We start from the raw sequence: 41,016 nt of genomic DNA, 5'->3' as shown, positions 1-41,016 counted from the left end.
TTATTTGCATCATTCGAACTTTCTAACAGCTTCTTCATATGCAGAATTTATTTGCTTTGTCATTTTCTCAGCAATCAACGTAAACTCTGGTCCTAAAGAAGAGACTTTGTCTGGGTGATATTGAGATACTTTTCGTTTGTAGGCAGCTTTTATTTCATCGAATGAGGCGCCTGGATTGACATCAAGAGTTTTGTACCAAGCCTCGTTATTACCCTCTTTCGGAAGGTCATACGGGTGCTTACCGTTAAACTCAGAGGTCTCGGCCTCCTCTTTGCTGGTCAGCAACAGACGAACCAGACCATACCCAAAAAAAAGAGCACATACGACAATGAAGATTTCCTGATTACTTAGACCCTCAAACATTTCGCAAATCCTTGTAGCAAAGCAATCTTTGATGGATCAGACTCTTCGTCAAGTGCTGCATTTGTTTGGTTAATTAACTCATACCGAATCAATTCGGCATCCTCTACCGCTGCCCGCTTTAGAGCTCTGATGTGCAGTCGTATCGCACAGATTCTCGACTCTTTAAGTTGTAATATTTTTTTATTAAGGTTAACCAAATAAGCAGGGACAAAAAGCGCCTCCACAAGAAGGGAGATTACCTTCCCCTTTGGTAACTCTTGCGCTTTAAGGAGCAACAAAACAAAAGAAACTGCAAGCATCCAGATGAGTGCGTGTCCAACCAACAAGATAACAACTACCGACTCGAAGCCAAATAAAAATGAGAGGTAACAGTTGGCCATCAAAAACAGCAGATATAAATATCCCAAGTAAGCAAATGAGTTCAAGCCTCTAGTCAAAGACTCAATTGAACGCAACTCTCGCTTGTATCGATGCGTTTCCTCGTGTAACGTAACTCTTTCTGTAGATATGACACGATCAAACAAATTGATGGGATTCAGAAATACAACATCTCTTCCTGCAAATGAATTTCGTTGACGATACTTGTAATACGGTCGTCCATGTCGACTTATACTGAGAAAGTCTTTTCCTTTCGCTACAACAACTAGGTTGTCGAATACGAGAAATCCTAAAAGAATTAACCAAAAAAGTAACGTCTCATTCATTAGTTTTTATTTCTGGCGAACCACTTTTTTATACCCGCCCAAACAGCAGCAGCAGCTCCAACTACTGCCAATAAGATAAGTTTTAAGCCCCCCTTTTTTGTTGCAACTGCTGCAGCTCCACCGAGAACCAATGCACCTAGCCCATAAGCTGCAACACGGTCACCATCTTTCCATTCGCTGTATTTTTCACCACTTACATAATCAAAATTCTTGAGCGCACTCTTGAAATCTACCAAATCTTTCTCGAGATTCTGAGGATCAGAAACTAAAATTGCAGAAATGTATCCACTACGACCCAAAATTTTTGTTGTGACGTTGACCGTGGTGCTCTGGTCGTTTTCGGATCTTAGTTTCGTACCCCATTCAAGTCGTTTTGTTTCGTTGTCGTAGCGTGGTGGAAAATACCACCCTTCCAAAACCATCGTTGGGAGTCCTTGCTTCTTCCTCTCTTCGTTCCCTCGTTGATTACTCTCTTTGAGGCTTGCCAACAGAGCATCGGCATCAATCTTTTCATCGTCCTTTATATATCCTTCATCGTTAAAGCGCAAGACGCCAAACCAAGAGCTATTTTTAGTAGCAATTGTGTATGAACTTGTTTGTGGAAGGTTCCCATTGAGCTGAAGAAACCTGTCTGTATCTGCCGCATCCAAGAACAACAAAAGTTCAGTAATCTTGAACTCACCTTTGTCTCCGATTTTTCCTACTGCTGGTGCCATCTGCCAGTTAAGATTTTTAAATTCGGGGATTTTATGCAGTTGTGCTTGAGCTAGTGTAAAAGCAACTCCTAACGCAACAGCAATCAATGTCTTTTTCATTATTTATTTCCTATCAATCAGTGTTGTTATTTTGAATGAAAAACTTATAGATCGAGAAACCAAACAAGAGTTCGCCCAAAGTAATAAGTCCCCAAAATGGACCGCTACCCAACGTCCACACAAATGCAATTCCGAGTAAAATCAGTACACCTTTTTTAGGTGGATTCACGTACTTGCCAACAAAAAACCCTATTCCTGAAAACAACAAAAAATAGATAAACATCAAAATAATCCAATTTTTGTCGATAACTTACAACTTTGACCGTTCTAGATCTTCAAAAGCTGATCTCATTTAGATAACTCAATTAGTTTTGGATAGTCATCAAATATTTTATTCGCTTGTTCAATAAGTCGAATTAGTATGGTTAATGTCTTGGCGTCATATGGTCCAAATTTATATAAACAAACGATCATAGAGTCACCTTCTAATGAAACTTGATATGAAGACTGTACATTTATTTCATTTAATATTTCAAGAAATTCTAAGCGATTCTGTCCTGTTGGTTTTTTGTTAAGATTAAACATCCTAAATATAGATATTCTTTCATTATTTTTGTCAAATAGAACTTTCCCTTGTCCTAATGTTGCAATTGAAATTCTATTATTTTCTGTGGGCTTAACCTCATAACCCATCGCTTCAAGTTGTTTTACAATCGGATCATCTTTCGCTAAAGATGCTGCGATTGCAATTGATGAATTCATAAGCAAAACGCTTGCCAATAAAATAAAATATTTCTTCATAAACTTCCGTTCAATTTCGGTTTGTGTTCGTCATTTTACACATCTCAAAAAAAGAATCAACAACGACGATCGTAAGTGGTTCAAATGGCTGGATAACTTTCGGCAAAAAATCGACTCATTCAAGGATTTCACGCCTGCCCAGCGCAAAGAGGTCTTGGCGGGGCTTTTGACCTCGGTGGATGTTTTAATGATCGACAGTCAGACACATTGGCTGGAACTTCAATTCAATGTGCCGCTGGTGGATGATGAGTTGGTATACCGAGATCCGTCCAACAAGAAGCTCGGCTATACCATCAAAAATGGCATGACGACCTGCATGGTTGAGCTATCCCAGAAGTCCCACAGCAAAAAAAAACCAATCGAGCCAACTACTTGAATGAAGGTCAAAAGGACTTTAGTCCGTCACCGTTGAGTGATTTCGAGGTCCTGTCTTCTCGCGTGCATGGCCAAGGTGTGTTCGCCACGCGCCACCTGGCCGCAGGCGAGCGGCTCATCGAGTACGTGGGCGAGATCATCAGCATGACCGAGGCCATTGCCCGCCACCCGCACGATGCGGGCAACCCCGACCACACCTTTTATTTCCACCTGGACGATGGGCGTGTGATCGATGCGCTGCATGGGGGCAACGCTTCCAAGTGGATCAACCATTCATGTCGCCCCAATTGCGTACCCGACGAAGTGCGGGGCCGCATCTTCATCATGACGCGCAGGCCCGTGTTCAAGGGGGAGGAGCTGACGTTAGATTACGAATTGGAGAGTGACGAGCCCATGAGCGAGGCCTTGAAGGCCCGCTATGCCTGCCGATGTGGTGCCAAAAAATGCCGCGGCACGATGTTGGCGACTTGAGGCCGGGTGAAGTCTGATTAAAAACCTTGGCGCTTTTGATCGCGCAGCATGAACAGGTACAAGCTCTCCACCTTCTCGCGCGCCCAGGGGGTTTTGCGCAAGAACTTCAGACTGGAGCCCACGCTGGGCTCATGCGTGAAGCAGCGAACAGGGATGCGCTGGCCCAGATCGTCCCAGCCATAAAAGTCGGCCAGTTGGGTGACGATGGTTTCGAGCGTGAGGCCGTGCAGCGGGTTGCGTGGCTGGGCTGCCCGCGCGCCAGGGGCGGGTTCGGGTGGCGTTGGCACGGGGATGCGGTCGTCTTGCATGGCCTGATTGTCAGTGCAAAACTGACGTGTGAAATCGGCGGGTTCAGTTGGGGGCCATCAGTGCCAGCGCCAAAGACTCGGCCACCTTGATGCCATCCACCCCCGCCGACAAAATGCCACCCGCATAACTGGCCCCTTCACCCGCCGGGTACAGACCCCGGGTGTTGGTACTTTGGTGGTCTTCGCCACGCGGGATGCGCAGGGGCGAAGAAGTGCGCGTTTCCACCCCCGTCATCACTGCATCGTGCATGTCGTAGCCTTTGATCTTGCGGCCGAAAACGGGCAAGGCTTCGCGCATGGCGGCCACTGCGTAATCCGGCAACACATCGGCCAAATCGACCAACTTGACCCCCGGTTTGTAAGACGGCTGCACGCTGCCCCAAGTTTGGGACGGGCGCTGTGCTAAAAAGTCACCCACCAGTTGGCCAGGGGCCTCGTAGTTGCGGCCGCCTACTTCAAACGCACGCGTTTCCAATTGGCGCTGCAGCACGATGCCTGACAGCGGGTGTGGTGCAGGGGGCTGTTGTTTGGCGAGTTGCTGGGCCTCTTGTGCCAGCTGTGCACCGTCTTCGTTGCCGAACGCGGCTTGCCAGGCGGTGGTGTCGAGTGGGTAGTCGGGTGGATCAATGGCCACCACCATGCCGGCATTGGCATTGCGCTCGTTGCGCGAGTATTGGCTCATGCCGTTGGTGACCACGCGGCCCGGCTCGCTGGTGGCGGCCACAACGGTGCCGCCGGGGCACATGCAAAAGCTGTAGACGGCTCGGCCGTTTTGCGCGTGGTGCACCAGCTTGTAATCGGCCGCGCCCAAAAGGGGGTGGCCTGCATGGCGGCCCCAACGGGCTTGGTCGATCACGCTTTGGGGGTGCTCGATGCGCACGCCAATCGAGAACGCTTTGGCCTGCATGGCCACGCCACGGCGGTGCAACATGACGAAGGTGTCGCGTGCGCTGTGGCCCAGGGCCAGCACGGCGTGGCGGGTGTGCAGGGTGTGGCTTTGACCTGTGCGCAGGTTGGTCACCTGCAGCCCTGTGAGTTGGAGGCCGTTTGCGCGAGGGGACACAAGCACATCGCTTACGCGTTGCTCAAAGCGGATGTCGCCGCCCAATGCGAGGATGGTCTCGCGGATCTGCTCAACCACCTTGACCAGTTTGAAGGTACCGATGTGCGGGTGGGCGGCATACAAAATGTCGGCTGGCGCTCCTGCTTTGACGAACTCGTCCATGACCTTGCGGCCCAAGTGGCGCGGATCCTTGATCTGGCTGTAGAGCTTGCCGTCGCTGAAGGTGCCTGCACCGCCTTCGCCAAACTGCACATTGCTTTCGGGGTTGAGCACTTGCTTGCGCCACAAGCCCCAGGTGTCTTTGGTGCGTTCACGCACCGGCTTGCCGCGCTCAAGCACGATGGGTTTGAAGCCCATTTGCGCCAGCGCCAGAGCGGCGAACATACCGCACGGGCCAAAGCCCACCACCACAGGGCGCAGGCCTTGTTGTTCGCCAAAATCGGCTGGCGCTTGGCAGGGCGCGTGCCAAGTCATGTCGGGCGTGGCTTGGATGTGCGGGTTTTTCTCGAACTTGTGCAGAAAGGCGGATTCGTTTTGCGAATCGGCCAGCGACAAATCCACGATGTAGACCGCCAGCAAGTCGGCCTTGCGGGCGTCAAAACTGCGTTTGAAGACCTGCAAAGTGGCGATGTCGGTGGCGTCGATGGCCAAGGCCTGTGCCGCCATTTGGCGCAGCGCATCGATGGGGTGCGGCGTGGGCAGGCGGTCTTCGTCGGTTTCGCAGGGCGCGTCGGCAGCGCGGCGCGATTCAACCGGCAGGGCCGACAAGGGGAGTTTGAGTTCGGAAATTCGGATCATGGGCACCTCTGTGGCTTGTGGTTATCAAGCAAGAAGCGCTGATTATCGCTGTGCGCAGCTCAAAGGGGCAGGAACCCTTCCACCGACAAATAACGCTCGCCCGTGTCGTAGTTGAAGCCCAGCACGGTGGCTCCGGCGGGCAAGTCGGGCAGTTTTTGGGCGATGGCCGCCAGCGTGGCCCCGGAGGAAAGACCGACCAACATGCCTTCTTCGCGGGCCGAGCGGCGGGCGAACTCGCGGGCCGCTTCGGCCTCGACCTGAATCACGCCGTCGAGCAGTCCCGTGTCCAGGTTTTTGGGAATGAAGCCCGCGCCAATGCCTTGAATGGGGTGGGGTGCGGGCGCACCCCCCGAAATCACAGGCGAAGCAGCAGGTTCGACCGCAAACACTTGCATCTGAGGAAATCGCGCCTTGAGCACGCGGGCCGTGCCGGTCAGGTGGCCGCCTGTACCCACGCCCGTGATCAGAGCGTCGATGCCGCCGGGAAAATCGGCCAGGATCTCTTGTGCGGTGGCGCGCACATGCACCTCGATGTTGGCCGGGTTTTCAAACTGCTGGGGCATCCACGCGCCAGGGGTGCTGGCCACCCAGGCCTGGGCCCGGGCAATGGCGCCTTTCATCCCATCAGCGCGTGGCGTCAGGTCAAAGCTCGCGCCATAGGCCAGCATCAGGCGGCGGCGCTCGATACTCATGCTGTCGGGCATGACCAGCACCAGTTTGTAGCCTTTGACAGCCGCCACCATGGCCAGGCCGATACCAGTGTTGCCCGAGGTGGGCTCGACGATGGTGCCACCTGCTTTCAGTGCGCCGGATTTCTCGGCGTCTTCGATCATGGCCAGCGCAATGCGGTCTTTGATCGAGCCGCCCGGGTTGCTGCGCTCGGACTTGATCCACACATGGGCATCTGCGCCAAACAGGCGTTGGATGCGCACATGCGGCGTGTTGCCGATGGTGTCGAGAATGGTGCGTGCTTTCATGCGGTTTCCAAGGGTTGGGGAGTGGCCGAATTATGCTGGGCGCACAAACTGTCAGTATGTCTTGAGTGGTACACAACGGTCACGCCGCACGGGTCGCCCCAGTGTCCTGCGCTCAGGTGATAATCAAACGGTGAAGCACGCCAGACCGTCGCTGGTGCAATTTCCGAAAGGAAGCACTGGAGGAACGTCCGGACTGCACAGGACAGCGTAGGAGGTAATACCTCTCCACCGTGAGGTGAGGATCAGAGCAACAGAGACGAGCCGATTGAGTTCGGGTGAAACGGGCAATCTCTACGCGCAGCAATACCAAGTAGGCCTTCCTGAAGGGGTGCGGTTCGCCGCATGCCTTCTCCCTGTGGTTCCGCAGGGTGAGTTGGCGGGTAGGTAGCACCGAGCCGGGTGGGAAACCCCTGGCCCAGAGTAATGGCGGTCACGCAGCGGGTAACCGCTGTGCACAGAATCCGGCTTATCGGCGGGCTTCACACTTTTTCAGACCACAAAAAAACCCGCCGTAGCGGGTTTTTTTGTGGGGGCTTCAAGCACTTCAGCCGCGAGAAGGCATCAGGCTGGCGCCAAGGGCAAACACCGAGTTGGGTGCAGTGATCTTCAACGCGCTTTTGGGCTTGGCAAACACGCCGCGCTTGACGGCTGGGGCGGGCGCAGGCTCAACGGTCACGCCCTTGGTGCGCTGCTCGGCCACCAATTGGCGCAGACTGATGGACTGCAGGTGGGTCAGCATTTTTTCGTTCAGGCTGGCCCACAGCTCGCTGTTCATCCAGCCACCTTCGGCTGCGGACTCTTCTTCGGTAGGCGCATCCACTGCACCCACGATGTCTGCCATGGTGATTTTTTCGGCATTGCGCGACAACGAATAACCGCCGCCTGGGCCACGGGTGCTCTCAACCAAGCCATGCAGGCGCAGTTTGCTGAACAGTTGCTCCAGGTAGGACAAAGAAATCTGGTGGCGCGTGCTGATGGCGGCCAGCGAAACGGGTCCACGGTCTTCGCGCAACGCCACATCGATCATGGCGGTCACTGCAAATCGGCTTTTCGTGCTCAAACGCATGGTGGGCTCCTTTCTGCGTGTTGGTGGCCTGCCAATGCGGGCCAACCTGTAGGGTCAAGACTGCATTGTGCGCAGCTTTGACTGGATTGTCATTTTCTCAGACTGAATTTCTAATTGGTGATAAACCGGAATTATTCAAGGGTAAATCAGGCTTTTTTTCGATTTTTTCAAATTAAAAACAGATTAAAAGCGCTCGTGGCTTTGCAGTTGCCGCCATTGCCCGAGCTCCAAGGGGGCCAAGCTCATGCTGCCCACGCGCTGGCGGCGCAGGTCTTGCAAGGGGCATTGTTCGTCCAGCCAGCGGCCCAGTTCCAGCCCGTCGATGTCCTTGCCAGCGATGCGCAGCACCGTCAGTGTGTCGGTTTGGCGGTTGATGCTGGTGCGGATGCCGGGGCCGTTCAAGGCCTTGATGGTGCCCTCTGGCACTTCGCCACCCACGGTGGCCATCCACTCTTGCTCCATCGGGCTGCGGCGGTCTTCCAGATGGCGAAGCACAGCGATGTCGTCTGAAAAAATACACAAACCGCTGGCGGGTTTGGCCAGCGGCAAGGGCATGTGCATTTTGGCCAAGCGCTCGGGTCCCCACAGGCCGGGCTGGGTGGCTTTGAGGCCCACGGTGTCTTGCAGCCAGGCCAAGTTGGCCACGCGGTGGGCGGGCTTGAACAGCGCCAAGGTCAAGGGGGCGAGGGCGGCCATGGAGACCAAACGGTTGACCTGAACGGCCTGCTCGGGCCGCACACGCCGGGCCGGGTCGGTCACCACTTTGCTGGCGATTTGTACGCCGCCGGCCACGATCAGGGCTTCGGCTTCACGGCGCGAGCAGTGTTGTTCGGCGGCCACGCGTTTGGCCAGGCGTATGCCTTCTTCAGAGGAAATCATCCATGCTTTCAAAATGCTCAAAGCGAATCAAGACAGGGTTTGCTCGCGGATATGGTCCACATGCGCTTGCAGCGAGCGTGCGGCCACGGGCCACAGGCGGGATGGCACATCGTCGTAGGCTTTTTCTACCCATTCTTGCAGGCTGCCATGGGGCAGGGCCTGCATGGCGGCGGCGATTTTGGCTTCGCGCCGCAGGCGGTGAGCTTTCAGGTGGGTGATGGCTTGGTGGGCAAAGCCCAGCACATGGCCGTGCGCAGGCAGGATGAACGCAATGCCCCCGGCATCGCACGCCGCAGCCAACTTGTCCAGCGAGTCCAAATAGTCGCCCATGTGGCCGTCGGGCGGGTCGATCACGGTGGTGCTGCCGTTCAGAACATGGTCGCCCGAAAACAGCAGGCCGTCTTCTTCGAGCACCAGGCACAGGTGGTTGGCCGCATGGCCCGGGGTGTGCACCACACGCAGGGTGTGGGTGATCTCGCCATCCAAGCCCAGGCCTTGCAGCACCAGTTTCTCGCCATCGATCAGCTCGCGATCCGGCGTGAAGCGGCTGTTGGCGCGGGAGGTGGGGCGTGACGACAGGCCCAGGATGGGGGGCTTGTTCGTGCACAGGGCCTGCAGCGGCGCAGCACCTGGCGAATGGTCAGGGTGAGAGTGGGTGCAAACAATGGCCTTGATTTGTCCACCTGCCGCACGCCACATCCGCTGCAGATGGTCGATGTCCGCCGGGCCGGGGTCGATGGCGATGTAGCCGGTGTTGGGGTCGCCCACCAAGTAGCTGTTGGTGCCGGGGCCGGTCATCACGCCGGGGTTGGGGGCGGTGAGGCGCTGCACGTTTTTGAGCAGGGGCACCGGCTGGTCGGTCTGCCAGTCCAGGTGGTGGTGGATTTGCCCGTCGGGCGTGACCAGGGCCAATTCACCAAACGGGGCTTCGTGCTCCATGTAGCGCGCTTCGTTGCCCGCCAGCCAGCCCGCGCGGGGGCAACTGGTCCACAGCGGTTCGTCGTTCACCTCGCAGGCTTGCAACACCGCGTCGACCGTGGAAAAGGCTTTGAGCCGCTCCAGTGTGCGGATGGTCGGGAAAATGATGAAGAATTGCCCAGCTGCATGGCGTTCCAGCGCGTCTTGTGGACGCACCCAGACAGGTTCAAACTGCTCGGATTCGTCGGCCACAGGGGTTTGGCCTTCGGGCATGCGGGCCACCAAAAAAGGCACATCAAAGCGGCGCGGCAGGTCACGGTCGGTGATCCAGTGGGCCAGCACGAACACCTGATCGGCGGCCAATGTCAGGCCTTTGGCCTGGCATTGGGTGGCAAAAGGGGCTTTTCGGTCGATCTGGGCAATGTCAGCGTTGTCAGCCCAGCGCCCTTGGGCATGGCGGGCGAACAAAATGCCCAGCTCTTCAAAGCTCTCGCGGATGGCGGCGATCGCTTGCGTCAGGTGCAAGTCGCTTTGTTTCGGGCGGCGCTGCGCCATGCCGTTGGCCTGGGCATCGGCGGCGTCAATGCCCCCGCCAGGGAACACGTAGGCGCCGGGTGCAAAGCTGGCCGTCATGGAGCGGCGGGTCATCAGGACTTCGGGCCCGCCAGGGCCGTCGCGCATGAGCAGCACGGTGGCTGCAGGGCGCAGGGGGGCGGGTTCGCGTTGGGGGTACAGGAGTTGGGATGTGCGTGCCATGCCCCATTATCAGACGGCTTGAGCTTCTTCCAAGGGCGATAATCCCGCTTATGCACATTCGCTTTACCAAGATGCAAGGCGCGGGCAACGATTTTGTCGTGCTCGACGAGACGCGTGGCCGCCTGGGCCTGAACGCGGCCCAGTACCGTTTTTTGGCCGATCGCCACTTTGGCGTGGGGGCTGATCAGATCCTCAGCGTGCGACCCTCGCCCGCACCCGGGCTGGACTTTGAATACGTGATCCACAACGCCGACGGCGGCGAGGTGGAGCATTGCGGCAACGGGGCGCGCTGCTTTGTGCGCTATGTGCGCGACAAGGGCCTGACCGACAAAAACACCGTTCGTGTGAAGGTGCAGCAAGGCGAGATTGAGCTCACCATGAACCCCGATGGTCGTGTGACGGTGAACATGGGCGCGCCCATCTTTGATTGGGAACGCGTGCCTTTCACTCCCGTGGGCCTCATCAGCGACCAGGTCAACGGTTGGCCGGTGTTCGATTTGGCGCTGGGTGATCTGGGCATTGCCCGCGTGGGGGTGGTCTCGATGGGCAACCCGCACGCGGTGCAACGTGTGGACGATGTGGACAATTTCCCGGTTCTGGCACAAGGCCCATGGATTGAAAACCACCCTGCTTTTCCCAAGCGGGTGAACGCGGGTTTCATGCAAATCGTCTCGCGCAGTCAAATCAAATTGCGTGTCTTCGAGCGGGGCACGGGCGAAACCTTGGCTTGCGGCACGGGCGCCTGTGCAGCCGTGGTGGCGGGCATCCGCCAAGGCTGGCTGGACCTTCGTGTGGATGTGCAAACCCACGGTGGCCCCTTGACAATTGAATGGGCTGGACAGCCCGACAGTCCGGTCCTGATGACCGGGCCCGCCACTTCTGTGTTTGAGGGCAGCATCCATGTGCCTGACTCACTTTGACCCTTTGAATTTCTGGAGCCTGCCATGACGACGCCTGAACCTATGAGTCCGATCACCGAAGACGACATCGCCGATTATTTGGTGAATACGCCGGATTTTTTTGAGCGCCACGCCTCGCTGTTGGCCACCGTACAACTGACCCACCCGCAAAGCCACCGCACTGTGGGCTTGCAGGAGCGCCAAGCCCAAATGCTGCGCGACAAAATCAAGGGCCTGGAGCACCGCATCATGGACATGATTCGGCACGGCAACGAAAACATGGTGTTGACCGACAAGCTGCACCGTTGGTCGTGCGAGTTACTCGTCACGCCCCACGACCAATTGGCCGATTCGGCGGTGGACAACATCCGTGATCTGTTCCAGGTGCCGCAGGTCGCTTTGCGTTTGTGGTCGCTCCAAGGCGCGCACGCCCAAGCGGCTTATGCGCAGGGTGTGAACGAAGCGGTGCAGGTGCTGGCCACGTCTCTGGACACGCCTTTCGTTGGGCCGAATTCGGGTTACGAAGCGGTGCAGTGGTTGGCCGAACCCACGCAGGCGGCTTCTTTGGCGCTGCTCGCTTTGCGTGCGGCACCGGGTCAACCCGCTTTTGGCTTGCTGGTGCTGGCCTCGCCGGACGCCCAGCGCTTTAACAGCCAGATGGGCACCGATTTGCTGGAGCGTCTGGCCGAGCTGGCGGGTGCAGCTTTGTCGGTGCTGCAAAAGCCGCAGGCTTGATCTGTGTCGGATGCGGCCATGTTGGACACAGCGGCCACCGACCCGCTGGTCACCCGGTATCTGGACCATGTGCGCTTTGAAAAGCGTTTGGCCGAGCGCACCTGCACCCTGTACCAACTGGACTTGGCCCGCCTGGCCGACATGTCAGCGGCCTCGAAAGTGCCTTTGCTGCAGGTGCAAAACGGCCACATCCGCCGTTGGGTGGCCCAGATGCACAGCGCCGGGCGCAGTGGGCGCGGCATCGCACTCATCTTGTCGGGCTGGCGCGGGTTTTACACCTGGCTGGGGCGCGAGGGCCTGATCCCGCACAACCCGGTGGCCGATGTGCGGGCCCCGCGTGTGGCCAAACCCTTGCCCAAAGCGCTGGGCGTCGACGAAGCGGTGCAGCTGGCGGAGCATGAAGAAGACAATGACGACCCTTGGCTGGAAGCCCGTGACGCGGCCATGGTCGAACTGCTGTACGGCTGCGGCCTGCGCATTGCCGAGCTGACCGGGCTGGATGTGGTGGCCAGCTCGGAAGCGGCGCAGGCCGGGCGCGGCTGGATCGACATTCCCAACGCCGAAGTTCAGGTGCAAGGCAAAGGCAACAAGCGCCGCACAGTGCCTTTGGGGCGTGTGGCCATCGAGGCGCTGACGCACTGGCTGGCCGTGCGCCCGCAATTGAAGGGCATGCTGACGCAGCCCGCCAAAGGGGCATCTCCTTTGGCGCTGGCGCTGTTTCCCGGACGCCACGGCACGCGCCTGACCCCCCGCGGCGTGGCCCAGCGCCTCAAGCGCCGAAGCTTGTTGGCGGGCCTGGCCACCCCGGTGCACCCGCACATGCTGCGCCACTCCTTTGCCAGCCATGTGTTGCAATCGAGTGGCGACTTGCGGGCCGTGCAAGAGCTGCTGGGCCACGCCAACATCAGCACCACCCAGGTCTACACGCGGCTGGATTTTCAGCACCTGGCCAAAACCTACGATGCGGCCCATCCCCGTGCCAAGCGCAAATGAACCCGCTGGCCCGCGCTGCACACGTGCCGTGAGGCCATGACCGCCGCGCACGCTTGGCGCTTGAATTCGTCGCTACACTCCCCAACTCTTGCTTTTTTGACCTGCAACGGAACCGCGCCATGTCCCTGATCCCCACCACCATCCTGACCGGCTTTTTGGGCTCGGGCAAAACCACACTGCTCAAACGCGTGCTGACCGAGGCCCACGGCCAAAAGATCGCTGTGATCGAGAACGAATTTGGTGAGGAAAACATCGACAGCGACATTCTGGTTTCAGACACCAACGAGCAGATCATCCAGATGAGCAACGGCTGCATTTGTTGCACCATCCGCGAAGACCTGCGCGTGACCTTGCAGCTGTTGGCCGCCAAACGCCGCAAGGGCTTGCTGGACTTTGACCGCATCGTGATCGAGACCACGGGCTTGGCCGACCCCGGCCCGGTAGCGCAGACTTTTTTCATGGACGACGAGATCGCCGAGACTTATTTGCTGGACTCTATCTTGACCCTTGTGGACGCCAAGCACGCGGCTCAGCAATTGAACGATCGCCAGGAAGCCCGTCGTCAGGTCGGCTTTGCCGACCAAATTTTCATCAGCAAGGCCGATTTGGTCGCGCCCGAAGAACTTGACGCCTTGCAGCACCGCCTGAAACACATGAACCCGCGGGCCCCACAAAAAGTGGTGCATTTCGGTGAAGTGGCGCTGTCTGAGGTGTTCGACCTCAAGGGCTTCAACCTGAACGCCAAGCTCGACATCGACCCGGATTTCCTCAAAGAGGATGACCACAACCACAACCACAACCACGACCATGAGCACGGTGAGCATTGCGACCACCCGTCCCACCAGCGTGAGCAAGCCCATGACCACGAACATGGCGAGCATTGCGACCACCCTTCGCACCAGCACGACGCGGCCCAGGGTCAGGGTCACCACCATCACCACGATGACGATGTGAAGAGCTTCGTTTTCCGTTCGGACAAAGCCTTCGATCCGGCCAAATTGGAGGATTTCCTGGGGGCCATCGTCAACATTTACGGCCCGCGCATGCTGCGCTACAAAGGCGTGTTGAACATGCGTGGCACCGAGCGCAAAGTGATTTTTCAGGGCGTGCACCAGCTCATGGGCAGCGATTTGGGACCGATGTGGGCCGACGGCGAAGCCAAAATGAGCAAAATGGTGTTCATTGGCATCGATTTGCCCAAGGACATCTTGTTGCAAGGACTGGAGCAATGTTTGGTCTGACGGTGCGCGCCATGGAAGGGGCGCTTGCCGTGCTTTTGTGGCGATCAGGTCTTTAATCCGCACCAGGACAAAATTTGACGCATCTAGTCGCTACAATCGCCCGCCGACGGCAACGCCTTTTGGCGAAGCTGGCGAACCCCAAAAGGTCCATAACAAGGGTTTGAAAAGCACATGAACAGGTTTCCGGTCGGCTGCGCAGGGACAGTCGGTCAGAACTCTGCCCTTTGACACGGCTAGGAGACAAGACGTGAAGACCTCGACAATAGCAAAGCCCCTTGGCAAAGCCGCCGTGGCCAAAAAAGCCACTGCCCCAGTGGCCAAGGCCAAAGCAGTGATGGCCAAAGCCGCAGTTAAAACAGCTGCAAAGGTCAAGACAACGCCTGCAAAGGCCAAGGCAGCGCTTCCAAAGGCAAAGGTCTTGGTTGCCAAAGCGGCAGGCAAGACAACTGCCAAGGCCAAGGCAACGCCAAAACCCGCCGTGCCTGTCAAGGCAGCGGTGGCCAAAACCGCAGCGGTCGCATCTGCTGCATCTAAGGCCACTGAAAAAGCCAGCCCCAACCGATCGTCTGTTGTAAGCAAGCCAGTTCCGACAGCCCAGACCCCAAAAGCGAAAAACATGAGCGTTACCAAAGTGGACACTGTCATACCCCCCGTCGAATCAAAACCTGTCAACACCCCAGCTGCACCTGAGCAATTTGTTCGTGCCGCTCGGCCATCTGCCCGTTTGGCCCAAATTACCGTGCCCTCTTTGCCGCCAGCGGTGGCCTCCACGGCGGCCAAGTCCAGTTTCTTGCCCAGTGCTGCCCCTGCGGTCGTCCCTGTTCCTTTTGCGCCCGTCAAGAAAGACCCCAAACTGGCCAACAACTGGAAGACCAAAAAAGTAGACGAACTGTCGGATGCCGAAATCCTCGCCATGTCTGACGATGAGTACATGAACGACAAGCAGTTGGCTTACTACCGACTGAAGCTGACCCGACTCAAGCAAGATATTTTGACCAGTGCAGGTCAAACCACTGAGCACCTGCGAGAAGACACGGTGGTGGTGCCCGACCCTGCTGACCGTGCCACCATCGAAGAAGAGCACGCTTTGGAGCTGCGAACACGCGACCGGGAGCGCAAGCTGCTCAAGAAAATTGAGCAATCTATTCAACGCATTGATGCGGGCGATTACGGTTTTTGCGATGAAACCGGTGAGGCCATCGGCGTCGGCCGCTTGTTGGCCCGCCCCACGGCCACTTTGTCGCTGGAAGCCCAACAAAGGCGCGAACTCAAGCAAAAAATGTTCGGCGATTGAGTGCGCCTTGGCCCATACCCAGACAGAAACCCCTCTCCAGGGGTTTTTTTATGGGTGTGCGTTCGAGGGTGGGCGAAGTTTTGAATTTACTGTTTTTAAATTTTTTAGCCGTATTGTGACTTGAGGTATCACTTGCACTGTGACTTGTAAGTGTTTAATTATTAAAGAAAATACGCCTTTCTGTAGATTCAGAATACATGCTAAGCCTTTGATTTCATTGAAAAAAATCGATCTAGACCCATGGTCAGCACGCTATTTCCTGATACAGTGCAAAAAAGTGCAATTAAGTGGGAAATGGTGCCACTGATGTGCTTTTTCCACACCAAAGGGTCTTCGCCGTGTTTCAAGGGGCTTCATCGCTGAGTCTGGATGCCAAGGGGCGGCTCTCTGTGCCGACCCGGCACCGTGACGTCTTAAGCGCCACGGCACAAGGCCAGCTCACCATCACCAAGCATCCTCATGGTTGTTTGATGGTGTTCCCTCGCCCCGAGTGGGAGAAATTCCGCGAACGCATTGCCCAGTTGCCCATGTCCGCCCAGTGGTGGAAGCGGATCTTTTTGGGCAATGCCATGGACGTCGAGATGGACGGCACCGGGCGCGTGCTGATCTCGCCCGAATTGCGCCAAGCAGCCGGCATCTCCAAAGACACCATGCTGCTGGGCATGGGCAACCATTTCGAGCTCTGGGACAAAACCACTTACGACGCGCAAGAAGCGCAGGCCATGCAAGGCGAAATGCCAGACGTGTTCAAAGACTTTTCTTTCTGAACGCCATGACCGACAACGTTTTGACCCACACCACTGTGCTCTTGAATGAAGCCGTGGACGAGTTGCTCCAGGCCTCTGCTGGGGCCGATGGCGCGTATGTGGATGCCACTTTTGGTCGGGGGGGGCATTCACGCCTGATTCTTTCCCGTCTGTCGGCGCGCGGTCGATTGCTGGCTTTTGACAAGGACCTCGAAGCCATTGAAGAAGCCGGTCGCATTGAGGATGCGCGCTTTTCGATCCGGCACGAGGGCTTTTCGCACCTCGGTGAACTGCCCGCAGGCAGTGTCGACGGTGTGCTAATGGACCTGGGCATCAGCTCTCCCCAGATCGACAGCCCCGAGAGGGGTTTTTCTTTTCGTTTTGAGGGCCCGCTCGACATGCGCATGGACACCACGCGCGGGCAGAGTGTGGCCGAATGGCTGGCCACCGCAGAGGTGGATCAAATCACGGAGGTGGTGCGTGACTATGGCGAAGAACGGTTTGCTATTCAGATTGCAAAGGCGCTTGTGGCTCGCCGACAGGAACGGGGCCCAATTACAAGCACCTCTGATCTGGCCCAACTCGTGGCTGGCACGGTCAAAACCCGCGAGCCGGGTCAGAACCCTGCAACGCGGACATTTCAGGCTTTTCGGATTTTCATCAATGCCGAACTTGAAGAGCTCGAACAGGCGCTAGAGGGCTGCTTGCGGGTGCTGGCGCCCGGTGGCCGTTTGGTGGTCATCAGTTTCCACTCGCTGGAGGACCGCATCGTCAAGCAGTTCATGGCCAGGCATTCCAAAGAGGTGGTGGACCGGCGAGTGCCCTTTGCCGAACCCGTCAAGATGCGACTGAAAACCCATGGCCGTGTGCGCCCCAGCGAGAGCGAGGTGCTTGGCAACCCGCGCTCGCGCAGCGCCATCATGCGCATGGCCGAGCGCACCGAGGTGCCTGCATGACCCGCGTGAGCTTTCTCTTGCTGGTGGCCACCGTGGTCAGCGCCCTGTGGTTGGTGCACAGCCACTACGAGTCTCGCCGCATTTTCATGGACATGGAGTCTGCACGCAAAGAGGCCAAGCGCATCGAAGTGGACCATGACCGGATGGAAGTCGAGCGCCGCGCCCAGGCCACGCCTTTGCGGGTGGAGCAAATTGCCCGCCAGCAATTGAACATGCGCACGGCTTCACCTGCCATCACCCAGTATGTCAATGCCCAGGGTGCTGCCATAGGTGCGTCTCTTCCAGCCGTGGGGGGTGGTCAGTGAACCACAGCCGCAGCGTTCAGTTGACTTCCAGCCCTTTGCTGGCCAGCAAGACGCCTGTCTGGCGCAGCAAGCTGATTGTGGCGGCCATGGCCTTGGGTTTTTTGGGCCTGGTGGGCCGAGCGGCCCATGTTCAGGTGATTGACAACGACTTTTTCCTGCGCCAAGGTGAGGTGCGTTTTGCCCGCACCCTGGAATTGCCCGCCAATCGCGGGCGCGTGCTCGACCGCAATGGTGTTTTGCTGGCTTCAAGCGTGCCTGCTCCCAGCATTTGGGCCAATCCGGAAGATCTGGAGCGTGATCCGGTCAAGCTGCGCCAATTGGCCCGCTTGCTGGAGATGACGCCTGGCGAGTTGGAGCACAAGCTCAAAGACGAAGAAAAAACTTTTGTTTGGCTGCGCCGCCAGATGGACGAACCCGTGGTCAAGGAAATTCGGGCTCTGGGCATCAAAGGTGTTTACGAAATCAAAGAGTACAAGCGCCTTTACCCGGAGGGTGAGGCGGCCGCGCACATCGTGGGATTCACCAATGTGGAAGACCAAGGCCAAGAGGGCGTGGAACTCATTTTCCAGAAGCAGCTGGCCGGTCAGCCCGGTTCGCGCCGTGTGATCAAGGACCGGCTGGGTCGCGTGGTCGAAGCCGTGGGTGAAACCGTGCACCCGGTCGACGGCAAGGACCTGCAGCTGAGCATTGACAGCAAAGTCCAGTTTTACGCTTACCAGACCCTGCGTGACGCGGTCAAGGAGCACAAGGCCAAAGCGGGCAGCGTGGTGGTGCTGGATGCGCAGACAGGCGAAATCCTGGCGCTGGCCAATTACCCCAGCTATTTGCCATCGCGGCGCGTCAACCTCAGCGGTGAGCAGTTGCGCAACCGTGCCTTGACCGACAGTTTCGAGCCGGGCTCGACCATGAAGCCCTTCACTGTGGCCTTGGCCCTGGAGCAAGGTCTGGTCAAGCCCGAGACGATGATCCAGACTGCCCCGGGACGCATCAACATCACCGGCTCGACCATCAGCGACGTGCACCCCTACGGCATGCTCAGCGTGAACGAGGTGATTCAAAAGTCGAGCAACGTGGGCACCGTGAAGATGGCCATGCAGCTGGAGCCCCGCGAGATGTGGGAGATGTTCACTGAGTTGGGTTTCGGGCAAAAACCCGCCGTGCCATTTCCTGGCGTGGTCAGCGGTCGTTTGCGGCCCTACAAATCCTGGCGTCCCATAGAGCAAGCGACCATGAGCTATGGCTATGGCGTGTCGGGGAGTTTGTTTCAGATGGCACGGGCCTACACCGTCTTTGCGCGTGACGGCGAGATCGTGCCGGCCACCCTGATGAAAGCCGAGCAACAGGTGCAAGGCACGCGTGTCATCAGCGTCGCCAACGCCAAAGCCATGCGCAAGATGCTGCAAATGGCAGCCGGGCCCGGCGGCACCGGACAAAAAGCCCAGACCATCGGTTACTCGGTGGGTGGCAAGTCGGGCACGGCCCGCAAGCAAGAAGGCAAGGGCTACGCCAGCAAGAAATACCGGGGCTTTTTCGTTGGCATCGCCCCGGTCGAGCAGCCCCGCATCGTGGTCGCTGTGATGATCGATGAACCCTCCAACGGGGTCTACTACGGCGGTGCCGTGGCTGCGCCCGTGTTCAGCCAGACGGTGCAGCAAACCTTGCGCCTGATGGGCGTTCAGCCCGACATGGCGGTCAAGCCTCAGATCGTGGCCAAAGCGGTCGAGGAGTCGTTCTGATGCACACCCTGCACAGCGCTCAGGAAGCGGCCCACTGGTTGCGCTCGCGCGTGACGGGCGAGCTGCGCACCGACAGCCGACTGGTGCAAGAGGGTGATGGTTTCATCGCCTGGCCGGGTGCCGCCACCGATGGGCGGCGTTACCTGGCACAAGCCTTGGCGCAAGGCGCCCGTGCTTGCCTGATGGAAGAGGCCGCGCTCGCCCCCTGGCTGGAGGCGCTTGAGGACCCCAACCAAGAGGGCCTGGCTTGCATGCCCGACCTGAAGGTGCAAACCGCCTGGGTGGCTGACGCCTACTATGAGCACCCCAGTCACGCCTTACAGGTGCTGGCGGTCACAGGTACCAATGGCAAAACATCGACGGCCTGGTGGCTGGCGCAGGCGCTGTCTTCACCCGTGCTGAAGCAATCCTGTGGCTTGGTGGGCACCTTGGGTGTGGGCCGCTTGCCTGATCTGATCACCACCGGCATGACCACGCCCGACCCGGTGCTGCTGCAGCGCCAGTTCCGGCAGTTCGCGGGAGACGGCGTGACGCACTGCGCCATCGAAGCCTCCTCCATCGGTCTGGCCGAGCACCGCTTGGATGGCACGCACATCCGCGTGGCCGTGTTCACCAATTTCACCCAGGACCACCTGGACTACCACGGGGACATGGCCCGCTACTGGTCAGCCAAAGCCGCCTTGTTTGCTTGGCCCGGTTTGCAAGTCGCCGTCATCAATATCGACGATGCCCAAGGTGCTTTGTTGTCCCAGCAATTGCAAGGCGGCCCGCTCGAAGTCTGGACCTGCTCGCGTCGGGGTCCGGCCCGTCTGCAGGCGCGGGCCTTGACCAGCGACCAGGGTTTGACCTTTGATGTCATCGAGGGCGGTTCCGTTCAGACCCTGCATACCGGCTTGATGGGCGAGTACAACATGGACAACCTGCTGGGCGTGATCGGCAGTTTGCGGGCCCTGGGTTTTGACTTGGTGCAAGCGGTGCAAGCCTGTGCCCAGTTGTCGGCTGTACCCGGGCGCATGGAGCGAGTGCCCCTTGACCTGCCGGACGCGCAGGCCCGCCCGCCTTGTCCCATGGTGATCGTGGACTACGCCCACACGCCCGACGCCATTGCCCAGGCCTTGGGTGCGCTGCGTTCGCAGGCGACGGTGCGTGGCGGTCGCCTGTGGTGTGTGCTGGGCTGTGGGGGTGACCGCGATGCCAGCAAGCGCCCCTTGATGGCTGCAGCCGCCGAAGCTGCGGCCGACCAGCTGGTGTTGACCAGCGATAACCCCCGCAGCGAATCGCCTGAGGCCATTGTGGCCGCGATGGTCCAAGGCCTGAGCCGCCCGCAGTCGGTCCACATTCAACTGGACCGTGCCTTGGCGATTGCCGATGCGGTAGCTCGGTCAGCGGCGCAAGACGTGGTGCTGGTGGCAGGCAAAGGCCACGAAAGCGAGCAGGACATCTTGGGCGTTCGTCACCCGTTCTCGGACGTGGCCCAAGCCCAAACGGCTTTGCAGCAACGCGCTTTGCAGCGGATGGGGGTTCAAGCATGAACGTTCCAGTGTCCATGCAACTGAATTTGAACCTCGCCCTGGGCTGGTTGAGCCAGGCCCGTGGCGTGCATGTCCAAGGCGTGGTAGCTGAACGGGTGCACACCGACAGCCGCAGCCTGCAAGCGGGCGACTTGTTTGTGGCCTTGCGCGGTGAGCGTTTCGATGGCAACGACTTCATCGCCCAGGCCAAGGCGCAGGGCGCCGTGGCCGTGGTGTGCGAGGCCTCTGGCGAAGCCCTGGCGCTGGCGCAAGGCTTACCAGCCCTGGTGGTGCCCGATGCGCGCATCGCTTTGGGTGAGCTGGCCGCAGGCTGGCGTGCCCAGTTCAGTTTGCCGATGATCGCCGTGACCGGCAGCAACGGCAAAACCACCGTGACGCAAATGATCGCGTCCATCTTGCGTGCCCATGCAGGGGATGGCGCCTTCTCCACCCAGGGCAATTTCAACAACGACATCGGCGTGCCTTTGACCTTGTTCAATTTGCGCGCCCACCATCGCATCGCCGTGGTCGAGTTGGGCATGAACCACCCCGGCGAGATCGCCTACTTGGCCAAAATGGCGCAGCCCACTGTGGCCTTGGTCAACAACGCGCAGCGCGAGCACCAGGAGTTCATGGGCACGGTCGAAGCCGTGGCGCACGAAAACGGTGCTGTGTTGCAGGCATTGCACTCTGAGGGCGTGGCGGTTTTTCCGTCCGATGAAGAATTTACGTCCGTGTGGCAAGGCCTGTCGGGCACGCGGGCGCAGCGCTGCTTTGCCATGGCGTCCGTCTCAGACGCCGAAGTGCGCGCTGCAGTGGTGGTCTGGCAGTCGTGTGCTTGGCAGTTCACCCTCAAAACCCCCGAGGGCACCGCACCCGTGCGCCTGCACATCGCCGGGCGCCACAACGTCAAAAACGCCTTGGCCGCTTCGGCCTGCGCCCTGGCCGCAGGCGTGCCCCTGGCCGCCGTGGCCCAAGGTCTGGTGGCGTTTGAGCCGGTCAAGGGCCGCTCGCGTGCACTGGTTCTGAACACAGCCACCAACGAAATCACCTTGGTCGACGACACCTACAACGCCAACCCCGACTCGGTCCGCGCCGCCATCGACGTGCTGGCCGAGCTGCCTGCGCCGCGTTTGTTGGTGCTGGGCGACATGGGTGAGGTGGGCAACCAAGGCCCCGAGTTCCATGCCGAGGTGGGGGCCTACGCTGCCGAGCGCAGCATCGAAGCGTTGTTCACCCTGGGTGACTTGTGCGTGCACAGCGCACAGGCCTTTGGTACAGCCCGGCACTTCAAGGACATGGACAGTTTGCTGGCGGTCGTCACGGCGCAAGTGGACGGTTTTCAGAGCGTGGTCGTGAAAGGCTCGCGTTTCATGAAGATGGAGCGCGTGGTGCAAGCCCTGCTGTCACGGGGCGAAGACAAGACCAGTCAAAACAATAAAAAAGGGGAGCCCCATGCTGCTTAGCCTGGCCCAATGGTTGCAAAGTTTGTCCCCCGAGTGGGGCTTTTTGCGTGTTTTCCAATACATCACCTTCCGTGCGGTGATGGCCGCGATGACGGCGCTATTGATCGGCTTGGCCGCAGGCCCCTGGGTTATCCGCCGCTTGACCTCGCTCAAGATTGGCCAACCCATCCGTGCCTACGGCATGGCGTCCCACCTGTCCAAAAGTGGCACGCCCACCATGGGCGGTGTGCTGATCTTGTTGTCGATTGCCATCTCCACTTTGCTGTGGTTTGACTTGTCTAACCGTTTTGTTTGGATCGTACTGATCGTGACTCTGGGCTTTGGCGCCGTAGGTTGGGTCGACGACTGGCGCAAGGTGGTCAACAAAGACCCCGAGGGCATGCGCTCACGAGAAAAGTACTTCTGGCAATCGGTCATCGGCTTGCTGGCCGCATTGTGTTTGGTGTTCAGCATTTCCGAAAACTCCAATGCGCGGGTGTTGGACTTGTTTGTTCAGTGGGTCAAGTCGGGCTTTGAAGTGAGCTTGCCCCTGAAGGCCGGATTGCAGGTGCCCTTCTTCAAAGAAATCACTTATCCACTGGGCGTGCTGGGTTTCGTGGTCCTGACCTATCTGGTTATTGTGGGTTCCAGCAACGCGGTCAACCTGACCGATGGTTTGGACGGACTGGCCATCATGCCGGTGGTCATGGTGGGCTCGGCGCTGGGTGTGTTTGCCTACGTCACCGGCAGCGCGGTGTATTCCAAGTACCTGTTCTTCCCGCACATTCCGGGTTCGGGCGAGTTGCTGATCTTTTGCGCCGCCATGGCGGGCGCGGGCCTGGCCTTTTTGTGGTTTAACACGCACCCGGCCCAAGTGTTCATGGGTGACGTGGGCGCGCTGGCGCTGGGCGCGGCGCTGGGCACCATCGCGGTCATTGTGCGAGCCGAAATCGTGCTCGCCATCATGGGCGGCATCTTCGTGGTGGAGGCCTTGTCGGTGATGGCGCAGGTGACCTACTTCAAGTACACCAAGAAAAAATACGGCGTGGGCCGACGCGTCCTGAAGATGGCGCCTTTGCACCACCATTTTGAGAAAAGCGGCTGGAAGGAAACGCAAGTGGTCGTGCGTTTCTGGATCATCACCATGTTGCTGTGCCTGGTCGGCTTGTCGACCCTGAAGCTGAGGTAAACCATGCAGCTGCAAGGTCAACACGTTCTGATTCTCGGTTTGGGTGCAACGGGCCTGGCCATGGCCCGTTGGTGCGCGCAGGCCGGTGCCGACGTGACCGTGGCCGACACCCGCGACACGCCGCCCCAGTTGGCCGCTTTGCAGGCCGAGTGGCCTGGTGTGCATTTTGTGGCGGGGCCTTTTGTGGCCAGTCTGGTGGAAGGCACTGCTGTGCGTGCCGTGTTCCGCAGCCCAGGCCTGGCCCCTGACGTGGTCGCCCCGGTGGTGGATGCGGCCCACGCCATGGGCTTGTGGCAAGGCGGTGAGTTGAGTCTTTTTGCAGCAGGTTTGCAGGATTTGAAGGCGCGCTTTGGCTACGCCCCGCAGGTGCTGGCGATCACCGGAACCAACGGCAAGACCACGGTGACATCGCTCACCGGGCAGTTGGTGGCGCGTGCGGGCAAAACCGTGAAAGTGGCGGGCAACATTGGCCCCACCTTGCTCGACACCTTGACCGAGGCCATGGCCCAAGCACAAGCACAAGTCGAACAAGAAGCAGCTGAACGTGTCGCCGCTGAACTTGAAAACCAAGAACGGCACAGTGAGCCGCCATCGGTGACTGCCACCCAAGAAACTGTCACCCCAGCGCAACCGCAGGATGAGCCTTCAAGAGCGGCATCCGAACCAGACGAAACGCTGGACAGCTTAGAGGGCGAGACCGAGGCAGTGCAGCCGCTGCCCGTTCCTCCTGCCGTGTTGGACCCCATGGCCCAGGCGTTGCCTCAGGTCTGGGTGCTGGAGCTGTCGAGCTTCCAACTTGACAGCAGCGAGGGTTTTGAGCCCACGGCTGCCACAGTGCTCAACCTCTCGCAGGACCACCTGGACTGGCACGGCAGCATGGCCGCCTACGCCGCTGCCAAAGCCCGTATTTTTGGTGCGCAGGCCTTGATGGTGCTCAACCGCGAAGACCCGAAGGTCATGGCCATGCGGCCCGAGCCTGTGCGCGTGAAGTTGCAAAAACCTGTTGAGCGTGTTTGCGTGCAATTTGGTGGTGACATGCCTCAACGCCCAGGGGACTTCGGCATTGAAGTGACGCACGGCATGACCTGGTTGGTGCGCGCCTTGGAGGCCGATGAAACCCGCCGCCGCCGCAAGGATGCTAAAGAAGAGCTGCACATCCAGCGCCTGATGCCCGCCGATGCTTTGCGCATCCGAGGGCGGCACAACGCGGTCAATGCGCTCTCGGCTCTTGCACTGGCCAGCAGCGCTGGTTGCGCCCTGGGGCCTATGCTTTACGGCCTGCGCGAATACCTGGGTGAGCCGCACCGTGTCGAGCCGGTGGCGATCATCCATGAAGTGGAATTTTTTGACGACAGCAAGGGCACCAACGTGGGCGCCACCGTGGCCGCCTTGCAAGGCTTGGGTGCAGATCGCCGTGTGGTGATCATTTTGGGTGGTGAAGGCAAGGGCCAGGACTTCACGCCCTTGGCCGAACCCGTCCAACGCTTTGCTCGGGGCGTGGTCTTGATCGGCCGCGATGCGCCTGTCATCCGCCAAGCGCTTCAAGGCACGGACGTGCCAATGCACGACGCCAGCGACATGCATGACGCGGTCGAGCAAGCTGCAGCCATGGCCCGCAGTGGCGATGCGGTCTTGATGTCGCCCGCTTGCGCCAGCTTTGACATGTTTGACAACTACGGCCACCGTGCAGAAGTGTTTTGCCAGGCCGTGGCCCGCGTGGCCGAAGCGGCAGGTGTGGCCATGGAGGGTGGGCGGTGAGACAAGCCATCACGTTCCCACAACGCCTGCAGCAGTCCGCAGCGGGCCTGCTCCACCGCATGACTGGCGGGCTCGTCGGTGGTCGATGGTCCGGTGCACAGGGCTTGCCGGTCAATTTGGGTGACTACGGCATGACTGGTCGGGTCCATGGTCGCCCGGCCCGCATACAAAGCGTGGACCAGGCCTTGGTCTGGGTGGCGGTGGCCTTGCTGCTGTGGGGCATGGTCATGGTGTACTCAGCCTCGATTGCGATGCCGGACAACCCGCGTTTTTCTCGCTATAGCCATACCCATTTCCTCTTTCGCCATGTGATTTCCATGGTGGTGGGCTGCATCATGGCCTTACTGGCCTTTCAGGTGCGAATGGAGACCTGGGAAAAAGCGGCTCGCCCTTTGTTCGTGTTTTCACTGGTGCTGCTGGCGGTGGTGCTGATTCCCTTCATCGGCAAGGGTGTGAATGGCGCACGACGGTGGATTTCACTGGGTGTGATCACATTCCAGCCCTCCGAGTTGGCCAAACTCGCCACCATCATCTATGCCGCCGATTACATGGTGCGCAAGATGGACGTGAAGGAGAAATTTTTCAAAGCCGTGCTCCCCATGGGCGCTGCCGTGGGTCTGGCGGGCGTGTTCTTGCTGGCCGAGCCGGACATGGGCGCGTTCATGGTGATCGCCACCATCGCCATGGGCATCTTGTTCCTGGGCGGTGTGAATGCCCGCATGTTCTTTCTGATCCTGGGGATTTTGATCCTGGCTTTCGTGGTCATGATCGCCGATTCCCCTTGGCGCAGGGAGCGGATTTTTGCCTACCTTGACCCCTTCAGCGCCGAGCATGCTCTGGGCAAGGGCTACCAGCTGACGCACTCGTTGATTGCCATTGGTCGGGGCGAGGTGTGGGGCGTGGGCCTGGGCGGCAGTGTGGAAAAACTGCATTGGTTGCCCGAGGCGCACACCGACTTTTTGTTGGCCGTGATCGGTGAAGAATTTGGCCTGGTGGGCGTGACGCTGGTGATTTGCCTGTTCCTGTGGCTCAGCCGCCGCATCATGGTGATTGGGCGGCAAGCCATTGCACTGGAAAAAGTTTTTTCTGGTCTGGTCGCGCAAGGCGTGGGCATTTGGATCGGCTTTCAGGCCTTCATCAACATCGGCGTGAACCTGGGGGCCTTGCCCACCAAGGGCCTGACCTTGCCGCTGATGAGTTACGGCGGCTCGGCCATCATGATGAACCTGATCGCGATCGCCATCGTCCTGCGCATCGACGCCGAGAACAAACAAATGATGCGGGGAGGGCGGCCATGACGGACACGCGCAAAACCGCCTTGGTGATGGCGGGCGGCACAGGCGGGCACATTTTTCCGGGCTTGGCTGTGGCAGAAGCCTTACGCGAAGCCGGTTGGCGCGTGCATTGGCTGGGTGCGCCAGACAGCATGGAAAGCCAGTTGGTGCCGCCGCGTGGTTTCGCATTCGAGCCCGTGGCTTTTGGTGGCGTGCGCGGCAAGGGCATTCAAACCCTGGCCTTGCTGCCGCTGCGTTTGCTGCGCGCTTTTTGGCAAAGTCTGCAGGTGGTGCGCCGCGTGCAGCCCGATGTGGTGCTGGGCCTGGGCGGCTACATCTCATTCCCGGGCGGCATGATGGCCAGCCTGTGGAGTAAGCCTTTGGTGCTGCACGAGCAAAACTCGGTGGCGGGCTTGGCCAACAAGGTGCTGGCGCAATTGGCCGACCGTGTGTTCACCGCTTTCCCCGGGGTCTTCAAGACCGGGCAGTGGGTGGGCAATCCCCTGCGCCGTGCCTTCACCGAACAGGCCACGCCCGCTGAGCGTTTTGCCGGACGCAGCGGCCCCTTGCGTGTGTTGGTGGTGGGCGGCAGCTTGGGTGCCAAGGCCTTGAACGACATCGTGCCGCAAGCTTTGGCTTTGATGCCAGAGGCCTCACGCCCGCTGGTGATCCACCAAAGTGGCGCCAAGCAAATTGAAGCGCTGCGGGCCAACTACGCAGCCGCGGGCGTGCAGGCCGAGTTGACACCGTTCATTGACGACACGGCCAGCGCTTTCGCACAGGCCGATCTGGTGATCTGCCGCGCAGGTGCCAGCACCGTGACCGAACTGGCGGCGGTGGGCGCAGCAGCCTTGTTCGTGCCGTTTCCGTTTGCGGTTGACGACCACCAAACCACCAATGCACAGTTTTTGTTGGCCCATGGCGCTGGCTGGCTGGTGCCCCAGGCTGAATTGACGGCGCAGAACCTGGCCGAACGGCTGACGGCCTTGAGCCGCGACACCTTGCAGGACGTGGCGCAAAAAGCCCATGCACAGAAAAAAACAAATGCGACCCGGGAGCTTGTGATGGCTTGTGAGGAGTTGGCGGCATGAAACACGCCATTCGAAAAATTCATTTCATCGGCGTGGGCGGCTCGGGCATGAGCGGCATTGCCGAAGTGTTGCTCAACCTGGGTTACCAGATTTCAGGTTCGGATTTGTCCGATAGCGCCACGTTGCAGCGACTGGCGGGATTGGGCATCCACACGCATGTGGGCCACAGCACTGAAAACGTCAAAGACGCCGATGCCGTGGTCACTTCGACCGCCGTGAAAGCCGACAACCCCGAGGTGCTGGCCGCTCGGGCGCGCCATATTCCCATCGTGCCGCGGGCGGTCATGTTGGCCGAACTCATGCGCATGAAGCAGGGCGTGGCCATTGCGGGCACGCACGGAAAAACCACCACCACCAGCTTGGTGGCCAGCGTGTTGGCCGAGGCCGGGCTGGACCCGACCTTCGTGATTGGCGGCCGCTTGAACAGCGCCGGCGCCAATGCCAAGTTGGGCACGGGCGACTACATCGTGGTGGAAGCCGATGAGTCGGATGCTTCTTTCTTGAATTTGTTGCCCGTGATGGCGGTGGTCACCAACATCGACGCCGACCACATGGAAACCTATGGCCACGACCTGGCCAAGCTCAAGTCGGCCTTTGTTGAGTTCCTGCACCGCATGCCTTTTTACGGCACGGCCATCGTGTGCTCGGACGACCCTGGCGTGCAGTCCATCGTGGACAACATCGCGCGCCCCGTCACCACTTATGGCCTGAACGAAGGGGCCCAAGTACGCGCGCTTGATGTGCAGGCACAAAACGGCCAGATGCTCTTCACGGTGCAAAGGCGCAACGGCGTGACCTTGCCCGACCTGCCCATCGTGCTGAATTTGCCCGGCGTGCACAACGTGCTCAATGCGTTGGCCGCCATTTCCGTGGCCGTCGAGTTAGGTGTCGACGATGGCGCGGTGCAACGCGCATTGGCCCAGTTCAAGGGCGTGGGCCGGCGCTTTCAGCACTATGGCGAAGTGGCCACAACCGACGGCCAAGGGCGCTTTACCGTGATTGACGATTACGGACACCATCCGGTCGAGGTGGCGGCCACGTTGGCAGCAGCCCGTGGCGCATTCCCGGGTCGCCGTTTGGTATTGGCTTTTCAGCCGCACCGTTACAGCCGCACGCGTGACTGTTTTGAAGATTTCGTCAAGGTCATTGGCCAAGGCTGTGACAGCGTCTTGTTGTCCGAGGTGTACGGCGCAGGCGAAGCACCCATCGTGGCAGCCGACGGCCGTTCGCTGGCCCGGGCGCTGCGCGTGGCGGGCAAGGTCGAACCCGTGTTTGTTGACCGGATTGCCGACATGCCCCAGGCCGTGATGAACAACGCCCGCGACGGCGATGTGCTCATTTGCATGGGGGCAGGCTCCATTGGCGCAACCCCTGCGCAGGTGGTGGCCTTGTCCGGGCCCGTCAAAGATGCGGCCATCGAGGTGATCGCATGACGAACAACGCCAAGCGGATGAACATGGGAAAAGTCGCTGTGCTGATGGGTGGGCGCTCGGCAGAGCGCGAAGTCTCCCTCATGTCGGGTCAGGGCGTGCTCCAAGCCTTGCTGGCTTCAGGGGTGGACGCCCACGCTTTTGATCCGGCTGAGCGCGCGCTGAGCGAGCTCCAGAAAGAGGGTTTTCAGCGCTGCTTCATCGCCTTGCACGGTCGCTTTGGCGAGGACGGCACGGTGCAAGGCGCATTGGAATTGATGAGCATTCCCTACACCGGCTCGGGTGTGATGGCGTCGAGCATCGCCATGGACAAGGTCATGACCAAACGGGTCTGGCAGGCCGAAGGTTTGCCAGTGCCACGCCATGTGCTGGTGCACCCCGCGCAAATCGACAGCTTGTCGGCCGACGAGCTCATCCAGACTTTGGGACTACCGCTGATCGTCAAGCCCGCGCGCGAAGGCTCTTCCATTGGCGTGAGCAAGGTGCAGCGGGCCGAAGACCTGCACCCGGCTTTGCGCGCAGCGGCCGCTTGCGACCATGACATCCTGTGCGAACAGTGCATCGTGGGTGATGAGGTCACCTGCCCCGTGCTGGGTGAAGGCGACGGGGCCCGCGCTTTGCCTGTGATTCTCATCGTGGCCCCCGAAGGCAATTACGACTATCAAAACAAGTACTTCACCGACGACACGCAATACCTGGTGCCCTGCGGTTTGCCTGCCCAAGAAGAAGCCGCCATCCAGGCTTTGGTGCGCCGGGCTTACCAAGCCCTGGGCTGCAGGGGTTGGGGCCGCATCGACGTGATGATCGATGGTGTCACGCGGCAGCCCTATTTGCTGGAGATCAACACCTCGCCCGGCATGACTGGGCATTCGTTGGTGCCCATGTCGGCAGCGGCCGATGGCATGCCCTACGAGGCGCTGTGCTGCCATTTGCTGGCCTCTGCTGCATTGGACTATGAGGGCGCTGCTGCATGAAAAAACCCATGCCTTTGCCAGCCGATGTCCGGCTCATGAACATCGCCACAGCTTTGCTGGTGGCGGTTTTTGTGCTGCTGACACTGGGTGGATGGGCATGGTGGTTGATACGCCACCCGGGCTTTGCCTTGCAGACCATCACTGTGCAAGGCGAGGTGAACCGCAACAACGCGTTTGCCTTCCGCACGCATGTTCTGCCCAAGCTGGAAGGCAATTTTTTCACCATCGATCTGGCCAAAGCGCGGCTGGCATTTGAGGCGGTGCCTTGGGTGCGGGTCGCGGTGGTGCACCGCGATTTCCCCAACCGTTTGCGGGCGGTCTTGTTGGAGCACCGACCCATGGGCCTGTGGGGCGATGAGGATGCAGGCACTTTGATCAACGAACAAGGTCAGGTGTTTGAAGCCACTCTGGACGATGCCGATGCCGAGCGCCTACCGCGCATGAAGGGGCCTGCGGCCGAGTCGCAGGCCGTCGCCGCTATGTACCTGGCTTTGAGCCCGCGCTTTCAGGCGCTGGACATGGCGATCGAGCTGCTGGAGCTGACCCCCCGTGGCAGCTGGCGGGTGCAAACCCAACAGGGTGCTCAGATCGAGCTGGGCCGTGGCAGCCGCACTGAAATATTGCAAAGGCTGGATATGTTTTTGACAACCTTGAAGCAGGTGACCGCTCGCTATGGGCGCGGTGCTTCAGCTGTGGCCAGTGCGGATCTGCGGCACAAGGATGCTTATGCCTTGCGCTTGCACGGCGTCAGCACGGTGGATGCGAACAACAAGCAAAAGCCTTGAGCGATCAAGGCGCAGGAATCAAACGGAAACGGTGGTAAACATGGCAAAAGAGTACAAAGATTTGGTGGTGGGCCTGGACATCGGAACGTCCAAGGTCATGGCCGTGGTGGCCGAGGTGATGGCCGACGGTCAGCTCAAGATTGCCGGGCTGGGCATTGCGCCTGGCAATGGGCTCAAGCGTGGCGTGGTGGTCAACATCGACGCCACGGTGCAAAGCATCCAGCAGGCGCTCAAAGAGGCTGAGCTGATGGCCGACTGCAAGATCACCCGAGTGAACGTGGGCATCACGGGCAGTCACATTCGGGGCATCAACTCCAGTGGCATGGTGGCCATCAAGGACAAAGAAGTCACCCAAGCCGATCTGGCCCGGGTGATGGAAACGGCGCGTGCCATCAACATCTCCAGCGACCAGCGGCTGCTGCTGGTGGCCCCGCAGGAATTCGTGATCGACAGCCAGGAAGTCAAGGAGCCCATCGGCATGAGCGGCATGCGCTTGGAGGCCAAGGTGCACATTGTCACGGGGGCTCAAAGCGCGGCAGAAAACATCATCAAGTGCGTGCGCCGCTGCGGGCTTGAAGTAGACCAGCTGCTGCTCAATCCCCAATCGTCGAGCCTGGCCGTGTTGTCTGAAGACGAACGTGAACTGGGTGTGGTGTGTGTGGACATCGGCGCAGGCACCACCGATGTAGCCATATTTGCCAACGGCTCGATTCGCCACACCGCCGTCATCCCGATTGCCGGTGACCTGATCACCAGCGACATTGCCATGGCCTTGCGCACGCCCACCAAAGATGCTGAAGACATCAAAGTCGAAAGTGGCAACGCCAAACAGCTGCTGGCCGATCCGGATGCGCAGGTGGAAGTGCCGGGTCTGGGTGACCGGGGGCCGCGCATGCTCAGTCGCCAGGCCCTGGCCGGCGTGATCGAGCCGCGCATCGAAGAAATTTTCTCTCTGGTGCACCAGGTCATCCGCGAGTCGGGTTATGAAGAGGTGCTGTCCTCGGGCATCGTGCTCACAGGCGGCAGCGCAGTAATGCCGGGCATGATCGAATTGGGCGAGGACATCTTCCTCAAACCGGTGCGCCGGGGCTTGCCCAAGTATTCAGGGGGGTTGGCCGACATGGTCAGCCAGCCGCGAGCAGCGACCGTGATGGGGCTGCTGGAAGAAGCCCGCTTGGCCCGCCTGCGCGGCTACAAAGTGACCCAAAAGAAGAGTTCGGTGAACAACGCTTTTGGCCGATTCAAAGACTTCATTGTGGGGAACTTCTGATGAACTGGAGCCAAATTTTTCAGGCCAGAAGCAGCCCGCCTTTGTCAAGGCCGCTGCGATGTTGACAGCACTTTGAAACGAAACAAGAAATTCAGAAAACTTTCAGGCAACTGCAAACCTTTTAGGAGAAGAAACATGACCATCGAAATGATCCAGACAGAAGAATTCAACCAAGGCACTCAGATCAAAGTGATCGGGGTGGGCGGCGGCGGCGGCAATGCCGTGGAGCACATGATCGAGCACCAAGTGCAAGGCGTGGAGTTCATCTGTGCCAACACCGACGCACAGGCCTTGGCCCGCAGCGCGGCGCACCGCTTTGTGCAACTGGGCCAAACAGGACTGGGCGCTGGCAGCAGGCCCGACAAAGGCCGTGAAGCCGCTGAAGTCGCCGAGGCCGACATCCGTGCGGCCATCGAAGGGGCGCACATGTTGTTCATCACCGCTGGCATGGGCGGCGGCACTGGCACAGGCGCAGCGCCTGTGATTGCCCGCATTGCCAAAGACATGGGCATCCTCACCGTGGGCGTGGTCACCAAGCCTTTCGACTTTGAAGGCAAGCGCCGCATGGACAATGCCGACGAAGGCATGAAGGAACTCGAAGCCAGCGTGGACTCGTTGATCGTGGTCCTCAACGAAAAGCTGCTGGAATTGCCTGGGGGTGAAGACATGACGCAAGACGAGGCGTTCGCGCACGCCAACGACGTGCTGAAAAACGCCGTAGGCGGCATTGCTGAAATCATCAACGTGCCTGGCCATGTGAACGTCGACTTTGAAGACGTGCGCACCGTGATGGGTGAGCCTGGCAAAGCCATGATGGGCACATCCGCTGCCAGCGGCCCGGACCGCGCGCGCATTGCGGCCGAACAAGCCGTGGCTTGCCCGCTACTCGAAGGCGTGGATCTCAAGGGCGCACGCGGCGTGCTGGTGCTGATCAGTGCCGCCAAGGGCTCCTTGAAATTGTCCGAGTCCAAGCAAGCCATGAACACCATCCGCGATTGCGCCTCGGAAGATGCGCACGTCATTTATGGCACTGCTTACGACGAGAGCCTGGGCGACCAGATCCGCGTGACTGTGGTGGCCACAGGCCTGACCAAGGCCGGTGTTCGCCGCACGTCGCCTCCTTTGCAAGTGCTGCGCACCGGCACCGACAACGCCCCCTTCATGATGGGCGGGAAAGAAGCGGTGGCCCCAACGCTCAAAACAGCATCGCCAGCGGCGACCAATGGTGTGAACATTCCAGCTTACTGGCGTAACAACCGCACCCATGCCGCGACGCGTGTGGACGGCATGTCGGCCGCAGGCATGGACGACATCGAGATCCCGGCCTTCTTGCGCAAGCAAGCAGACTGAGCCGTTCGCTTTGCGGACGATGTGAACAAAGGCCAGACCAGCACCCACTGGTCTGGTGCCCTTTAAAATGCTTGCATGCTCGCTCAACGCACCCTCAAAACCCTGACCCGTGCCGTTGGCGTGGGTTTGCACAGCGGCCAGCGGGTCGAATTGACGCTGCGCCCCGCAGCACCCGACACCGGTATCGTGTTTCGTCGGGTGGATTTGCCCGAGCCTGTAGACATTCCGGTGCGCGCCGAGTCGGTGACCGACACCCGACTGGCCTCGACCATTTCGGTCGGGCAGGCCAAGGTCTTCACCGTCGAGCACCTCATGTCGGCTTGCGCCGGTCTGGGCATCGACAACCTGTATGTGGACATTACCGCCGAAGAAGTGCCCATTCTGGATGGCTCAGCATCGTCGTTTGTGTTTTTGTTGCAAAGCGCGGGCATCGTCGAGCAAAACGCGCCCAAGCGGTTTTTGCGTGTGCTCAAAACCGTGCAAGTCAGTGAAGGCGTGGGCAACAACATCAAGTGGGCTAAATTGGAGCCCTACCACGGCTACAAACTCAGCTTTGAGATCGACTTTCGCCACCCCGCTGTCGATTCGACCGGTCAGCAGGTGGTGTTTGACATGTCCGAGGGCGTGTACTCGCGTGACATCGCCCGGGCCCGCACCTTTGGTTTCACCAAAGACGTGGAAATGATGCGCGCCAATGGCCTGGCCTTGGGCGGCGGTCTGGACAACGCCATCGTCATGGACGACTACAAGGTGCTCAACGCCGACGGCCTGCGCTACGACGACGAGTTCGTCAAGCACAAAATCCTGGACGCCATGGGCGACCTGTACATCGTGGGCAAACCCCTGTTGGCCGCCTACAGCGCCTTCCGCTCGGGTCACGCCATGAACAACCAGCTGTTGCGCGCCTTGCTGGCCCAGCCTGACGCCTACGAGATCGTGACATTTGACACAGCCAGCCAGGCCCCCAAAGGTTTTGCAGCCCTGCAACCGGCTTGGTGAGTGGCGGGTGGGGCTTGACCGCAGGCTTGGGCGATGAAACCCAGCGTTTGCCGGATTGGAATCAAGCCTGCACAGGCTTGGCGGGCCACAAGACAAATGCAATCGAGGTCATCATCAGCGCCACAGCCGCCCAGTCTTGCCAGTGCAAGATTTCATTGAGTCCAATGGCCCCACTGAACACCCCCAGCACCGGGATCAGCATCACGCTCAAGGTCGATGCCACGGGTGGCAAGCTGCGCGCAAGGTAAAACCAGGCGGCATGCGAAAAGCCGAAAACCAGCACCGCATTGAAAACGATCGCAAACCAGTTGCTCGGTGAGGGGCTGACCCAACGGTCTGTTTCGAACAGCAAGCCCAGCACGGCCATGACCAACGCCGTTAACAGCGTCATCCAGAACGAAATTGCCAAAGTGGGCACCGGCATGGTGGTGCGGCGCAGCAACTGCGTGCCAAAAGCCCAGGTGCCCGCCGCCGCCAGCGCCAACAAGACCCCTACTGGACGCCCGCTCAGATTAGACAATTCGTGCCACAGCAGCAGCAAAACGCCCACACTGGCCGCAGCCACCCCGGCCCAGGAGCGTTTGGACAACTGATTGCCAAAAACCCATGCCCCCAGAATGGCAGAAAAGATGGGCATGGTGTAACCCAAAATGGCCGCCCGGCCGCTGGACAGCGACTGCACTGCAATGATGATCAACGCGTGCCAGATGAACATGTTGAACACCGACAGGACCAGCAACTCGCGCCAATGCGCACGCGGAATGCGAAACGGCACCTTCATGGCCAAGAGCGCCAAGCCCAGCACGGGTGTGCCCAGCCATAGGCACAGCGCGCGAAATGTCAGCGGCGGAAAATCCGTGACGCCCATTTTCATGATGGGCCAATTGATGCCCCAGACCAAGGTCAGCAAGACCAAAATGGTCCATTGCGTGGAAGAGAGTTTGTGCATCTGACGCATCTTAGATGGAGGCGAGCCGACCCGCTGTCACAAAAGCTCTTACAAAACAAGTCATGAAGGCTGCCACGCAGCGCCCCTTAAAATCCTCTGCATGAACTTTTTTGACATGCTGAGCGCCGCTGAGCGCCAAAACGGCTCCATGCTTTGCGTGGGCCTGGACCCCGAACCCACCAAATTTCCGGACCGCTACAAAGGCGATGCCAACAAGATCTACGACTTTTGCGCCGCCATCGTGGACGCCACAGCCGACTTGGTCAGCAGCTTCAAACCCCAAATTGCCTACTTTGCCGCGCACCGCGCCGAAGGCCAGCTCGAACGGCTGATGGAGCACATTCGCCGCGTGGCCCCGCATGTGCCGATCATTCTGGATGCCAAGCGCGGCGACATTGGCAGCACGGCCGAGCAATACGCCAAAGAAGCTTTTGAGCGCTATGGCGCCGACGCCGTGACCCTCTCACCCTTCATGGGCTGGGACTCGGTGGCCCCCTACCTCAAGTACGAAGGCAAAGGCGCTTTCTTGCTGTGCCGCACCTCCAACCCCGGCGGTGACGATTTGCAAAACCAACGCCTGGCCTCGGTCGAAGGCCAGCCCTTGCTCTACGAACATGTGGCGCGCTTGGCCCAAGGCCCCTGGAACCTGAACGGCCAACTCGGCCTGGTGGTGGGGGCCACCTACCCGGCCGAGATCGAGCGTGTGCGCGCCATTGCGCCCACCCTGCCCTTGCTGATTCCGGGCGTGGGCGCGCAAGGCGGCGATGCCGCAGCCACGGTGCAGGCCGGCTGGCGCGGGCAAGGCGGTGTGAGCACGGGGACTGTGATTGTCAATTCATCGCGTGCCGTGTTGTACGCATCGAGCGGTGATGACTTTGAAGCCGCAGCGCGTCGCGTGGCACTGCAAACGCGCGACCAGTTGCAAGCGGCCAAGCCCCAATAAAGGAGACCCGCATGTACGAACATTTGGTCCTCAAAGAGCAAGGCCGCTTGGTTGAAGTTCATTTGAACCGGCCCCAAGTTCGGCATGCCCTGTCTCGCGCCCTGATGCGCGAGATCACCGCAGTGGCGCGCGCCCTGAGCGAACGCACGGACATCGACGTGGTCATCCTCACGGGCGATGCGCGGTGTTTTTCGGCGGGTGCTGATTTGAACGACGCGCAAGCCTGGGCCGACGACAGCTTGTCCACGGTGCAGCGGCGCGACATGACAGGCACGGGGTTTCGGATGTGCAAGGCTTGGGAAGAAATGCCGCAGATCACCATTGCTGCCATTGAGGGTTATGCGGTGGGCGGTGGGCTGGCGCTGTCCTTGGCCTGCGACTGGCGTGTGCTGGCGCAAGACGCCTTTGTGTCCTTGCCCGAAATCGCCTTGGGCATCCCTTTGACCTGGGGCACCATCCCCCGCTTGGTCAACCTGCTGGGCCCCGCCAAAGCCAAACGTTTGACCATCTTGTGCGAACGCGTGGCTGCGCCCGAAGCGCTGAGCCTGGGGCTGGTTGACTACGTCAGCGACAAAGGCCAAGCCATGGTCCGTGCACAAGCCTTGGCCGCGCAAACCCTGGCCCAACCTGCCGCCACGATGCGCATGAGCAAAGAGTCGGTCAACGCAGCCGCCACAGCCCTGAACCACGCCACCTCGTACATGGCACACGACCAGATCGCCCTGGCCGCATCCAGCCCCGAGTCACGCGCAGCGCGGGGTCAGGCTTTGCGTTGAAGCCTACAAGCCACCCACTTGCAGGCTGAGATGGGACTTAGCTTTTGGATGGCCAATCAGTTGACCATCCGTTGTGCAGCTTCCACTCCAAGCGGACAAGGCCTTTGCGCCCAGTCTCTTAACACCTGCTGTCAAGCCAATGCTCGCATGCCAAATGGCGTTTGGTGCAAAATTGGTTTTTTTGATTTCAGGCAGACCCCACCATGCAACCATTCCACTTGGCTTTTCCGGTCACCTCTTTGGCAAAGGCCAGAGCGTTTTATGGTGATCTTTTGGGGTGTTCAGAAGGCCGCTCCAGTGAGCACTGGATCGACTTCAACTTTTACGGCCACCAAATCGTGGCGCACCTGAGCCCCTCAGAGGCCGGTCACCACAACACCAGTGCGGTGGATGGCGACAACGTGCCGGTGCGGCACTTTGGTTTGGTGATGGAGATGGGCCAGTGGGAGGCCATGGCCGACAGGCTCAAAAAAGCGGGTACTTCATTTGTCGTTGAGCCACACATCCGCTTCAAGGGTCAAGTGGGCGAGCAGGCCACCATGTTCTTTTTGGACCCCTGCGGCAATGCGGTGGAGTTCAAGGCGTTTGCCAATCCCGAGAGCCTTTTCGCCAAGTAGACCTCAGCGCCTTTTTCAGGGTTTCAACGACTGCATCACCCGGGCGATGCAGTCGTTTGTTCTTGTAGCGTCAATCCACCGCATGATGCACACCAATTGCAGCTCGGGATCGACCCAGGTGATGGACGAACCCGCGCCAATGGCAAACCACGAAGTGCGCGGTGCATCTTTGAACAACGCGCCGTCTTTGTTGAGCCAAATCAGGTAGCCGTAATAGGGCGCGATGTCGCAGGGCTGCTGCATCATGTGCAGCCATGACTTGGACAAAATTTGTTGGCCCTTGAACTGGCCTTGCCCCATCAGCATCAGGCCAATCAGCGCTTGGTCCATGGCCGAGATGGACACGCCGCCACCCCAGTGGCTGCCCCCGGGCACCGACATCATGCGTTGGCCGGTGACCTCGGTCCAGCCTTGCTCGTAGCCCACCCATTGAAACGCGTCCGAACACCCCAGAGGTTGCCGGAAAAATTCTTCAAACACGTCGGGCAGCGGGCGCTTGAACAAGTGCAGCAAGGCCAAGGACAGTTGGTTGATGCGCACGTCGTTGTACTCAAACCGCGAGCCCGGCTCGCCCAGCGGTCTGGCATCGCCTTTGGTGCCGTCCGCTTGCCCGGTTTGGTAAGGCAGCCAGCGGTAACGGTCGACTTGTTCGGGAATGCCCAGGCAGGTGCCTTCCCATTCGCTGGTTTGTTGCAGCAAATGGTGCCAGGTGATGCGCGAGAGCCGATCGCCCTCAAAGCCAATGCCGGGGCATTGCTCAACCACGGGGGTGTGCACGTCTTTGAGCAGCCCTTGGTCAAACGCCAGACCGGCCAGCAAGGCCAGGTATGTTTTGGCCACACTGAAAGTCAGGTCCGCCTTGTGCGGTTCGCCCCATTGGGCCAACAACTGGTGTTGGTGAAACAAAACACCCGACACAGGCCCTCGCCCATGGACCGGGCCATACAAGCGGTTGTAGGGCGGTGGGTCCACATCATGGATGCCCCAAGGCGGTGAGGTGTTACGCGACCAGGGCGTTTCGCACGATTGGATGAATTCAAGGGTCGATTCAAGCGAGGGGGTCATTTGGATGTTCGCATCAATGGAGGGGTATTGTCTGGGCTGCCTTCAGAGCAGCGCTGCTTTTGCCGTCTGCTGCGCTTTGTAGATTGTGTTTTCTTAAAGCGTTGAGCCGTGTGTCTGGTCAGGATTGGACAGGTAGCGGCGACCTGGCTCTGTCCGGCCCGTGACTGGGTGTCGCACGGGTGTCTTCTCTTGAATTCTGAAACGGGCTGTCATCTGTGTGGCATGCCCAAAAACGGGTGAGTGCTAGTCTGTTCAAAATGGCTGTGATGCAAAGCCATGCCGCTGCCCAATAAAGGAAGAACCATGAAGCTTTACACCGCCCACCGCGCCCCCAGCCCCCGCCGGGTGTTGATGTTTTTGGTCGAGAAAAACATCACTGGCATCGAGATGGTGAACATGGACCTGAACGGCGGCGAGCACCGCACGCCCGAATACCTGGCCAAAAGCCCACTGGCCAAAGTGCCCGCGCTGGAGCTGGACGACGGCCGCGTGATCACCGAGACGCGGGCGATTTGCACCTTGCTGGAAGGCCGCTTTCCCGAGCCCAACCTGATGGGCGTAGACGGCGACGAGCGCGGCTTCATTGAGATGGCCGACCGGCAGGTGGAGCTGTATTTGCTGGGCGGCATTGCCAACGCGATCCGCCACAGCCACCCGGGCTTGGCGGCTTTAGAGAAACCGCAGTTCCCCGAGTTTGGCCGCTCTCAGGCCGAGAAGGTGCGGGCGGTGGCGCGGGGCTTTGACCAGCGCCTGCAAAGCCAACCCTTCATCGCGGGCGAGCGTTTCACCATTGCCGACATCACCGCGTTTTGCGCGCTGGAGTTTGCGCGGGGCCTGATGAAGTTTGTGCCCGGCGACGAGGACATGCACGCCTTGCAAGCCTGGCGCGACCGCATGAACGAGCGGCCCAGCGCCAAAGTGTGATCAGCTGAACACGCCGCCGTAGTCCTTGCGCAGGTCGTTTTTCTGCACCTTGCCGGTGCCGCCCACGGGCAGGGATTCGAGGAAGACCACATCGTCGGGCACCCACCACTTGGCCACTTGGGTGGCCAAAAAGTCGAGGATCTCTTGCTTCTCCACGGCTTGGCCCGGCTTGCGCACGATGAACAGCAGCGGGCGCTCGTCCCACTTGGGGTGCTTGACGCCAATGACGGCGGCCATGGCCACAGCCGGGTGGCCCACGGCCGCGTTTTCCAGGTCGATCGAGCTGATCCATTCGCCACCGGTCTTGATCACGTCTTTGGTGCGGTCACGGATTTGCATGGTGCCCTGCGCATCGATGGTGGCGATGTCACCGGTGGGGAACCAGCCTTCCACCAGCGCGGTTTTCTCGGCCTTGAAGTAGCGCTCGACGATCCACTGGCCGCGCACCATCAGCTCGCCTTGAGAGGTGCCGTCGCGAGGCAAGGTCGCGCCGTTTTCATCGACGATTTTGATCTCGATACCCGAGACAGTTTTGCCTTGCTTGGCCACGATGGCATGTTGCTCAGCGGCGGGGCGCAGTCTGTCAGCGCGGCTCAGGTTGCTCATGGTGGCCACAGCGGTGGTCTCGGTCATGCCCCAGCCGTGGCGCACTTCCACGCCGTAGTGGTCCATGAACTTGGCGATCAGCGCCATCGGCATGGCCGAGCCGCCCACGCAGGTGCGCTTCATGTGGGCAAAGCGCAAGTTGTTATTTTCCACATGCTGGATCAGGCCCATCCAGATGGTGGGCACGCCCGCGCTGATGGTGACCTGCTCGGTGTCCATCAGCTCATACAAACTGGCGCCATCCAGTTTGGGGCCAGGCAAAACCAGTTTCGTGCCCGCCACCAGCGCGGCATAGGGGATGCACCAGGCATTGATGTGGAACATGGGCACCACCGGCAGAACAGTCTCTTGCGTGGAAAAACCCAGCACATCGGGCAGGCAGGCGGTGGTGGCGTCCAGCACGATGGCGCGGTGCGTGTACAGCACACCCTTGGGGTTGCCGGTGGTGCCCGACGTGTAGCACAGCGCAGCGCCGGTTTGGTCGTCCAGCTCGGGCCAGTCAAAGGTGTTGCTTTGGCCGGTGATCAGACCTTCGTAATTCATCACGCTCACACCGTCGATGGCGGGCGTGTTGGCTGCGTCGGCCAAGCACACCCAGGCGCGCACTTTGGGGCAATGCGCGGCAATGCCTTTGACCAGCGGCGCAAAGGTGGCGTCAAACAACACCACTGCGTCTTCGGCGTGGTTGATCACATAGATCAGCTGCTGCGGGTGCAGCCGTGGGTTGCAGGTGTGCATGACCATGCCGCTGCCCGAGACGGCGTAATAGGCCTCCAGGTGGCGGTGGTTGTTCCAGGCGATCGAGCCGACCGCGCTGCCGGCTTTGAGGCCCATCTGAGCCAGCGCGTTGGCCAGCTGGCGCGAGCGTTTGGCGGTCTCGGCATAAGTGGTGCGGTGCAGCGGGCCGTGCGTCTCACGCGA

At 59.6% G+C, this 41,016-nt stretch carries 40 protein-coding genes and 1 other RNA gene; 28 read left to right on the top strand and 13 right to left on the bottom strand.

Annotated elements, in window-relative coordinates; translation table 11 throughout:
* Positions 1–9: 9 nt before the first annotated feature.
* The 4 genes from Q0O99_RS14385 to Q0O99_RS14370 form a co-directional block, all read right to left on the bottom strand.
* On the bottom strand, positions 10–363 hold the full coding sequence (locus tag Q0O99_RS14385; RefSeq protein ID WP_293752667.1) for a DnaJ family molecular chaperone: 354 nt from the start codon (positions 361–363) through the stop codon (positions 10–12).
* Complete coding sequence (locus Q0O99_RS14380) at positions 348–788, bottom strand: hypothetical protein (RefSeq protein WP_293752666.1); 441 nt, start codon at positions 786–788, stop codon at positions 348–350. Before Q0O99_RS14380 ends, Q0O99_RS14385 begins: the two co-directional genes overlap by 16 nt.
* Before the next feature lie 278 nt (positions 789–1,066).
* Entirely contained in the window at positions 1,067–1,882 is an 816-nt protein-coding gene (locus tag Q0O99_RS14375) for a DUF2167 domain-containing protein (RefSeq protein ID WP_293752665.1), read from the bottom strand.
* Positions 1,883–2,170: 288 nt separating this feature from the next.
* Entirely contained in the window at positions 2,171–2,623 is a 453-nt protein-coding gene (locus Q0O99_RS14370) for a hypothetical protein (protein WP_293752664.1), read from the bottom strand.
* Between the two features lie 187 nt (positions 2,624–2,810).
* On the opposite strand from Q0O99_RS14370, the gene Q0O99_RS14365 reads away from it, so the two are divergent.
* Both Q0O99_RS14365 and Q0O99_RS14360 read left to right on the top strand, forming a co-directional pair.
* Positions 2,811–2,999, top strand: a complete 189-nt coding sequence (locus tag Q0O99_RS14365; protein ID WP_293752663.1) for a hypothetical protein — start codon at positions 2,811–2,813, stop codon at positions 2,997–2,999.
* 32 nt (positions 3,000–3,031) lie between these two features.
* Positions 3,032–3,469 (top strand): SET domain-containing protein-lysine N-methyltransferase, encoded by a 438-nt coding sequence (locus Q0O99_RS14360; protein WP_293752662.1) that lies wholly within the window; start codon positions 3,032–3,034, stop codon positions 3,467–3,469.
* Positions 3,470–3,486: 17 nt separating this feature from the next.
* Here Q0O99_RS14360 and Q0O99_RS14355 read toward each other — a convergent pair whose 3' ends face one another.
* From Q0O99_RS14355 to cysK, 3 genes are read right to left on the bottom strand one after another with little or no spacing between them, the layout of a single operon-like run.
* On the bottom strand, positions 3,487–3,777 hold the full coding sequence (locus Q0O99_RS14355) for a VF530 family protein (RefSeq protein ID WP_293752661.1): 291 nt from the start codon (positions 3,775–3,777) through the stop codon (positions 3,487–3,489).
* 43 nt (positions 3,778–3,820) lie between these two features.
* Entirely contained in the window at positions 3,821–5,638 is a 1,818-nt protein-coding gene (locus Q0O99_RS14350) for an NAD(P)/FAD-dependent oxidoreductase (protein ID WP_293752660.1), read from the bottom strand.
* Between the two features lie 59 nt (positions 5,639–5,697).
* The gene (cysK, locus tag Q0O99_RS14345) at positions 5,698–6,615 is read right to left on the bottom strand and encodes a cysteine synthase A (RefSeq protein ID WP_293752659.1); all 918 of its coding nucleotides are present in this window, start codon (positions 6,613–6,615) and stop codon (positions 5,698–5,700) included.
* 132 nt (positions 6,616–6,747) lie between these two features.
* Between cysK and rnpB the strand changes: the two genes are divergently transcribed.
* Positions 6,748–7,100: RNase P RNA component class A (gene rnpB / locus Q0O99_RS14340), an RNA gene on the top strand.
* A 59-nt stretch (positions 7,101–7,159) separates the two neighbouring features.
* On the opposite strand, the gene Q0O99_RS14335 is transcribed toward rnpB, so the two are convergent.
* The 3 genes from Q0O99_RS14335 to Q0O99_RS14325 all read right to left on the bottom strand — a co-directional run bounded on the left by Q0O99_RS14335 (position 7,160) and on the right by Q0O99_RS14325 (position 10,234).
* A complete protein-coding gene (locus Q0O99_RS14335; protein ID WP_293752658.1) occupies positions 7,160–7,681 on the bottom strand; it encodes an Rrf2 family transcriptional regulator in 522 nt (173 codons plus the stop codon).
* 183 nt (positions 7,682–7,864) lie between these two features.
* Positions 7,865–8,560 (bottom strand): S4 domain-containing protein, encoded by a 696-nt coding sequence (locus Q0O99_RS14330; protein WP_293752657.1) that lies wholly within the window; start codon positions 8,558–8,560, stop codon positions 7,865–7,867.
* Between the two features lie 27 nt (positions 8,561–8,587).
* A complete protein-coding gene (locus Q0O99_RS14325) occupies positions 8,588–10,234 on the bottom strand; it encodes an MBL fold metallo-hydrolase (protein WP_293752656.1) in 1,647 nt (548 codons plus the stop codon).
* A gap of 50 nt (positions 10,235–10,284) precedes the next feature.
* Here Q0O99_RS14325 and dapF point away from each other — a divergent pair, with 50 nt between their 5' ends.
* From dapF to lpxC, 21 genes are all read left to right on the top strand, one after another.
* Complete coding sequence (dapF, locus tag Q0O99_RS14320; RefSeq protein WP_293752655.1) at positions 10,285–11,154, top strand: diaminopimelate epimerase; 870 nt, start codon at positions 10,285–10,287, stop codon at positions 11,152–11,154.
* A 24-nt stretch (positions 11,155–11,178) separates the two neighbouring features.
* The gene (locus Q0O99_RS14315; RefSeq protein ID WP_293752654.1) at positions 11,179–11,868 is read left to right on the top strand and encodes a DUF484 family protein; all 690 of its coding nucleotides are present in this window, start codon (positions 11,179–11,181) and stop codon (positions 11,866–11,868) included.
* 18 nt (positions 11,869–11,886) lie between these two features.
* Positions 11,887–12,861, top strand: a complete 975-nt coding sequence (locus tag Q0O99_RS14310) for a tyrosine recombinase XerC (RefSeq protein WP_293752653.1) — start codon at positions 11,887–11,889, stop codon at positions 12,859–12,861.
* A gap of 119 nt (positions 12,862–12,980) precedes the next feature.
* Positions 12,981–14,102 (top strand): GTP-binding protein, encoded by a 1,122-nt coding sequence (locus tag Q0O99_RS14305; protein ID WP_293752652.1) that lies wholly within the window; start codon positions 12,981–12,983, stop codon positions 14,100–14,102.
* Between the two features lie 616 nt (positions 14,103–14,718).
* Positions 14,719–15,396 (top strand): RNA polymerase-binding protein DksA, encoded by a 678-nt coding sequence (gene dksA / locus Q0O99_RS14300; protein WP_367185252.1) that lies wholly within the window; start codon positions 14,719–14,721, stop codon positions 15,394–15,396.
* Positions 15,397–15,734: 338 nt separating this feature from the next.
* Positions 15,735–16,163, top strand: coding sequence for a division/cell wall cluster transcriptional repressor MraZ (gene mraZ / locus Q0O99_RS14295; RefSeq protein ID WP_108351518.1), 429 nt, complete (start codon positions 15,735–15,737; stop codon positions 16,161–16,163).
* Positions 16,164–16,168: 5 nt separating this feature from the next.
* On the top strand, positions 16,169–17,098 hold the full coding sequence (rsmH, locus tag Q0O99_RS14290; protein WP_293752651.1) for a 16S rRNA (cytosine(1402)-N(4))-methyltransferase RsmH: 930 nt from the start codon (positions 16,169–16,171) through the stop codon (positions 17,096–17,098).
* Positions 17,095–17,403, top strand: a complete 309-nt coding sequence (ftsL, locus tag Q0O99_RS14285; protein WP_293752650.1) for a cell division protein FtsL — start codon at positions 17,095–17,097, stop codon at positions 17,401–17,403. The genes rsmH and ftsL overlap by 4 nt, the downstream gene beginning before the upstream one ends.
* Entirely contained in the window at positions 17,400–19,139 is a 1,740-nt protein-coding gene (locus tag Q0O99_RS14280) for a penicillin-binding protein 2 (protein WP_293752649.1), read from the top strand. Before ftsL ends, Q0O99_RS14280 begins: the two co-directional genes overlap by 4 nt.
* Positions 19,139–20,671, top strand: a complete 1,533-nt coding sequence (locus Q0O99_RS14275; protein WP_293752648.1) for a UDP-N-acetylmuramoyl-L-alanyl-D-glutamate--2,6-diaminopimelate ligase — start codon at positions 19,139–19,141, stop codon at positions 20,669–20,671. The genes Q0O99_RS14280 and Q0O99_RS14275 overlap by 1 nt, the downstream gene beginning before the upstream one ends.
* On the top strand, positions 20,668–22,116 hold the full coding sequence (gene murF, locus Q0O99_RS14270; RefSeq protein WP_293752647.1) for a UDP-N-acetylmuramoyl-tripeptide--D-alanyl-D-alanine ligase: 1,449 nt from the start codon (positions 20,668–20,670) through the stop codon (positions 22,114–22,116). The genes Q0O99_RS14275 and murF overlap by 4 nt, the downstream gene beginning before the upstream one ends.
* A complete protein-coding gene (gene mraY, locus Q0O99_RS14265; RefSeq protein WP_293752646.1) occupies positions 22,106–23,284 on the top strand; it encodes a phospho-N-acetylmuramoyl-pentapeptide-transferase in 1,179 nt (392 codons plus the stop codon). The genes murF and mraY overlap by 11 nt, the downstream gene beginning before the upstream one ends.
* Before the next feature lie 3 nt (positions 23,285–23,287).
* Positions 23,288–25,042, top strand: coding sequence for a UDP-N-acetylmuramoyl-L-alanine--D-glutamate ligase (gene murD / locus Q0O99_RS14260; RefSeq protein WP_293752645.1), 1,755 nt, complete (start codon positions 23,288–23,290; stop codon positions 25,040–25,042).
* The gene (ftsW, locus tag Q0O99_RS14255; RefSeq protein ID WP_293752644.1) at positions 25,039–26,340 is read left to right on the top strand and encodes a putative lipid II flippase FtsW; all 1,302 of its coding nucleotides are present in this window, start codon (positions 25,039–25,041) and stop codon (positions 26,338–26,340) included. The genes murD and ftsW overlap by 4 nt, the downstream gene beginning before the upstream one ends.
* On the top strand, positions 26,337–27,407 hold the full coding sequence (murG, locus tag Q0O99_RS14250) for an undecaprenyldiphospho-muramoylpentapeptide beta-N-acetylglucosaminyltransferase (protein WP_293752643.1): 1,071 nt from the start codon (positions 26,337–26,339) through the stop codon (positions 27,405–27,407). Before ftsW ends, murG begins: the two co-directional genes overlap by 4 nt.
* The gene (murC, locus tag Q0O99_RS14245) at positions 27,404–28,840 is read left to right on the top strand and encodes a UDP-N-acetylmuramate--L-alanine ligase (RefSeq protein WP_293752642.1); all 1,437 of its coding nucleotides are present in this window, start codon (positions 27,404–27,406) and stop codon (positions 28,838–28,840) included. The genes murG and murC overlap by 4 nt, the downstream gene beginning before the upstream one ends.
* Entirely contained in the window at positions 28,837–29,811 is a 975-nt protein-coding gene (locus tag Q0O99_RS14240; RefSeq protein ID WP_293752641.1) for a D-alanine--D-alanine ligase, read from the top strand. The genes murC and Q0O99_RS14240 overlap by 4 nt, the downstream gene beginning before the upstream one ends.
* Entirely contained in the window at positions 29,808–30,596 is a 789-nt protein-coding gene (locus Q0O99_RS14235; RefSeq protein ID WP_293752640.1) for a cell division protein FtsQ/DivIB, read from the top strand. The genes Q0O99_RS14240 and Q0O99_RS14235 overlap by 4 nt, the downstream gene beginning before the upstream one ends.
* 40 nt (positions 30,597–30,636) lie before the next feature.
* Positions 30,637–31,866: a cell division protein FtsA gene (gene ftsA / locus Q0O99_RS14230; RefSeq protein ID WP_293752639.1), complete on the top strand. Its 1,230-nt coding sequence runs from the start codon at positions 30,637–30,639 to the stop codon at positions 31,864–31,866.
* Positions 31,867–32,001: 135 nt separating this feature from the next.
* Positions 32,002–33,216 carry a cell division protein FtsZ gene (gene ftsZ, locus Q0O99_RS14225; RefSeq protein WP_293752638.1) on the top strand — a complete coding sequence of 405 codons (1,215 nt, stop codon included), beginning with the start codon at positions 32,002–32,004 and terminating at the stop codon, positions 33,214–33,216.
* Between the two features lie 75 nt (positions 33,217–33,291).
* Complete coding sequence (gene lpxC, locus Q0O99_RS14220) at positions 33,292–34,215, top strand: UDP-3-O-acyl-N-acetylglucosamine deacetylase (RefSeq protein ID WP_293752637.1); 924 nt, start codon at positions 33,292–33,294, stop codon at positions 34,213–34,215.
* 61 nt (positions 34,216–34,276) lie between these two features.
* Here lpxC and Q0O99_RS14215 read toward each other — a convergent pair whose 3' ends face one another.
* Positions 34,277–35,164: a DMT family transporter gene (locus Q0O99_RS14215; protein ID WP_293752636.1), complete on the bottom strand. Its 888-nt coding sequence runs from the start codon at positions 35,162–35,164 to the stop codon at positions 34,277–34,279.
* 100 nt (positions 35,165–35,264) lie between these two features.
* Between Q0O99_RS14215 and pyrF the strand changes: the two genes are divergently transcribed.
* The 3 genes from pyrF to Q0O99_RS14200 all read left to right on the top strand — a co-directional run bounded on the left by pyrF (position 35,265) and on the right by Q0O99_RS14200 (position 37,500).
* Positions 35,265–36,107 carry an orotidine-5'-phosphate decarboxylase gene (gene pyrF, locus Q0O99_RS14210; protein ID WP_293752635.1) on the top strand — a complete coding sequence of 281 codons (843 nt, stop codon included), beginning with the start codon at positions 35,265–35,267 and terminating at the stop codon, positions 36,105–36,107.
* Positions 36,108–36,118: 11 nt separating this feature from the next.
* A complete protein-coding gene (locus Q0O99_RS14205; RefSeq protein ID WP_293752634.1) occupies positions 36,119–36,883 on the top strand; it encodes an enoyl-CoA hydratase/isomerase family protein in 765 nt (254 codons plus the stop codon).
* 203 nt (positions 36,884–37,086) lie between these two features.
* A complete protein-coding gene (locus Q0O99_RS14200) occupies positions 37,087–37,500 on the top strand; it encodes a VOC family protein (protein ID WP_293752633.1) in 414 nt (137 codons plus the stop codon).
* Between the two features lie 15 nt (positions 37,501–37,515).
* Here the strand turns inward: Q0O99_RS14200 and Q0O99_RS14195 are convergent, their stop codons facing one another.
* Complete coding sequence (locus Q0O99_RS14195; protein ID WP_293752632.1) at positions 37,516–38,565, bottom strand: serine hydrolase; 1,050 nt, start codon at positions 38,563–38,565, stop codon at positions 37,516–37,518.
* Positions 38,566–38,868: 303 nt separating this feature from the next.
* Between Q0O99_RS14195 and Q0O99_RS14190 the strand changes: the two genes are divergently transcribed.
* A complete protein-coding gene (locus Q0O99_RS14190) occupies positions 38,869–39,489 on the top strand; it encodes a glutathione S-transferase family protein (RefSeq protein WP_293752631.1) in 621 nt (206 codons plus the stop codon).
* Here the strand turns inward: Q0O99_RS14190 and Q0O99_RS14185 are convergent.
* Positions 39,490–41,016 (bottom strand): long-chain-fatty-acid--CoA ligase (locus tag Q0O99_RS14185; protein WP_293752630.1); only part of this gene is annotated, 1,527 nt, incomplete at its 5' end. It lies immediately after the preceding gene.

The organism is Limnohabitans sp. Rim8, from assembly GCF_945901735.1.
GTDB lineage: Bacteria > Pseudomonadota > Gammaproteobacteria > Burkholderiales > Burkholderiaceae_C > Limnohabitans_A.
This window is presented reverse-complemented; position numbering and strand designations above follow the sequence as displayed.

Coding starts and splice junctions, on each gene's coding strand:
- Q0O99_RS14385 (WP_293752667.1), bottom strand. CDS start 363: ATGTTTGAGGGTCTAAGTAATCAGGAAATCTTCATTGTCGTATGTGCT.
- Q0O99_RS14375 (WP_293752665.1), bottom strand. CDS start 1,882: ATGAAAAAGACATTGATTGCTGTTGCGTTAGGAGTTGCTTTTACACTA.
- Q0O99_RS14370 (WP_293752664.1), bottom strand. CDS start 2,623: ATGAAGAAATATTTTATTTTATTGGCAAGCGTTTTGCTTATGAATTCA.
- Q0O99_RS14365 (WP_293752663.1), top strand. CDS start 2,811: ATGATCGACAGTCAGACACATTGGCTGGAACTTCAATTCAATGTGCCG.
- Q0O99_RS14355 (WP_293752661.1), bottom strand. CDS start 3,777: ATGCAAGACGACCGCATCCCCGTGCCAACGCCACCCGAACCCGCCCCT.
- Q0O99_RS14350 (WP_293752660.1), bottom strand. CDS start 5,638: ATGATCCGAATTTCCGAACTCAAACTCCCCTTGTCGGCCCTGCCGGTT.
- cysK (WP_293752659.1), bottom strand. CDS start 6,615: ATGAAAGCACGCACCATTCTCGACACCATCGGCAACACGCCGCATGTG.
- Q0O99_RS14335 (WP_293752658.1), bottom strand. CDS start 7,681: ATGCGTTTGAGCACGAAAAGCCGATTTGCAGTGACCGCCATGATCGAT.
- Q0O99_RS14330 (WP_293752657.1), bottom strand. CDS start 8,560: ATGATTTCCTCTGAAGAAGGCATACGCCTGGCCAAACGCGTGGCCGCC.
- Q0O99_RS14325 (WP_293752656.1), bottom strand. CDS start 10,234: ATGGCACGCACATCCCAACTCCTGTACCCCCAACGCGAACCCGCCCCC.
- dapF (WP_293752655.1), top strand. CDS start 10,285: ATGCACATTCGCTTTACCAAGATGCAAGGCGCGGGCAACGATTTTGTC.
- Q0O99_RS14315 (WP_293752654.1), top strand. CDS start 11,179: ATGACGACGCCTGAACCTATGAGTCCGATCACCGAAGACGACATCGCC.
- Q0O99_RS14310 (WP_293752653.1), top strand. CDS start 11,887: ATGTTGGACACAGCGGCCACCGACCCGCTGGTCACCCGGTATCTGGAC.
- Q0O99_RS14305 (WP_293752652.1), top strand. CDS start 12,981: ATGTCCCTGATCCCCACCACCATCCTGACCGGCTTTTTGGGCTCGGGC.
- dksA (WP_367185252.1), top strand. CDS start 14,719: ATGAGCGTTACCAAAGTGGACACTGTCATACCCCCCGTCGAATCAAAA.
- rsmH (WP_293752651.1), top strand. CDS start 16,169: ATGACCGACAACGTTTTGACCCACACCACTGTGCTCTTGAATGAAGCC.
- ftsL (WP_293752650.1), top strand. CDS start 17,095: ATGACCCGCGTGAGCTTTCTCTTGCTGGTGGCCACCGTGGTCAGCGCC.
- Q0O99_RS14275 (WP_293752648.1), top strand. CDS start 19,139: ATGCACACCCTGCACAGCGCTCAGGAAGCGGCCCACTGGTTGCGCTCG.
- murF (WP_293752647.1), top strand. CDS start 20,668: ATGAACGTTCCAGTGTCCATGCAACTGAATTTGAACCTCGCCCTGGGC.
- mraY (WP_293752646.1), top strand. CDS start 22,106: ATGCTGCTTAGCCTGGCCCAATGGTTGCAAAGTTTGTCCCCCGAGTGG.
- murD (WP_293752645.1), top strand. CDS start 23,288: ATGCAGCTGCAAGGTCAACACGTTCTGATTCTCGGTTTGGGTGCAACG.
- murG (WP_293752643.1), top strand. CDS start 26,337: ATGACGGACACGCGCAAAACCGCCTTGGTGATGGCGGGCGGCACAGGC.
- murC (WP_293752642.1), top strand. CDS start 27,404: ATGAAACACGCCATTCGAAAAATTCATTTCATCGGCGTGGGCGGCTCG.
- Q0O99_RS14240 (WP_293752641.1), top strand. CDS start 28,837: ATGACGAACAACGCCAAGCGGATGAACATGGGAAAAGTCGCTGTGCTG.
- Q0O99_RS14235 (WP_293752640.1), top strand. CDS start 29,808: ATGAAAAAACCCATGCCTTTGCCAGCCGATGTCCGGCTCATGAACATC.
- ftsA (WP_293752639.1), top strand. CDS start 30,637: ATGGCAAAAGAGTACAAAGATTTGGTGGTGGGCCTGGACATCGGAACG.
- ftsZ (WP_293752638.1), top strand. CDS start 32,002: ATGACCATCGAAATGATCCAGACAGAAGAATTCAACCAAGGCACTCAG.
- lpxC (WP_293752637.1), top strand. CDS start 33,292: ATGCTCGCTCAACGCACCCTCAAAACCCTGACCCGTGCCGTTGGCGTG.
- Q0O99_RS14215 (WP_293752636.1), bottom strand. CDS start 35,164: ATGCACAAACTCTCTTCCACGCAATGGACCATTTTGGTCTTGCTGACC.
- pyrF (WP_293752635.1), top strand. CDS start 35,265: ATGAACTTTTTTGACATGCTGAGCGCCGCTGAGCGCCAAAACGGCTCC.
- Q0O99_RS14205 (WP_293752634.1), top strand. CDS start 36,119: ATGTACGAACATTTGGTCCTCAAAGAGCAAGGCCGCTTGGTTGAAGTT.
- Q0O99_RS14200 (WP_293752633.1), top strand. CDS start 37,087: ATGCAACCATTCCACTTGGCTTTTCCGGTCACCTCTTTGGCAAAGGCC.
- Q0O99_RS14195 (WP_293752632.1), bottom strand. CDS start 38,565: ATGACCCCCTCGCTTGAATCGACCCTTGAATTCATCCAATCGTGCGAA.
- Q0O99_RS14190 (WP_293752631.1), top strand. CDS start 38,869: ATGAAGCTTTACACCGCCCACCGCGCCCCCAGCCCCCGCCGGGTGTTG.